Here is a 57,671-nt window from a genome sequence, read left to right on the forward strand (position 1 = left end):
AAAGCCCATCGTCCAGTAGGAGATGACTTTTTTCTTCGGATCGGCATACAGCTGCGCCAGCTGTTCCAGCTGATCTTTCGGTACGCCGGTCATTTCGGCGGTTTTATCCAGCGTGTACTCAGCAACGAAGGCTTTGTAATCCTCAAAGCTCATCGGTTCAGAAGCATCGGATCCCGGGTTTTTCGCCGCTTTTTCCAGCGGATGGGTTGGACGCAGACCGTAGCCGATGTCCGTCACGCCTTTACGCAGGTTAACGTGCTTGCTAAAGAAATCCTGGTTAATCGCATTGTTTTGAATAATGTAGTTCGCGATGTAGTTGAGGATCACCAGATCGGTTTGCGGCGTGAAGACCATACCGTTATCCGCCAGCTCAAAACTGCGGTGCTGGAAGGTGGAAAGAACCGCGACGTTAACATTAGGATCGGACAGACGACGGTTGGTGATGCGCGACCACAGGATCGGGTGCATCTCTGCCATATTCGCGCCCCACAGGACGAAGGCATCCGCATGTTCGATATCGTCATAGCAGCCCATCGGTTCATCCATACCGAAGGTACGCATAAAACCGACTACTGCTGACGCCATGCAGTGACGTGCGTTCGGGTCGATGTTATTGGAACGGAAACCCGCTTTAAACAATTTGGCAGCGGCATAACCTTCCCAAATCGTCCACTGGCCAGAGCCGAACATACCGATAGACTCAGGGCCTTTCTCTTTCATCGACGTTTTGAATTTCTCTTCCATCACGTCAAAGGCCTGGTCCCAGCTAATCGGGGTGAACTCGCCTTCTTTGTGATACTTGCCGTCTTTCATGCGCAGCATCGGCTGCGTTAAACGGTCTTTTCCGTACATGATTTTCGGCAGGAAGTAACCTTTGATGCAGTTAAGCCCACGGTTAACCGGCGCATCCGGATCGCCTTGGCATGCCACAACACGCCCTTGCTGCGTTCCGACCAATACGCCACAGCCCGTCCCGCAAAAACGGCACGGGGCTTTGTCCCATTTGATGGCTTCTTGCTGACCGACTACCGCGCGGGCAACGCCCGGCACGCTTAACCCGGCAGCCGCCGCAGCGGCCGCAACGGCGTTAGCTTTCATAAAGCTACGACGACTGAGTTTCATGGTGTTTCCTCACCTTGCTCATCCTGCTGGTGATAAACCAGCGACACCGCCAGTACGCCCGCAACGTTGCGTACTGACTCAATTGTTTTCATTAGCGTTTCACTTTGCTCAGCTTCCACCACCACAATCAACTGACCACTTTCCACATCGCTGAGTGCAACTTCGCAACCGGGAAAAGAACGCAACTGCGTGGCGATATCGTTGATATGCTGGCTTTTGGCCTGAACGACCAGGCTGCAGACCTGCCAGTTATTGTCCATGGTTGTACTCCGCATTAATGGCTGATACCGGGCAGATAGCGACACAGGCGCCACATCCGTCACAGTCCTGATTGTCGAGCTGCGGCTGATAAATGCCGGACAGCGTGGGGCGAAAGGTTATTGCCATGGGCTCACAGCTATCCTGACAGCGGTGACATTCAACGGACTGACGTGCGAGACAGTTTTCCCCAATCGTAAAATTCAGATCCCATGCCCTGGTGTGGCGCGGAAGAAAAAGTGATTCGGGACAGGCTTCTGCGCAGGCATAGCAAAAGCTGCACTCGCCGTGTTTGAAATTTACGCTCGGGTAACCACCCTGGCCTCGCTGCAGGATGTCGGTTTCGCACGCCTGGATGCAGGCGTCACAACGGAGGCAATGGGCCAGAAAGTGAGAGTCTTCCTTGCTCCACGGCGGACGGATCCCTGCGCTGGCGTTTCGCCAACTGCCTGTCAACATACCTCGACGGGATAAATCAACCATGACATTGTCCTTCCATAATGACGCCCTCCCTCGGCGGGTTGAACGACATAAAAAACTGCACTATTTATGAGTAGTTATTTTTAGCCGTAAGATATTTCAGGATGTGTTAGAGGTGCATACCCCAATTGGGGTAAATGCTGTTGCCGGATCAAAGGAGTGTTGAGTTGGCGGGAAAAAATGCGCTTTTGCTCACATTTCAATGAGTTATATAACTATGTATATAACGAATTATTCAAAAAGATAAAGATCTTAATATTAGGATAATTCCTAGTATATATCGCTACCATAGCAACAAAACTCTTCCTAATACACTTTAAATATAAGTAAATCCAGATTAATAGATTATCCAAATATGTTAACCTGCTACAGACTCGTTCATAAGACAGAAGAAAGGAAACACTGTGAACAATAAGATGAAGACAATTGTCCCTGCCGTACTTTTCGCCGCCTTTGCCAGCACCTCTGCATGGGCTGCCAGTAACGAAACCGCCGCTCAGCCGCTGGAAAAAGTCGCCCCTTATCCCAATGCGGAAAAGGGTATGAAGCGCCAGGTTATCCAGCTTACCCCTGAGAAAGATGAATCTACTCTGAAAGTAGAACTGCTGATCGGACAAACGCTGGAGGTTGACTGTAACCAACACCGCCTGGGCGGAGAACTGGACAGCAAAACGCTGGAAGGTTGGGGATATGACTACTATGTCTTTGACAAAGTTACGTCTCCGGTTTCAACCATGATGGCCTGCCCGGACGGTAAGAAAGAGAAGAAATTCATTACTGCGCATCTGGGTGATGACGGCATGCTGCGTTACAACAGCAAGCTGCCGATTGTGGTCTACACCCCGGAAAACGTGGACGTTAAATACCGTATCTGGAAAGCGGAAGACAAAATTCAGGACGCAGTCACGCGCTAAGTGAGAATGTGCCGGATGGCGGCGTACCGCCTTATCCGGCCTACAGACGCATAAACAATGCCGGATAAGCACAGCGCCATCCGGCATTTTATTTTACAGCGCGATATCCGCGACGGCTTTCTGTTCAGGCTGCGGTTGTGCCTGAGGTTTCAGCTGTGGTTTCGGCGCTTCATCAGCAACCTGCGGCTTGTCATATTTCAGACCCAGAACCTCACTGGTGTACTGCAGCTCTTGTTCCGTAGCCTCAACGTTACCGTTCAGCTTAGTGCCATAAGACGGAATAATGGTTTTCAGCTTCGCCTGCCACTCGGGGCTGGCTACTTTATCTTTAAACACTTTTTCCATCAGATGCAGCATGATCGGTGCCGCGGTTGATGCGCCCGGAGAAGCTCCCAGCAGCGCAGCAATCGTGCCTTCTTTATCGCTGACGACCTCAGTACCCAGACGCAACACGCCGCCCTTCTCCGCATCGCTTTTGATGATCTGCACACGCTGGCCCGCCTGCCATAAACGCCAGTCTTCTTTTTTCGCCTGTGGATAGTACTCTTGCAGCGCAGCAAAACGGTCGTCGTCGCTGAGCATCACCTGGCTCACCAGATATTTCACCAGATCGAAGTTATCCAGACCCACGTTGACCATCGGCATAAAGTTTGAGGTGGTGGTCGAGCTGAGCAGATCCCACAATGAACCATTCTTCAGGAACTTGGTGGAGAATGTCGCGAATGGCCCAAACAGCACAACGCGCTTGCCATCAAGGATACGGGTGTCGATATGCGGTACAGACATCGGCGGCGCGCCAACGGAGGCCTGACCGTACACTTTCGCCAGGTGGCGATTGACCACATCCGGGTTTTCCGCAACCAGGAACTGCCCGCCCACCGGGAATCCGGCATAGCCTTTCGCTTCCGGAATGTCGGTTTCCTGCAACAGCTTCAGCGCAGCGCCACCGGCACCGATAAAGACAAACTTCGCCTTGATATCGTGTTCCGCTTCGTTATTTTTCAGATCGGCGACTGTGACAGTCCAGCTATTATCGGCATTACGCTTAAAGCCACGCACTTCGGTGCTCAACTGCAGCGCAAAGTTGGGCTTTTTCTGCAATGAGGTAATCAGTTGGCGGGTGATTTCGCCGTAATTCACGTCAGTACCAATCTCGGTACGCGTTGCCGCGACTTTCTGCTGCAGATCGCGACCTTCCATGACCAGCGGCGCCCACTCTTTGATCTGCGCGTGGTCTTCTGAATAGCGCATACCACGGAACAGCGTGCTCTGCTGCAGTGCGGTGTAACGGGCACGAAGGAAGTTCACGTTCTCGTCACCCCAGACAAAACTCATGTGCGGAACGGTGGTGATAAACGAGCGTGGTTCATGCATTACGCCATTATTGACCTGATAGGCCCAAAACTGGCGGGAAATCTGGAAGGCTTCGTTAATTTCGACTGCCTTTTCAATGCTGATGCTACCGTCGGCCTTTTTAGGCGTGTAGTTCAGCTCCATCAGTGCGGAGTGGCCGGTTCCGGCGTTATTCCAGCCGTTTGAGCTTTCCTGTGCTACACCATCCAGTCGCTCAACCATGGTCATTGACCATTGCGGCTCCAGCTCCTGTAAATAGGTTCCCAGCGTGGCGCTCATGATGCCGCCGCCAATCAACAGTACATCCGTTTCCTGCTCTTCCGCCGCTTTCGCTTTTGCCGCCATCGAGACAACATTCAGCCCAACGGCCATGGTGAAGAGCATGGCAGTCACTTTTTTCATAATGTTAATGCCTTACTTTTAGTATCGCTTTTTGCTTTTAATGCAGGTGAAAATCGAGCGGCACCAACGGTAACACTTAAGTAAAAATAATTAAATATTGTTTATAAATTATATTTTATTTTTAAAAATGTTATTAATACGTTGATAGTTTATACGGTTATTGACAATCATTTCTGGAAACCAGTCCGTCAGACGGGTACTATGCTGCGCTTTGCTATTCACTGCACGGATGCCTGTCGGTCTGCTGTATCAGGCCATTTTTGACCTGAGTGTAACTATGTCTGCAACTCAACATTCCTCTGCCACAGTCTCGGAACACACGACCCGCGCCGTGCTCCGCCAACCCCGTCTGCTGGTGCGCGAAACGCTGGCCGGTGTGGTAACCGCCCTGGCGCTGATCCCGGAAGTAATCTCGTTTTCCGTGATCGCAGGCGTTGATCCTAAAGTCAGTTTGATCGCCTCTGTCGTACTGTGCCTGGCGATGTCTTTTTTAGGCGGTCGTCCCGCAATGGTTACCGCCGCTGCAGGATCTGTCGCGCTGGTGATTGGTCCGATGGTGCATCAACACGGCGTGCAATACATCCTGCCTGCAGTGGTGCTGGCCGGGATGATTCAGATCCTGTTTGGTGTATTGGGAATGGCACGTCTGATGCGATTCATCCCTACGGCCGTGATGACTGGCTTTGTTAACGCGCTGGGTATATTGATTTTCTTTGCCCAGGTCCCGCATTTCTGGGGCAAAAGCCCGCTCATCTGGGGGCTGTTTGTCCTGACGCTGCTGATTGTGCTGTGGGTTCCGCGGTTTATTAAAGCAATTCCCGCACCGCTTATCGCCATCGTGCTGCTAACCGTGTTCACTGTCACCAGCGGGCAACTGTTACCGACCGTCGGTGATGAAGGTTCAATGAGCGGCGGCCTGCCGGGTTTCACCCAGTTGTTGGTTCCGCTCAACCTGCAAACGCTGGCGATTATCTGGCCCTGCGCGCTGAGTATTGCTTTTGTTGGTTTGATGGAGTCGCTGTTAACCGCCCGTCTGGTGGATGACCTGACGGTGACGCCGTCGAATAAAAATCGCGAGAGTGCCGGGCTGGGGATAGCCAATATTCTGGCCGGATTTTATGGCGGCATCGCCGGGTGCGCGATGATTGGTCAAACCATCGTTAACGTCGAGATGGGCAAAGGACGCAGCCGCGTCTCGACGGTTGCCGCCGGACTGGTATTACTCCTGTTAGTCACAGGGTTAAGCGAAGTGATGGCAGAAATACCCATGTCGGTGCTGGCAGGAATTATGGTGATTGTGGCGGTAAAAACCTTCAGTTGGCACAGCATCCAGCCCGCCACGCTGACGAAACTGCCCGTCACTGAAACGCTGGTGATGCTGGTGACCGTCGCTGCCACGGTTTCTACCGGCAACCTGGCGATTGGCGTGGTTGCCGGGGTGATGACGATGCTTATTCTACCGCGTATCGTCAGACGCAAACGGGCGACTACATCAGAAACAGCGTTGCCAGACCGAGAAAAATAAAGAAACCACCAGTATCAGTGATAGCGGTTATCATGACGCTCGAGCCGACCGCCGGGTCGCGCCCGAGCTTCACCATCGTCATCGGAATGATAACCCCCATCAACGCCGCCATCAGCAGATTGAGCATCATCGCCAGAGTCATCACACCACCGAGCGCCATATCATCGTACAGCCACCAGGTAATGCCCCCCATAATCCCGCCCCACACGAGGCCGTTGATTAGCGCCACGCCCATCTCGCGCAGGATGAGAAACGTCAGGTTCCCCGGCTGAATATTTTGCAGCGCCAGCGCGCGGACGATCATAGTGATAGTTTGATTCCCGGTATTGCCGCCGATACCCGCCACAATCGGCATCAACGAGGCCAGCGCCACCAGTTGCGAAATCGTATGTTCAAAACCGTCGATCACCCGCGAGGCGATAAAGGCGGTACAGAGGTTAACGGCCAACCACGCCCAGCGGGTTTTTACCGCTTTGGTAACAGGCGAAAACACGTCCTCTTCGGCGCTTAAGCCCCCCATTCGACGCAGATCGGTGTCGGTTTCTTCATAGACAACGTCGACAATCTCATCGATGGTTAAACGGCCCATCAGTTTACCGGAAGGGTCAACCACCGCGGCGCTGACCAGGTTGTCGCGTTCGAAGGTACGCGCAGCGTTTTCGGCGATATCTTCAGGAGAAAAGGTGAGCGGGTCATCTTCCATCACCTCGCTGACTTTTCGCTGCACATCATTGAGTAAAATGCAGGTTAGCGTCAGTTCGCCAACCAGCACTTTATTGCGATCGGTCACGAAAAGTTTATCGGTGTTCTCCGGCATTTTCCCCAGCCGCCGCAGATAGCGTTGCACCACTTCCAGCGTCACGTCCGGACGCACAGTGATGACCTCGAACTCCATGATCGCGCCGACGCTATTTTTCTCGTAGTGCAGCACCTGGCGGACGCGCGTTCTCTCCTCTGCCGGTAACGTCGCCAGCAGACGACCGGTAAGGTTACGAGGCAAATGCTGCACCAGGTAAATCTGTTCATCGATATCGAGATATTGCAGCGCATCCAGCAGCTCGCGGTCGCTCATCTCATCGATCAGGTCGTCCCAGACGTTTTCAGACGCCTCAAGCAAGACGTTACCGCGCTTTTCATTTTCGACCAGTCGCCACAGAGCGTGGCGCTCTTCAGAGGGCAAAGCTTCGAGGGTATCGGCGAGGTCAGGCGGTGGCAGGTGGGCCACCAGCGCCCCTACCTCAGCAATATCGTCGGCTAACGTACCGACGTCATATTGCTCAGCCAGGGTAAGCTTGCCCAACAGCGTTGAAATAATGGCTTTATCAGTGGTCAGCAGCCAGATGAGGCGCGCACGCTCTTCATCACGCAGTCTGGCGCTGTTTTTGTTTATTACAGACATTAATCATAAATCCATGATATGAAATATCATTAATCATGATGCCGATTTATGTAAATAACAATAAACAGTGCCGCCGGGTGGCTAAAAAACCGGCGGCACGAAGGATCAGGCTGTGCGAGCCACCGCGTCGCGCGAGGCTGCGTCACGTTCATCGCCCAACAGTTCACTCAACTGTCCGTTGCGCATTTCCAGCAGACGGTCGGCGTGAATAAAATAATGATCGTCGTGGCTGATAGCGAAAATGGTTTTCCCCATTTCCTGCATCAAAGGCAATAACACCTGATAGAACTCCCGGCGGAAATGGGGATCCTGATCGGCAGCCCACTCATCCAGCAGAATGATGTCGCGCTCCTCCGCCAGGGCCAGCAGCAGCGCCACGCGTTTCTTCTGCCCTTTCGACAGCTTCAGATTGAGGATACGACCATCGCTCAGCTCCAGCTTATGACCCATCTTCAGATGTTCCACCCACTTCGCGACCAGTTGCGGATTAGCCTCTTTACCTTCCGGCCCCAGCAGTTTGTCGAACAGCCAGACGTCGGTAAACACGGCGGAGAATAGCTTGCGGTAGTCTTCCGGTTTTTCAACGGCAACGGCCTTACCATCAAGCAATATTTCGCCTGACTGCGGCTGGTATAGACCGGTCAGTAACATCGCCAGCGTAGATTTTCCGCTACCGTTACCGCCAATCAGAAAGATCAGTTCACCGCGATGAATCGTCAGATTCACCGGCCCTACGGAAAACGCATTATCCTGATAGTGGAAAACCACGTTGCGCAGCTCCAGCGTTTGCCAGTTGGGAAACGCGGTTGGGCGTGGGAATTCGGCCTTAAAAGGTGCCAGTGCGAATTTATTCAGCTTGTTGAACGCCACCTGCGCGGTAAGCAGCGTCGGCAGCGCGCCAACGGCAGAGAGCAACGGTGTTCGCAGGAATAACAGCGTCAGAGAATAGGTCGCTGCCACGGCGGTATCAGCCCATCCCAGACTGTTAGCCATCCAGAACACCAGGCCAATGGCACCCAGCATCATAATGTTCGACCAGTTAACCGCGCTCAGGTGGAAGGTATCGGCACGGATAATATGGTGGCGATACTCTTTGGCATCCGGGACGTACATCTGATTAAAGATATGCTCGGCGCGCTCGCGGTTAAGCGTCAGCTCTTTGCGCCCTTCCAGCACCGTCTGATAATCGTTGTACAACTTGTCTTCAGTTTCGCGCAAGGTGGCCATGTGTTTATACACCCGCGCCACCAGCACAAATCCGCCCCAGATGGTGATTGCCATCCAGACTGCCGTTACCAGTAGCATTTTGGTCGACAGCATCGCCAGATACGCCGCCGATCCTATGGTCAGGATAATCCCCTGCACCAGCTCAGGCAGACGAACAAAGGCGATGGTGATGTTGCGGATATCACTGGTTAAACCGGCCAGCAACGAGGCGCTGCCAAGCTGTTCAATACGCTCGACGTGAGTATCCAGAATTCGTTTGATAAATTCGCTACGCAGGCGGTAGACAAAGTGGTGACCCAGCGTGGTCAACGCCAGCTGAGAACCGAGGGTGACAACCATCAACAACAGCAGCAGGCCAAGAAACTCCGGTAGCACCATCAGCGTGGTGTCGACCGTTTCGATCAAGCGCTGGTTGATAAACGCAATCAGCCCAATCCCCAACGCGGCGCTGGCGAGGCTGAGCGCCATCACGCTGATAAATGGCCAGCGATACTGCCGCCAGACAAGAAGTAAAAGTTCCATGCACACAACCCGGACAAGTAATAACAGCCCGCAGTTTAAACATCTCTTCGCTGACAGCAATAATAATTCTTATTTTTATTCTTTTTTACCAGCCTGGCGAAAAGTCAGATTGTAACGACAGTCTCCGGTCAACGGATGATACCCCGTCTTAAGCGGCTGGATCCCATGATAAAACAGCCGCGAATTACCGCCCCATACCACGACATCGCCGTGTTCCAGCAGTAAACGCTTTAAAGGGTCATTACGGCGCAAGCCGCCAAATTGAAAGATGGCCGGTAGCCCCAGCGACACAGAGACAATCGGCGCCCGCAGGTCGGGCTCGTCTTTATCCTGATGTAAGGACAGTTTTGCCCCTGGCGTGTAGCGGTTAATCAGGCAGGCATCGGGTTGAAAATCAGCATAGCCCGCCGCCGTCGCCGCCTGTTGGCACAGATCAGCGAACGCATCCGGCAGCGGCGGCCAGTGCGTGCCGGTGAGTGGATCAAACGGAGAATAAAGATAGCCATGCTGATCCGTCGTCCAGCCCAGATGACCGCAGTTGGTCATCGCCACCGACATTGTATAGCCGCCGGGCGTCACCATCTGGCGAAACGGCGACTGTCTGGCGACAGCCGCTATCGCCTGAAGTAAAGTGGGCGCAGAGTCAAAAGCGAAACGTCGGAGAATAACCGCACCTGACGCCAGCGGCTCCTGCCAGGGTTTCGCATCCGCAAAGAGATCGAGCATTATGTTTCCTCGCCAGTAGCTTCCCGTTGCAGTAACTGCGCTTTGCGCGCAATACCCCATCGGTAGCCCGAAAGTGCGCCATCGCCACGGATCACCCGGTGACACGGGATAACAATCGCCAGTTTGTTGGCCCCACAGGCACTGGCCACCGCGCGCACCGCCTTCGGTTTGCCGATGGCGCTGGCCAGCTGTTGGTAGCTCACTGTTTCACCGCACGGAATTGTGCGCAGCGCCTGCCACACCTGCTGCTGAAAGACTGTTCCCCGAATATCCAGGGGTAGCGATAGCGACGCGTCACGCGAGTTGATCGCAACGATCACTTCGCGCACGCGCTGCTGAAAATTGGCATCTGCAGGAACATCCTGCGCGGCGGGAAACAGCGCATGAAGATCCGCAACCAACGTAGCGTCATCATCGCCAAGCAAGATCGCGCAGATACCCCGCTCGCTTTCCGCCACCAGACAGCGACCCAGAGCGCAATCTGCGAGGGTATAGCGTACAGAAACGTTGTCGCCACCTTTACGAAATTGCTTTGCCGTCATGCCTAATGCTTGATCGGCTTTGCGATAGTAGCTGCTGCTGTCGGGGAATCCGGCATTGAGAATCGCCTGTGTAACCGGAACACCTTTCGCCAGGGCATCACGCAGACGGCGAGCACGCCATGATTGTTGCCACACTTTCGGGGTCATGCCCGTCGTGGCTTTAAACAGACGATGCAAGTGATACGGGCTCATCGCCACCTGCTGTGCCAGCTCGTCCAGCGTAAGAGGTGACTCTTGCTCCAACAACTGACAAGCGCGGGCTATTTTCTCCAGCCGATGCTGTTGCGCGCTGTCTTTATCCGGCTGGCAGCGCTTACAGGGGCGAAACCCGGCAGCCTGCGCCTGCTGAGCATCGGCGAAAAAACGGACATTTTTGCGCAGCGCATGTTTTGCCCGACAGGACGGACGGCAGAAAATACCGGTGGTCTGGACGGCAAAAACAAACTGACCGTCGGCGTCAACGTCGCGATCCACAACGGACTGCCAACGGTCATCGTCAGTGATGCGTAAACGATTTTTCATTTCGGACTCCTTTGTTAAGCATAGCGCTTAGCCTCAGTGTGTCCCCATCGTCGGGCATAAAAACCCGCAATCTTGCTTTTTAATTTTTTTCGCTGACCAGAAAGCTATTAAACTGCGGCGACATCCAGGTTTTAAACCCCTCACCCTCTTTCACAATCATATAGACCGCCAGCCCTTCACGACGCACGACTTCTTTGGCCTTTTCCGGGCCAAGCACCATCAATCCTGTATCCCAGCCATCGGCTTCCAGAGCCGTTGGCGAAATCACCGTTACGGACACCAGATTATGTTCGATCGGGCGACCGGTTTGTGGATCGATAACATGGGAAAGGCGCTTACCGTCCAGCTCATAATAGTTCCGGTAGCTGCCGGAGGTGCTAATGCCGTGCCCGTTAATGTCGACAATCGCCTGCACCGCGTTTTCACGATCGGTGGGTTTCTGGATTGCCACTCGCCACGGATGCCCTTCAGCATTCATTCCCCTGCTGTTCAGCGCACCACCAACGGAAACCAGATAACGGGAGATCCCCTCTTGCTCCATCAATCGAGCCAGATGATCGGCGGCGTACCCTTCACCAACGGTCGAGAGATCAACATACAGATCCGGCAAGTCTTTTTGCAGGTAGTTCTGATGCGCTTCATTCACAACTTTCAGATGAGAAAGCCCGGTTTGCGCTTTTGCAGCGTCAATTTGCGCTTGGGTGGGAATATGCAACGGCTGCTGATCCGGGCCAAAGCCCCACAGGTTGACTAACGGCCCCACGGTGATATCCATGGCCCCATCGGTTATTGCACCAATGCGTAGCGCCGAAGTCACGATATCCGCCATGGCGTCGTTAACCGGCCACGGCGACAGGCTTTTCGACAGGTTAAAGCGCATTAACGCAGAATCGTTTTTATAGGTGGAGAGCAGTTGATCATCGGCATCAAGCTGAGTCTGGATCTTGGCCTGCAGTTCCCTGGCGCGTTTGTCATCTACGCCTACCACACTGACCCGCCAGAAAGTACCCATCGTTTTACCTTTCAGAACCGTGGCAGGAATTGTGGTCTGAGCAGGTTTCGGGGCCTCATCGCACCCGACAAAAAAGATCGTCACAGCCATCAGTGCTGCGCGATAAAAATTCATTTCCATACGTAATTATCCTCATGCGAACGGGCGCAAGAGTACACCAAAAATCGTTGTTTGTACGGCGAAAAAACGACATTAAAAAAGGCCCCGCAGGGCCTTTTATAGACATAATGTAGATTAGAACTGGTAAACCAGACCCAGTGCTACGATGTCATCGGTGCTGATGCCAGCATCACGAGTGAACTGGTTGTCATCCAGCAGGTTGATTTTGTAATCAACATAGGTGGACATGTTTTTGTTGAAGTAGTAGGTCGCGCCAACATCAACATATTTCAGGATATCCTGGTCGCCGTAGTTGGTGAGGCCATTGTTCAGGTCTTTGCCTTTGGACTGCAGGTAAGCCACGGACGGACGCAGACCGAAGTCGAACTGGTACTGTGCAACAGCTTCAAAGTTCTGTGCTTTGTTAGCCCAGCCCAGAGAGCCTGCACGCGTTGCGTTGTAGGTCTGGGTGTACTGTGCTGCCAGGTACACGTTGTTCGCGTCGTATTTCAGACCACCAGTGTAGGTTTCAGCACGGTCGCCGGTACCGAAGTTCAGCTTGTTCTGCTCGTCAGTACGTTTAGAACTGGTGACTGCAGTACCCAGCGCGAAGCCTTCACCGATATCATAAGTGATTGATCCACCAACGCCGTCGCCATTCTGACGCAGTGCATCACGACCGTTGCCGGTCACACCAGTCATACCTTCGCCTTCCGGGCTACCGTTTTTACCCTGGTACTGCAGGGCAAAGTTCAGGCCATCAACCAGACCGAAGAAGTCGGTGTTACGGTAGGTCGCGAAGCCGTTACCACGCTGCTGCATGAAGTTGTCAGAACCGTAGGTGTCGCCACCGAATTCTGGCAGAACGTCGGTCCAGGACGTTACGTCGTAAACTACGCCGTAGTTACGACCGTAGTCGAAAGAGCCTACGTCAGCGAATTTCAGACCCGCAAACGCCACACGAGTCCAGGAGTTGTTCTCAGACTCAGGCGCGTTACCCTGAATCTGGTATTCCCACTGGCCGTAACCGGTCAGTTGGTCGTTAACCTGAGTTTCGCCTTTGAAGCCGATACGCATATAGGTCTGATCACCATCTTTAGAAGAGTCATCAGAGAAATAGTGCAGACCGTCGACTTTACCGTACAGATCTAATTTGTTGCCGTCTTTGTTATAAATTTCAGCCGCATTCGCTGCGCCTGCTACCAGCAGTGCTGGTACCAGGAGGGACAGTACTTTAACTTTCATGTTATTAACCCTCTGTTATATGCCTTTATTGCTTTTTTATGCCACTGCATACTGATTAAGGTCATTAACCAGTCGGCAACTTCATTCTCCGCAAAAACACAGAATAATCCAACACGAATATGATACTAAAACTTTTAAGGTGTTTCATTTGTCGGTATAGATGTTTCAAAATATTAATATGAGGGAACTTTTTTAAAATCAAAAAACAGGCAAAATAAGCACAAATAATCAAGAATCATTTTAATCACCTTTAAAATCAACGTATTACACAAAAGCACCTTATAGCACTGAATGACAAAACAAAATCTTCACTCGCAACTAAAATAGACCCGCTATCATCATTAACTTTATTTATTACCGTCATTCATTTATGAATGTCTGTTTACCCCTATTTCAGCCGAATGCTCTGCGTTCGGTTTTTTTTTACCCTTCTTTACACAAAACTTACCTTTCCGTGCTACCGATGCAAAACTATAACGACTATTAACTATCTCGGGCGTCACGATCAGATATAAGTTTGATAAATAATTTCTTGTTATTTAATGCTAAATGTATACATTCCGTACGAATATTTGTACCCGCCTTTATCTTCTGTACACCTTTGCATCGTAATGGCTGCAACAAAATCAGGCGCAAAGAATGGAGGCCAGGCGGCGTGGTGTAAGTGTGGTAATTCATACATTACCCTTTATACTGCCCTTTCATCTTTCGCGTCGTTTAACAGGTCATAAACACGAATGAGTCAGTCTGACACAACGGTTTCCACCCGATTCTCCCTGTTACCAGGAAGTATTACCCGTTTCTTCTTATTACTGATCGTTGTGCTGTTGGTGATGATGGGTGTTATGGTCCAGAGCGCCGTCAACACCTGGCTAAAGGATAAGAGTTATCAGATTGTCGATATTACCCATGCCATTCATAAAAGGGTCGATACCTGGCGATACGTGACCTGGCAAATCTATGACAATATTGCCGCTACAACCAGTTCGCCAGGCGCAGATGGGCTACAGGAAACGCGTCTGAAACAAGATATCTATTATCTTGAGAAACCCCGCAGAAAGACTGAAGCGCTGATTTTCGGCTCGCATGACAGTTCTACACTGGAAATGACCCAGCGCATTTCAACGTATCTGGATACGCTGTGGGGCGCGGAGAATGTCCCGTGGTCAATGTATTACCTGAATGGTCAGGATAACAGCCTGATCCTCATCTCGACGTTACCACTGAAAGATCTTACCTCCGGTTTTAAAGAATCGACGATTGGGAATATTGTCGATTCCCGACGCGCTGAAATGCTGCAACAGGCTAATGCGCTGGATGAGCGTGAAAGCTTCTCTTCTTTGCGCCGCCAGGTCTGGCAGAACGGACATTACTTCACGCTACGCACGACCTTTAATCAGCCAGGGCATTTGGCCACCGTTGTCGCCTTTGACCTCCCCATTAATGACCTGATCCCTCCCGGGATGCCGTTGGACGGTTTCCATCTGGAACCTGATGCCACCTCAACAACCGAGCATGTTACTGAAAAAGAGTCACCAGACAGCGTCAGTATCAGCTTCAACAATGGCAAGATTGAAATCTCTTCAGCGCTGAATTCAACGGATATGCGACTGGTATGGCAAGTTCCATTTGGCTCCTTGCTGCTGGATACGCTGCAAAACATTCTGCTGCCGCTGTTATTGAACATCGCATTGCTGGCCCTGGCGCTGTTTGGTTATACCACCTTTCGCCACCTCCCTGCCCGTTCGACTGAAGTGGCGCCAAACCTTGCGGCAAATAATGAGCTGCGTGTTCTGCGCGCAATCAATGAAGAGATTGTTTCCCTTCTGCCGCTGGGATTACTGGTACACGATCAGGAAGCAAACCGCACGGTAATCAGCAATAAAATTGCCGACCACCTGCTGCCGCATTTAAATCTGCAAAACATCACCAATATGGCAGAGCAGCATCAGGGAGTGATTCAGGCCACCATCAATAATGAACTGTATGAAATCAGACTGTTTCGCAGCCAGATCTCCCCGAGAACGCAGATCTTTATCATTCGTGACCAGGACCGCGAGGTGCTGGTCAATAAGAAGCTGAAACAAGCGCAGCGGCTGTATGAGAAAAACCAGCAGGCCCGCGCGGCCTTTATGCAGAATATTGGCAGCGCGCTGAAAGACCCCGCGAAAACGCTCGCTGCTAATGCCGCCGCGCTCAATACTCCAGACAGCCAGAAACTGGCCAATCAGGCCGACGTTCTGGTGCGCATGGTGGACGAAATCCAGCTAGCCAACCTGCTGGAGAACGATGCCTGGAAAGGTGAATCTACACTGTTTTCCGTGCAGGCATTAATTGACGACGTGGTTCCGGAGGTTCTGCCGGCCATTAAGCGTAAAGGGCTGCAGCTACTGATTAAAAATCACCTAAGCGCCCATGATGAACGCCGTGGCGATCGCGATGCCTTGCGCCGTATTTTGCTGCTGTTGATCCAATATGCGGTAACCACCACGCAGATTGGTAAAATCACGCTGGAAGTCGACCAGGATGAGTCAGAGGCCGAACGCCTGACCTTCCGCATTCTGGATACCGGGGAAGGCGTCACATTAAATGAAGTTGATAATCTCCATTTCCCATTCATTAATGACACGCAGGGCGATCGATACGGCAAGGCCAACCCGCTGACGTTCTGGTTGTGCGATCAGTTAGCCCGTAAGCTTGGCGGACACCTGAATATCAAAGCGCGGGAAGAGCTTGGAACACGTTATATAGTCCATGTTAAAATGCCGCTGCACGATCAACATGCTGATAGTGAAGAGCGCCTGTTAGATGACGTCTGCGTAATGGTTGATGTGACCTCAAATGACGTACGTAGCATTGTATTACGTCAGTTGGAAAACTGGGGGGCAACCTGCATCACGCCTGATGAACGGTTGAATAGTCAAGAATATGATCTCTTTTTAACAGATAATCCGTCTAATCTTACTGCCTCGGGCTTACTTTTAAGCGATGATGAGTCTGGCGTACGGAAAATTGGCCCCGGTCAGCTGCGCGTCAACTTTAATATGAGCAATGCTATGCAGGAAGCTGTCCTTGAGCTGATTGAAGAGCAACTGGCACAAGAAGAGTTCCAGGAACTCCCCCTCGGCGGAGATGAAAACGCCGAACTTCATGCCAGTGGTTACTACGCTCTCTTTGTAGACACAGTACCGGATGATGTTAAGAGGTTGTATACTGAGGCGGCTATCAGCGATTTCGCTGCGTTAGCCCAAACGGCCCATCGCCTGAAAGGCGTGTTTGCCATGCTTAATCTGGTACCCGGCAAGCAGTTATGTGAAGCGCTGGAACATCTTATTCAAGAGAAAGATGCTCCAGGTATAGAAAAATACATCAGCGACATTGACGTTTACGTCAAGAGCTTGCTGTAGCAAGGTAGCCCAATACATGAACACTATGAACGTAATTATTGCCGATGACCACCCGATTGTACTGTTCGGTATTCGTAAATCACTTGAACAGATCGAGTGGGTAAATGTTGTCGGCGAATTTGAAGACTCCACAGCACTGATCAACAATTTGCCTAAGTTAGATGCTCATGTGTTGATTACCGACCTCTCCATGCCGGGAGATAAATACGGTGATGGGATCACGTTAATTAAATACATCAAGCGCCATTTCCCGAGCCTGTCGATTATCGTTCTGACCATGAACAACAATCCGGCTATCCTGAGCGCGGTACTGGATCTCGATATTGAAGGGATCGTACTGAAGCAAGGTGCGCCTACCGACCTGCCAAAAGCGCTGGCCGCGCTGCAGAAAGGTAAGAAATTTACCCCGGAAAGCGTGTCTCGTCTGCTGGAGAAAATCAGCGCTAGCGGCTATGGCGACAAACGTCTGTCACCGAAAGAGAGTGAAGTTCTGCGCTTGTTTGCCGAAGGTTTCCTGGTTACTGAAATCGCTAAAAAGCTCAACCGCAGCATTAAAACCATCAGCAGCCAGAAAAAATCGGCAATGATGAAGCTCGGTGTGGAAAACGATATCGCACTGCTGAATTACCTCTCCTCCGTGACGCTGAGTCCGTCAGACAAAGAGTAATTCTTTATCACGTCAAAATGCCTGATGGCGCTGCGTTTATCAGGCCTACGAACACACAGCATCGTGCACGTTTCGTAGGCCGGATAAGACTAACGCCGCCATCCGGCTCTTTTATTCCCTATCCCCGCGTTTTTCTCACTCTTTCCGCATAGACCGCCAGCGTTTGCTTCAATACGTCTAAGGTCACCGGCTTGGACAGACAGCTATCCATACCTGATTCCAGACAACGCTGCTTCTCTTCGGCCAGCGCGTTTGCCGTTACCCCCACAACAGGCAGCGTTAACCCTAGCTGGCGGATACGCTGCGTCAGGCGATAACCATCCATATTTGGCATGTTGACGTCACTCAGCACGATATCGATATGGTTTTTGCTGAGTACATTGAGCGCATCCACACCGTCATTCGCCGTTTTACACTGATATCCCAACGATCCCAGCTGATCGGCCAGTAAGCGCCGGTTGATAGGGTGATCGTCAACAACCAGGATCATCATGTCATCGTTCGTCGCACCGGCTTTATCCGGGGCTGGCAACGCCGTGGAGAGATCTTCACTCCCCAGCTCTACGCTATAGATATGCGCCAACAGCGCAGGCAGTTCGTGCGGTGACGCAACGCTGTGTACCCATTCTCCAGGCTCTCTTTCCAGCGGAATGCCAATATGGCGGCGGCAGAAAATTACCGCTGCCCGCCCCTGCCACGCCTGTTCCAGCACATCGTCAGCCACCAGCAGGTCATCCGCATCGGGCTGTTGTCCCTCATATCGCAGCACCGTCATCCCGTTACGCGTCAGGCTGGATTCGAGAAATTGGTACAGTGACGCATTGCGTACTGCCAGCCAGCAACGCGTGCCAGCCAATCCTTCTACACCCTTTTTCAACGGATACTGTGCGCCATAAAGCGGAATACGCAGCGTAAACTGACTCCCCATTCCCGGCTCGGAATCGACGGAAATATCCCCATCCATCATGCTGATCAGTTTTTCACAAATCGCCAAACCGAGTCCCGTTCCCTGGAAATTACGCTGTACGCCAGTCCCCACCTGGAAGAAAGGATCGAACAACCGAACCACCTCTTTGGCAGGGATCCCTACACCGGTATCACGCACTCGAATGCTCAGGTAGTCACCGCTGCACTGCACGTGCAGCACAATACAACCGGTATCGGTAAACTTGATTGCGTTACTCAGCAGATTAGAAATCACCTGTTGTAAACGCATCGGATCGCCATTCAGCGCCACGGGCACATCCGGGTCGATAAAGCAGTACAACCCCAACTGCTTGCGGACCACCAGCGGCAAATAGTTAGCCGTAATATGGTTCATGACTTCACGCGGTGAAAACTCTCGCGGCTCAATCTTCAGCTGTTCAGATTCAATTTTTGAGAAGTCGAGAATATCGCTGATAATTTTCAGCAGCAGGCTGGAAGAGTTATTCATCGCCGTTACCAGACGATCCACCCCACTCGGTAACTCTTTGGTTTGCAACAAATCAAGGTTTCCGATAATGCCATACAACGGTGTACGTAGCTCATGGCTCACCGTAGCAAGGAACATCGATTTGGACTGGCTGGCCTGTTCCGCCGCCTGCGCCATCTCCTGCAACGACTCTTCCATTTTAACGCGCGCACTGACATCAACCAGGACACAAATTGCCACATTTTCATTGCGATAGCGCGAGTGCACAAAGCTGATTTGCAGATTGGTATTGTTGCTGGTTAGCACATCAACAAAATTGACCTGTTGGCCGCAAATAATTTGCGTTAACCGCTGACGGTCTTCATGCGTCAGCATATTCAGATAGGTGTGCGCCAGTTCGTTACTCAGGATGTTAATCCCATCCATCGTGCGCAGAATACAAATACCCACCGGCGCAGAAGCTACGATTTTACGGTTAAACTGCTCATGTTCTTCCAGCCGCTGAGCATCGCTTTCCGCTGGAATAAAAATGCGCCGTTCATACATGCGCGTGAGCATAAACAATGCCGCGCCAACCAGCACGTTCAACAAGATAGCGTTCAGGATCATCATGCGGATCCGCTCCAGCACCAGATCGACCGGAACGGAGTACACGATGCTCAGGGAGGACGGAGGCAGATTCTTCTTCAACACCAGCTCGCGGAAACCCGGCGTGTAGCCAAACCAGGAGCGTTCCTGCATCCAGTGGGGCTCAGCCTTAATATTCCCTTCAGGGCCAGTGAGAGAAATTAGCGCATGCCCATTTTCGTCGAGGATGGTCACACCCATCGGTAAGCTGCCCGGCGTGAAGAAATTCTCCATGCGAATAGGCTGCTCTACGCCCAACAGCGCCTGGAGGCGATTGGCGAGGTAAACCGGCGTCAGCGCATAGAAATACCCTACTCCCGGACGCGGCCCCTGGCTGATCCAGAACAAGTTGTTGCCGTTTTCATCTTGCGTAGCATTGCGATACTTAATAATGCGCTCATGCAACGCCTTCAGGGCCTCGTCACGTTCGACAGGCATATCACGCAAGCCGAAATTGGCCATACAGAGGTTGTCGCTGCCAATCAGGAACACTCGATTTAAATCATAGGCGGCGGAAAAGTTGTCGCGCCAGTAGCGCATAAACCATGCCAGTGATTCCAGAGAACCTCGCCAGGCGTTGCCCATTACAGAACAGTCGGAGTCGGCAAACAGCGGCTCAAAATTAGGCACGACGGTTTTATCATCTCGCGCCCGCAGCGACATCACACCGTTTTCTGCCGTTAAGCGATTCTCGGCAATATATTTCAGCTCTTTAATGACATCAGATGTGCGCTGAATGTAGCGCTGGGCCTGATCGGAGCTGAGATTAAGTTCCTGATGGATCTCAGACTCTCGCTGGTGCAGCGCATTCACAATGTAGAACACGGAGGTGAACGCAATCAGACACCAGATAACGAGCGCCAACGCTCTGAACAGGTAGCGTGAAACTTTTAGGGTTGAATGAACGGAAGCAAGGTATTTCAAAGGGGCGAAGCTCCGCCTCAGGGCATTAATAGAGTGTGGTTAAGGTAGCGGTAAATGTCTTTTGTCGCAATGCCATTAAAAAAAGGGCCGGATTTCTCCGGCCCTTTTTATAGCGTCTTAATTACTCGTCAGCGTCATCCGCTGCTGCATCATCATCGCTTTCCGCTTCAGGTGCGATATCCTCGTCACCTTCAGCTGCGCTTCCGTCGATGGAATCGAGCTCTTCATCATCAACCGGTTCAGCAACGCGTTGCAGACCCACGACGTTTTCGTCTTCCGCAGTACGGATAAGGATCACACCCTGGGTATTACGCCCTACCACGCTGATTTCCGACACGCGAGTACGTACCAGCGTACCTGCGTCGGTGATCATCATGATCTGGTCGGTATCTTCAACCTGCACTGCGCCAACAACGGAACCGTTGCGCTCGGTAACCTTGATGGAGATAACGCCCTGGGTCGCACGAGACTTGGTCGGATACTCTTCCGCCGCCGTACGTTTACCGTAACCGTTCTGAGTAACGGTCAGGATCGCACCTTCACCGCGCGGAACGATCAGCGATACCACGCTATCTTTTTCCGCCAGCTTGATACCGCGTACACCTGTCGCGGTACGACCCATTGCACGGACAGCATCTTCTTTAAAGCGCACCACTTTACCTGCCGCAGAGAACAACATGACTTCGTCACTGCCGGATGTCAGATCTACACCAATCAGTTCGTCGCCTTCGTTCAGGTTAACCGCAATAATACCGGCAGAACGTGGACGGCTGAACTCGGTCAGCGCCGTTTTCTTCACGGTACCGCTGGCGGTTGCCATGAAGACGTTCACGCCCTCTTCGTACTCACGTACTGGCAGAATTGCGGTAATACGTTCGTTAGCTTCCAGCGGCAGCAGGTTGACGATTGGACGTCCGCGTGCGCCACGGCTTGCTTCCGGCAACTGATAGACCTTCATCCAGTACAAACGACCACGGCTGGAGAAGCAGAGGATCGTGTCATGGGTGTTGGCCACCAGCAGGCGGTCAATAAAGTCTTCTTCTTTAATGCGCGCTGCTGATTTACCTTTACCGCCACGACGCTGCGCTTCGTAATCGGTTAACGGCTGATATTTCACGTAGCCCTGATGAGACAAGGTTACGACAACATCTTCCTGGCTAATCAGATCTTCGATGTTGATGTCAGCGCTGTTCGCGGTGATTTCGGTACGACGAGCGTCACCGAACTGTTCACGAATCAGCTCCATCTCTTCACGGATAACTTCCATCAGACGATCGGCGCTGCCCAGAATGTGCAGCAGTTCAGCGATCTGTTCCAGCAGCTCTTTGTATTCGTCGAGCAGTTTTTCGTGCTCAAGGCCGGTCAGTTTCTGCAAACGCAGATCCAGAATCGCCTGGGCCTGCTGTTCAGTCAGATAGTACTGACCGTCACGCACGCCAAATTCCGGCTCCAGCCATTCAGGACGCGCGGCGTCATCACCGGCACGTTCCAGCATGGCGGAAACGTTGCCCAGTTCCCACGAACGCGCAACCAGCGCAGCTTTCGCTTCAGCCGGGGTCGGCGCGCGGCGGATCAGTTCGATGATCGGATCGATGTTCGCCAGCGCAATCGCCAGCGCTTCAAGGATGTGCGCACGGTCGCGGGCTTTACGCAGTTCAAAGATAGTACGACGGGTTACGACTTCACGGCGGTGACGTACGAACGCGGCAATAATATCTTTCAGGTTCATGATCTTCGGCTGGCCATGGTGCAATGCAACCATGTTGATACCGAAGGAAACCTGCAGTTGGGTCTGGGAATAGAGGTTGTTCAGAACCACTTCCCCGACCGCATCACGTTTCACTTCAATCACGATACGCATACCGTCTTTGTCAGACTCGTCACGCAGCGCGCTGATGCCTTCAACGCGTTTGTCTTTTACCAGCTCGGCGATTTTCTCAATCAGGCGCGCTTTGTTTACCTGATACGGAATTTCGTGAACGATGATGGTTTCGCGGCCCGTTTTGGCATCCGCTTCGACTTCCGCGCGTGCGCGAATGTACACTTTGCCACGACCGGTACGGTAGGCTTCTTCGATACCACGACGACCGTTGATGATCGCGGCAGTCGGGAAGTCCGGACCCGGAATATGTTCCATCAGCCCTTCAATGCTGATGTCTTCATCGTCAATATATGCCAGACAGCCGTTGATCACTTCGGTCAGGTTGTGCGGCGGAATGTTGGTCGCCATACCTACCGCGATACCGGACGAACCGTTCACCAGCAGGTTAGGAATTTTGGTCGGCATGACGTCAGGAATTTGTTCAGTGCCGTCATAGTTGTCGACGAAATCAACCGTTTCTTTTTCCAGGTCAGCCATCAGCTCATGGGCGATTTTCGACATACGGATTTCCGTATAACGCATCGCCGCTGCGGAGTCGCCATCGACAGAACCAAAGTTACCCTGACCATCTACCAGCATGTAGCGCAAGGAGAATGGCTGCGCCATACGAACAATGGTGTCGTAAACGGCGATATCACCATGAGGGTGGTATTTACCGATTACGTCACCAACGACACGGGCAGATTTTTTATAGGCTTTATTCCAGTCGTTGCCCAATACGTTCATGGCGTAAAGTACGCGACGGTGAACCGGTTTCAGGCCATCTCGGACGTCCGGCAGCGCACGGCCAACAATGACCGACATCGCATAATCCAGATAGGAGCTCTTCAGCTCTTCCTCAATGTTGACCGGTGTAATTTCTCTCGCAAGGTCGCTCATCTAACCGCTATCCCTCTACTGTATCCCGGATTCAAAGGTCGCAAATTATAACACATCCGTGCAGATTCAGGTAAATGGATTCCCCCTGACAGTGGCTTTATTCATCCCGTCAGGCTGATATACTCATTTGCATCGCAAATTTAGGAGTAGAAGCCCCAATGAATGCCGAAAAACCTCCGGTAGCTCACAACGTTGACCATGAAGAAATTGCCAAGTTTGAAGCAGTCGCGTCACGCTGGTGGGATCTTGAGGGTGAATTTAAGCCGCTGCACCGCATTAACCCACTGCGTCTGGGCTATATTACTGAGCGCTCAGGCGGCCTGTTTGATAAAAAGGTACTCGACGTCGGATGCGGCGGCGGTATTCTGGCAGAGAGCATGGCGCGCGAAGGTGCTACCGTCACCGGACTGGACATGGGTTTTGAACCGCTGCAGGTAGCAAAACTGCATGCACTGGAAAGCGGTATCCAGGTAGAGTACGTACAAGAAACCGTCGAAGAGCATGCGGAAAAGCATGCACATCAGTATGACGTTGTCACCTGCATGGAAATGCTGGAGCACGTGCCAGACCCACAGTCAGTGGTCAGAGCTTGCGCCAGGTTGGTCAAACCGGGTGGTGAAGTATTTTTCTCCACGCTTAACCGCAACGGCAAATCCTGGCTGATGGCGGTGGTCGGAGCGGAATATATTCTGCGCATGGTGCCGAAAGGCACGCACGATGTGAAAAAGTTTATTAAGCCTGCTGAATTATTAGATTGGGTTGACCAGACCGTACTGAAAGAGCGCCATATGACCGGCCTGCATTACAACCCCATCACCAACACCTTCAAACTTGGCCCGGGCGTTGATGTGAACTATATGGTACATACCACCGCCAAGGTTGATTAACCGCTCCTGTAGGCCGGATAAAGCGTGCAACGCCGCCATCCGGCATGCCTACTGGAACCATGCCTGATGACGTTTCGCTTATCAGGCCTACAAATCCTGTGCCAGATCATAAGAACTTTCCTTGCCTTAGATGAAGAAATCAGCACTCGATCAAATTTTCTATTTTTTTTCTCAATTATTGACATCCCCGCCAGGCCTTATAAGACGCGCACTTAGCGATTATCACCCTTTTGCAACCTCAATTTAACCTCAAAATCAACTCTTGTGCTGAAAAGAATCCCTACTAGAATACTCACCATATAGCGTCTATTTTATCAAACAACCCCTACATATAGTATTTATCCACAGACTTAGTCACAACATGACTCTGTGGATAATATGGGGGATATTTTTTCTTTCACGGACAGGTAAAAAACCACATGAATCAGAGTCTGCTGGTGACAAAGCGTGATGGTAGTACAGAGCGCATCAATCTCGACAAAATCCACCGAGTTCTGGATTGGGCGGCAGAAGGACTGAATAACGTATCGATTTCTCAGGTCGAGCTGCGCTCCCACATTCAGTTTTATGACGGAATCAAGACCTCCGACATCCATGAAACAATCATCAAAGCAGCCGCCGACCTGATCTCCCGCGAAGCGCCGGATTATCAATATCTGGCTGCCCGTCTGGCGATTTTCCATCTGCGTAAAAAAGCGTACGGTGAGTTTGAACCGCCAAAGCTGTTCGACCATGTCGTGAAAATGGTTGAAATGGGCAAATACGACAATCATCTGCTGGAAGACTACACGGAAGAAGAGTTCAAGCAGATGGACTCGTTCATCGTACACGACCGTGATATGACCTTCTCCTACGCTGCGGTGAAGCAGTTGGAAGGTAAATATCTGGTGCAAAACCGTGTTACCGGTGAGATCTATGAAAGCGCACAGTTCCTCTACATTCTGGTAGCGGCTTGCCTGTTCTCTAACTATCCGCGTGAAACACGTCTGCAATATGTAAAACGTTTCTACGACGCCGTTTCTACGTTCAAAATCTCGCTGCCGACGCCAATTATGTCCGGCGTGCGTACCCCTACGCGTCAGTTCAGCTCCTGCGTACTAATCGAGTGCGGCGACAGCCTGGACTCCATCAACGCAACCTCCAGCGCAATTGTGAAATACGTTTCTCAGCGTGCCGGTATCGGCATTAACGCTGGTCGCATCCGTGCGCTGGGTAGCCCGATTCGCGGCGGTGAAGCGTTCCACACCGGCTGTATTCCGTTCTACAAGCATTTCCAGACTGCGGTGAAATCCTGCTCTCAGGGTGGCGTACGCGGTGGTGCAGCCACGCTGTTCTACCCAATGTGGCACCTGGAAGTTGAAAGCCTGCTGGTCCTGAAAAACAACCGTGGCGTCGAAGGCAACCGCGTTCGTCACATGGACTATGGCGTACAGATCAACAAGCTGATGTACACCCGTCTGCTGAAAGGCGGCGACATCACCCTGTTTAGCCCGTCCGACGTCCCGGGTCTGTATGACGCGTTCTTCGCCGATCAGGATGAGTTCGAGCGTCTGTACACCCAATATGAAAACGACGACAGCATCCGCAAACAGCGCGTGAAAGCGGTTGAGCTGTTCTCACTGATGATGCAGGAACGTGCCTCGACCGGTCGTATCTACATTCAGAACGTTGACCACTGCAACACCCATAGCCCGTTTGATCCGGTTGTCGCGCCGGTACGCCAGTCCAACCTGTGCCTGGAAATCGCCCTGCCAACCAAACCGCTGACCGACGTTAACGATGAAAACGGCGAAATTGCACTGTGTACGCTGTCCGCATTTAACCTGGGCGCTATCGAAAGTCTGGACGAACTGGAAGAGCTGGCCGTACTGGCGGTACGTGCGCTGGATGCGCTGCTCGATTACCAGGATTATCCGATTCCGGCCGCCAAACGCGGTGCGATGGGTCGTCGTACGCTGGGTATTGGCGTGATCAACTACGCTTACTGGCTGGCGAAAAACGGTAAACGCTACTCTGACGGCAGCGCCAATAACCTGACTCACAAAACCTTTGAAGCGATTCAATATTACCTGCTGAAGGCTTCTAACGAGCTGGCAAAAGAGCAAGGCGCATGCCCATGGTTTAACGAAACCACCTATGCGAAAGGTATTCTGCCGATTGATACCTATAAAAAAGATCTTGATGCTATCGCTAACGAACCGCTGCATATGGACTGGGAACAGCTGCGTGAATCTATCAAGACTCACGGCCTGCGTAACTCCACGCTGTCAGCCCTTATGCCGTCCGAGACCTCTTCACAGATCTCCAACGCCACCAACGGTATTGAACCGCCACGCGGTTACGTGAGCATCAAAGCATCGAAAGATGGGATTCTGCGTCAGGTCGTGCCGGACTACGAACACCTGCACGACGCATACGAACTGCTGTGGGAAATGCCAAACAACGACGGCTATCTGCAGTTGGTAGGCATCATGCAGAAATTTATCGATCAGTCGATTTCCGCCAACACCAACTACGATCCGTCGCGCTTCCCGTCCGGAAAAGTACCGATGCAGCAGTTGCTGAAAGACCTGCTCACCGCCTACAAATTTGGTGTCAAAACGCTGTATTATCAGAACACCCGTGACGGTGCGGAAGACTCTCAGGACGATCTGGTACCGTCCATTCAGGACGATGGCTGCGAAAGCGGCGCATGTAAGATTTAATCTTTTGCCGGGTGGCGTAACGCTTACCCGGCCTACAAATTAATTCGCGGTATTGTAGGCCGGATAAGCAAAGCGCATCCGGCAGTACATTCCAGACAGGATTCACATCAATGGCATACACCACTTTTTCACAGACGAAAAATGATCAGCTTCTGGAACCGATGTTCTTCGGCCAGCCGGTGAACGTCGCCCGCTACGATCAGCAAAAATATGACATCTTTGAAAAACTGATCGAAAAGCAGCTCTCTTTCTTCTGGCGTCCGGAAGAAGTCGATGTTTCTCGCGATCGTATCGACTTCCAGGCATTGCCGGAACATGAAAAACATATCTTCATCAGCAACCTGAAGTATCAGACGCTGCTGGACTCCATTCAGGGACGTAGTCCTAACGTCGCGCTGCTGCCGTTAATCTCGATCCCTGAACTGGAAACCTGGGTGGAAACGTGGGCGTTTTCTGAAACGATCCACTCCCGCTCTTACACCCACATCATCCGTAATATTGTTAACGATCCGGCGGTGGTGTTTGACGATATCGTCACCAACGAGCAAATCCAGAAACGCGCAGAAGGCATCTCCAGCTACTACGACGAATTGATCGAGATGACCAGCTACTGGCATTTGCTGGGCGAAGGTAAGCATACCGTTAATGGTAAAACGGTTGTCGTAAACCTGCGTGAGCTGAAGAAGAAGCTGTATCTGTGCCTGATGAGCGTGAACGCGCTGGAAGCGATCCGCTTTTATGTCAGCTTCGCCTGCTCTTTCGCCTTCGCCGAACGTGAACTGATGGAAGGCAACGCGAAAATTATTCGTCTGATCGCCCGCGACGAAGCCCTGCACCTGACCGGTACTCAGCATATGCTGAACCTGCTGCGCAGCGGCGTGGACGATCCGGAGATGGCGGAAATTGCCGAAGAGTGCAAACAAGAGTGCTACGACCTGTTCGTACAGGCCGCGCTGCAGGAAAAAGAGTGGGCGGACTATCTGTTCCGTGATGGCTCAATGATTGGCCTGAACAAAGACATTCTGTGCCAGTACGTTGAGTACATCACCAACATCCGTATGCAGGCTGTTGGACTCGATCTGCCATTCCAGACACGTTCTAACCCGATCCCTTGGATCAATACCTGGCTGGTGTCTGACAACGTCCAGGTTGCGCCGCAGGAAGTGGAAGTCAGCTCTTATCTGGTCGGCCAGATCGATGCCGAAGTCGATACTGACGATCTGAGTAACTTCCAGCTCTGATGGGCCGCGTGACTCTGCGCATCTCTGGCACGCAGTTGCTGTGCCAGGATGAACACCCTTCCCTGCTTGCCGCGCTCGAGTCGCACGATGTTGAAGTCGAATATCAGTGTCGTGAAGGCTACTGCGGCTCCTGCCGTACCCGCCTGGTGGCGGGACAGGTTGACTGGATTGCAGAACCGCTGGCCTTCATTCAGCCCGGTGAAATATTGCCGTGCTGTTGCCGGGCAAAAGGCGATATTGAAATAGAGTTGTAGTGTTTAGTGAACTTCATGCGCGGAGACCAGTACCACGTCTCCGCGTTTTTTCATCTGCATGATATACAGCGCCCCGGCCAGTACCACCAGCAGCGCACCCACCAGATAAATCGCCCGATATCCCACGCCCTCGACCATCATCCCCATGATAAACGCGCCGATTGCCATTCCCGCATCCATCGCATTGAAAAACAGCGAATTGGCGATACCAATTTTATGCGGTTCCACCGAACTAATAATTTGTGTCTGAAATACGGGTGTGACCGAACCATAACCGATGCCAATTAATCCACCGGAAATAATCATCATAATGCTGCCGTTAGTATAGCCAAGCGCCACCAGCCCGACGGTGAAAGCCAGCAAACACGGATAGACCACGTATTTCGGCCCTTTTTTATCACAAACATTGCCGGTAAAGGTTCGACAGATCATCAGGCAAATGGCGTAACACAACAGGAAATTACTGGCGGCGGCCATCAGATCGAGCTCGCGCGCATACAGTGCGAGAAAAGCGGAAACGCCCGCGTAGGAAAAGGTCATGAAAAACGTCACCATCGCGAAAGGCAGTGCGGCGCGATCAAACATTGCAGCAAATCCCAGCTTCGGTTTTGAGCCGTCAGCATGACGGATAACCGGCGGTACGGCGACAATCAATGACAGGATAATACCCAGTACGGCAACCGCGCTACACAGCCAGAATGCAGTGGTAAAAGCTTCCCAGCGTGCCATGTTCAGCCCTACCCACGGCCCCACAACCATTGCCAGTCCCATGGCTAACGAGAAAAAACTGATGCCCTCCCCACGTCGGGAGGCCGGTATCAACCGCGCGGAAATCGTTCCTTTTACCGTGGTAATAACGCCAAACGTTACACCATGAAGCACCCGAATCAACAGCAGTGATTCAATTGAGTGGCAAACAGGATACAGCGCAGTGACCACCAAAAAGGCCAGAGAAGAGAGCACCAGAATTGTTTTATTCGAATATTTTCCTACCCATTGTCCCGCAAACGGGCGCACAACAATTGCGGCCCCCAAAAAGAAGGTGACTAATAATCCGGCCTTATCTGGAGTGGCATGCAGGCGATCCGAAATATAGATCGGTAACAGCGTGAGCAGGACATAAAAAACAAAAAATATAATAAAGCTGATTATCGTTATTGCCCAAAAATCTTTCGTCCACAGTTTTTCTTTCATATTCGACAACCTGTCCAGACGGCGCACGCAGGCAACGCTCAGCTCAACTGAACTACGGACAGGTGCGTCGAAGTGTGATTTTACGGTAGACCGCAAGTATAAACAGGTCCATTATATTAGAGAAATTAATCGTTTTAATATTGTTGATTAGAGGGAGCTAATGACATTAACCCAGATCCACGCCCTGCTTGCCGTACTTGAGTACGGTGGTTTTACCGAAGCCAGCAAGCGGCTGTACATGACCCAATCCGCCGTTAGCCAGGCAATTTCAGCGCTAGAGGAAGAACTAGGGGTTGATATTCTTATCCGCGAACGCCGCAAAGACATTCAACTTAGTCCGGCCGGGAGTCGGATCGTTTCACACCTGCGGACGATCGTGTCTGAAACCAACGCGGTGAAAGAGATTGCCGAGCAAGAGCGACAAAACCCGGCCAGAACCCTGCGTATCGGCTGCTTTCCCAGCGCCTGTGCCTGCATTTTGCCCGGCATCATCCACCACTTCGAACAGCATCACCCGCATATCAAAATTATCCCTTATGAAGAAAACAGCACGGCAATCGTTGATTCCCTGCGCAGTGGAGATATCGATGCGGGATTTGTGCATTTCCCGGTAAATGGCATGTACTGCGTACCGGTGTATCGCGACAAATTTACCGTTGTAGTTCCTGAAAGCCATCCGCTGGCGGCCAATAGAACGATTTCAGTGGAACAACTGGTTGGAGAACCGCTCATTATCAGCAAAGGTCGCTATGAATTAAGCATCATGGCGCTATTTAAAGAGAAGGGAATTGAACCGGTCATTAAATACGAGTTTAACCATCCGGATACCGCGATGAGCTTTATTCGTCAGGGGCTGGGTATAGCGTTATTACCGGAATTAACGCTGAAGGCGGTTGGTGGGAAAGTACGCTCAGTCCCGCTGGAACCGACGTTCTATCGACAGATATCCTTACTGGCAAAAGAGCCGCCGGTGGACGGCAGCCCTTTATTTCTCCTGCAGGCATGTATGGAAACGTTGACAGCAGACGGCCTTATCTAGCAGTTAAAACGTTTCATCCATTAAGGCCTGTGACCGGAGGTGCATCACAGGCCTTACGCCATCACTCTTTATTCAAGAATTTCACTGCTTTGTCGGGGAAGTCGGTGAACAGCCCGTCCACGCCCGCCTTGTTATAAAGAATGTCATACAGCTGGTTTACGTCAGTGGTGTAATCCGGCAGTTGATCGGCGCGAACGGTATAAGGATGCACAACCATCTTATTCTGATGTGCGTCCTGCACCATGCCTGTTAACGAGATATTGCCCTTCTTCGACTTCTCATCAATCAGCATGTGATAGTCCGGCCCAATGCCGTCCGCATACTGCGCAACCTGCTTCATGGCACCCGGTTTAAACATCCAGTCGTAGTTGTAATTAACCCAACTACCGTCCGGCTTTTTCTCCTGGGTTTCATTCCAGTCAGTGTACGCAATCAACTGTACCAGATTGAGATCCATCCCCATCTTCGGTTCCAGTTCATTTTTAATGCGCTTCAACTCTGCAACATCAAAACACTGTAGATAGACCTTGTCGTTCTTGTCGGTATACCCGTACTTTTTCAGTACTTCCAGCGTTTTAGCCGCAATGTCCTTCCCTTCCTGGTGATGGAACCACGGCGCTTTCATTTCCGGGTAAATACCGATGTTTTTACCGGTGGAATGATTTAATCCCTGAACAAACTCAATCTCTTCTTCGAACGTGTGCACGCGGAAATCAGATTTACCCATCGGGAAGCGCCCTGGGTAGGTCTGGACCTTTTTGCCATTTTCGATATCGAAGCCTTCGGTAAATTTCAGCGATTTAATTTCATCCAGCGTAAAGTCGATGGCGTAGTAACGCCCATCTTTACGCGCACGATCCGGAAAACGCTCGGCAACATCGGTGACGCGGTCAAGATAGTGGTCATGCAGGACGACCAGATGGTCATCCTTGGTCATAACCAAATCCTGCTCCAGATAATCCGCCCCCTGGGCATAGGCCATCGCCTTTGCTGGCAGCGTATGCTCCGGCAGATAACCGCTGGCGCCACGATGCGCAATCACGATTTTATCTGCGGCAACCGCTGCACTGCTGACCACCATACCTGCGAGCATCAGCGCCACGCTGAGACTTTTCAATGTGGTTTTCATCTATTAGCCCCCGTTACGCTTCAGTTCCATCTCTTCGTGATGGCGTTTTTCGCCAATCATGACGACTACCAGCAGAATAACCGCCAGCACGCTACCGCCAATCATCACCATAAAGCCGCCGTCCCAACCGAAGAAGTCAACGGTGTAGCCAACAATGGCGCTCGCGGCCACAGAACCGCCGAGATAACCGAACAGACCGGTAAAGCCAGCCGCCGTTCCCGCCGCTTTTTTCGGTGCCAGTTCCAGCGCGTGCAGACCAATCAACATTACCGGACCGTAGATCAGGAAGCCGATGATGATCATACAAGCCATATCCACGTTCGGGTTGCCTGCCGGGTTCATCCAGTAAACGATGGTCGCAATAGTTACCAGCGTCATAAAGAACACGCCGGTCGCGCCACGGTTACCACGGAAGACTTTATCCGACATCCAGCCGCACAGCAGCGTGCCCGGAATACCCGCATACTCATACAGGAAGTAGGCCCAGGATGATTTGTCCAGTGCGAAATGCTTCACTTCTTTCAGGTAGGTCGGTGACCAGTCCAGGATGCCGTAACGCAGCAGATAAACAAACACGTTAGCGATAGCGATGTACCACAACAGTTTGTTCGGCAGTACGTACTGCATGAAGATCTGCTTCGCAGTCAGCTCTTCTTCCGCTTTCTCGGTGTAATCGTCCGGATAGTCGTTCTTATACTCTTCGATAGGCGGCAGACCACAGGACTGCGGCGTATCACGCATCAGGGCAAAAGCAATCAGCGCGACGACGATCGCACCGAAAGCAGGCATATACAGCGCCGCTTTCCAGTCATTGAACCAGGCCATACCCAGCAGGAACAACAGCGGAGGCAGACCGCCACCCACGTTATGCGCACAGTTCCAGACGGAAACAATGCCTCCACGCTCTTTCTGCGACCACCAGTGCACCATGGTACGGCCACACGGCGGCCAGCCCATCCCCTGGAACCATCCGCAGAGGAACAGCAGCACAAACATAATAGCAATGCTCGATGTCGCCCACGGCACAAAGCCCATGAACAGCATCACTGCGGCGGCCAGTATCAGACCGGCTGGCAGGAAAACGCGCGGATTCGAGCGATCCGAAATGGACCCCATGATGAATTTCGAAAATCCGTAAGCAATGGAGATACCGGACAACGCAAAACCCAGATCGCCACGCGAGAAACCTTGTTCAACCAGATACGGCATCGCAAGGGCAAAGTTCTTACGTACCAGATAGTACGCGGCATAACCAAAGAAAATCCCCAGAAAAATCTGCCAACGTAATCGACGATATGTCGGGTCGATCTCCGCTGCAGGTAAACGCGCCGTGTGTGACGCTGGTTTAAAAATGCTCAACATAGTGTAGCCTCCGTGGCCGTCTTTCATTCGAAGTAAACACTGCAGTTCGTCATTACTACCCTACCGCTCCCAGTGTGGCCGCGATGTTAAGGAAAGATACATAACAAAAATGTGAAACGCAGCACATATTGTTACAGATTTATGACAAATGTTCATAAAGGCGCACGAAATCACGTTTCATTTTCGAATAATGAGCGATTATGCGCGAAATCAAACAATCCATGTTTTTTATGTGGCTAAATGATAAAAAACGAACTGTGAGGAAAAACAATGAAAACTCGCGACTCGCAAACAAGTGACGTGATTATCATTGGTGGAGGAGCAACAGGTGCAGGGATCGCACGTGACTGTGCGCTGCGCGGGTTGCGCGTCATCTTAGTGGAACGCCACGATATCGCCACAGGTGCGACCGGGCGCAACCACGGTCTGCTGCACAGCGGTGCACGCTACGCCGTCACCGACGCTGAATCTGCCCGTGAGTGCATCAGCGAAAACCAAATTCTGAAACGTATCGCCCGTCATTGCGTTGAGCCAACGGACGGTCTGTTTATTACTCTGCCGGAGGATGAGCTGTCCTTCCAGGCTACCTTTATTCGCGCCTGTGAAGAGGCAGGGATTCGCGCAGAAGCGATTGACCCTCAGCAGGCACGTATTATCGAACCTTCTGTGAATCCACAGCTGATTGGTGCAGTAAAAGTACCAGACGGCACGGTCGATCCTTTCCGCTTAACAGCAGCTAACATGCTGGATGCGCGTGAGCATGGCGCGGTTATCTTAACGGCGCATGAAGTGACGGGACTGATCCGCGAAGGCGCAACGGTTTGCGGCGTTAACGTGCGCAATCATCTGACAGGCGAAATGCAGTCCCTGCATGCACCGGTTGTCGTCAACGCCGCTGGGATCTGGGGTCAACGCATTGCGGAATATGCCGATCTGAGCATCCGTATGTTCCCGGCCAAAGGTTCGTTGCTGATTATGGATCATCGCATTAACCAGCATGTCATTAACCGCTGCCGTAAGCCCTCTGACGCCGATATTCTGGTGCCTGGCGATACCATTTCACTGATCGGTACCACCTCACAGCACATTGATTACGACGATATCGACAGCAACCGCGTCACCGCAGAAGAGGTCGATATTCTGCTGCGTGAAGGCGAGAAGCTGGCGCCGATTATGGCGAAAACGCGCATTTTACGCGCCTATTCTGGCGTACGCCCGCTGGTGGCTAGCGACGACGACCCAAGCGGTCGTAACGTCAGCCGTGGGATTGTACTGTTCGATCACGCTGAACGTGACGGACTGGAAGGGTTTATCACCATTACCGGCGGCAAACTGATGACCTACCGCCTGATGGCGGAATGGGCCACCGATGCCGTTTGCCGTAAGCTGGGCAATACCCAGCCTTGCACAACGGCAGACACCGCGCTGCCTGGCTCACAGGAATCTACCGAGCATACGCTTAAACGCGTGATCTCATTGCCAGCTCCACTGCGCGGCTCGGCGGTCTACCGTCACGGCGATCGCACCCCTGCGTGGCTTAGCGAAGGCCGCCAGCACCGCAGTCTGGTCTGTGAATGCGAAGCAGTCACCGCAGGCGAAGTGCAATACGCCGTCGAGAATTTAACCGTCAACAGCCTGCTCGATTTGCGTCGCCGTACCCGTGTTGGAATGGGGACCTGCCAGGGCGAATTGTGTGCCTGTCGCGCCGCAGGTTTGCTGCAACGTTTCAATGTCACTACCGCAGCGCAGTCCATTACCCAGCTTTCCGACTTCCTCAACGAACGCTGGAAAGGCGTGCAGCCTATCGCCTGGGGAGATGCGCTGCGCGAAAGCGAATTCACGCGCTGGGTTTATCAAGGGTTGTGTGGTCTGGAAAAGGAGCACCAGGATGAAATTTGATACCGTCATTATCGGCGGCGGCCTCGCCGGACTGCTATGTGGCCTGCAACTGCAAAAAAGCGGACTGCGCTGCACGATTGTTACCCGCGGCCAAAGCGCCCTGCATTTTTCCTCCGGCTCACTGGATTTGCTCAGCAGCTTACCCGATGGTCAGCCGGTGACGGATATAGAAGCGGGTTTGAATGCGCTGCGCACTCAGGCACCCGCACATCCGTATAGCACCATCGGAACGCAGAACGTTCTGGAACTGGCCCAACAGGCGCAAAATTTACTGGAAGAATGCGGAACGCATTTGCAGGGCAAAGTGCATCAGGCACATCAACGTGTTACCCCGCTGGGCACCCTGCGCTCAACCTGGTTAAGTTCCCCGGAAGTGCCGGTCTGGCCGCTGTCCGCGCAGCGTATCTGCGTTGTAGGGATTAGCGGGTTACTGGATTTTCAGGCGCATCTCGCCGCGGCGTCATTACGCCAACGCAATCTCAGCGTCGAGACGGCAGAAATCGAGCTACCGGAGCTGGATGTCCTGCGTGATAACCCAACCGAGTTTCGTGCCGTTAATATTGCGCGCCTGCTGGATAACGAAGATAAATGGTCGCTGCTCTATGACGCATTGCTGCCAATGGCAAAAACCTGCGACATGATAATCATGCCGGCATGCTTTGGTCTGGCCGATGAGCGGCTCTGGCAGTGGCTTAACGAGCGCCTCCCCTGCTCGCTGACACTGTTACCGACCCTACCACCTTCGGTACTGGGCATGCGTTTGCACAACAAATTACAGCGCCAGTTTGTGCGCCAGGGCGGTGTGTGGATGCCGGGTGATGAAGTGAAAAAAATCACCTGTCAGGATGGCGTGGTCAGCGAAATCTGGACCCGAAATCATGCCGATATCCCCTTGCGGCCACGTTTCGCCGTGCTCGCCAGCGGCAGCTTCTTCAGCAGCGGGCTGGTCGCCACGCGTGAGGCAATCCATGAACCAATCCTGGGACTGGATGTACAGCAAACAGCTACCCGCGCCGAGTGGTATCAGCGTGATGTTTTCGATCCACAACCGTGGCAACAGTTTGGCGTAACAACCGATTCCGCATTGCGTCCATCACTGGCGGGAAAAACGATAGAGAACATGTATGCCATCGGTTCTGTCCTCGGCGGATTCGACCCTATCGCCCAGGGTTGTGGAGGCGGCGTGTGCGCAGTTAGCGCCTTACATGCCGCGCATCATATTGCGAAACGTGCAGGAGGACAGCAATGAGCGACACACGTTTTGAAAGTTGTATCAAATGTACGGTGTGCACCACCGCCTGCCCGGTAAGCCGCGTCAATCCGAGCTACCCGGGTCCTAAGCAGGCTGGCCCGGACGGTGAACGTCTGCGCCTGAAAGATGGCGCGCTATATGACGACGCGCTGAAATACTGCATCAACTGTAAGCGCTGCGAAGTGGCCTGTCCGTCAGACGTGAAAATCGGCGATATCATCCAGCGCGCGCGCGCCAAATACGACACGACGCGCCCATCGTTGCGTAACTTTGTCTTAAGTCATACCGATTTAATGGGCAGCGTATCCACCCCCTTCGCCCCAATAGTGAATACCGCCACCTCATTAAAACCGGTACGTCAGTTGCTGGATTACGCGTTAAAAATCGATCATCGCCGTACGCTGCCGAAGTACTCCTTTGGCACCTTCCGCCGCTGGTATCGCAGCGTTGCCGCACAGCAGGCGCAGTACCAGGATCAGGTCGCCTTTTTCCACGGCTGTTTTGTGAATTACAACCATCCCCAGCTCGGCAAAGACCTGATCAAGGTGTTGAATGCGATGGGTACTGGCGTGCAACTGCTGAGTAAAGAGAAATGCTGCGGCGTACCGCTGATTGCCAACGGTTTTACCGATAAAGCGCGTAAGCAGGCAGTAAGCAACGTGGCCTCACTCAGGGAGGCGATTGATGGCAAAGGCATTCCGGTGATCGCCACCTCATCAACCTGTACCTTTGCGCTACGTGATGAATATCCGGAAGTGCTGGATGTCGACAACTCAGGCCTGCGTGAACACATTGAACTGGCAACCCGCTGGCTGTGGCGCAAGCTGGATGAAGGTAAAACGCTGCCGCTGAAAACGCTGCCGCTGAAGGTGGTCTATCACACGCCATGTCACATGGAGAAAATGGGCTGGACGCTCTATACGCTGGAGCTACTGCGACAAATTCCAGGGCTGGAGCTGACGGTGCTGGATTCTCAGTGTTGCGGGATTGCCGGGACTTACGGCTTTAAAAAGGAAAACTACCCGACATCACAATCGATTGGCGCACCGTTATTCCGCCAAATTGAAGAAAGCGGCGCTGATATCGTCGTCACCGACTGCGAAACCTGTAAATGGCAGATTGAGATGTCAACAAGCAAACGCTGCGAACATCCTATCACCCTGCTTGCCAAAGCGTTAGGTTAACTCTGTTGCCCGGTGGCGTTTGCTACCGGGCATTTTTGCGTAGCCCGTTCCGCTTAATTGAATACGTTGCAGTCGGACGTATTTATCTCTGATTCACCCACGCAAAGAACCCATTTCCCGCATGCAGCGCATATTAAAAGTGGATACCGTCACGCCATCTTCTCTTTCTGGTGACGGACTACCATGGCTAAATCCACTACATCTACACCACATGGTGCCGTTTTTAAAAAGATAATGTCTTACCCTGAGATGGCTCGGGATTTTCTGGATATACACCTTCCTATCGCATTACGTGAGATATGTGATTTACAAACGCTGAAGCTGGAGTCCACCAGTTTTATCGAACAAGATCTCCGCGCATACTACTCCGACGTAGTGTGGTCACTAAAAACCCGCGAAGGTCAGGGCTATATTTATTGTGTTATTGAACATCAGAGTACCGCGGTACCGCATATGGCATTTCGCCTGATGCGTTATGCCACCGCGGCGATGCAGCATCATCTTGATGCCGGGAATAAAACGCTGCCGCTGGTGATCCCCATGTTATTTTATCACGGTCAACAAACTCCCTATCCCTGGTCGCTCAACTGGCTGGATGAATTTGATAATCCGCAACTGGCGCGACAACTGTATTCAGAGGCTTTTCCGCTGGTCGACATTACCGTAATACCTGACGATGAAATCGCGCAGCATCGCAGGGTTGCGCTGCTTGAGTTGATGCAAAAACATATCCGCGATCGTGATTTAATGGGGTTAGTGGACCGCCTGGTCTCGCTATTAGTTACAAGCACTGCTAATGACAGCCAGCTACAAACGCTATTTAATTACCTGATACGGTACGGCGACGTTTCTCGCGTCAGCGAGTTTATCCGCGAAGTTGCCGAACGATCCCCCCATCACAAGGAGAAGCTGATGACAATTGCAGAGAGACTCAGGCAGGAAGGCCACCAAAATGGACTGCAAGAAGGGATACAGCAAGGGTTAGAACAAGGAATGCAAAAAGGGTTAGAACAAGGGGTGCAAAAAGGTACGCAAGAAGAAGCCTTACGTATCGCTCACATAATGCTGGAACAAGGTATTGATCGTGATTTAGTTCAGTTAATTACCGGGCTATTGCCTGGCGATACCACCGCATGAGCCAGATTGGGAAGGCATTTAGCCTTCCCAATCAATGATTAAATCGTCAACGACTCAACCACTTCAATCCAGCCGTGTTCGCTAGCGATATCCTGATTGTTAAGCCAGCGGCGCAGCATATTTAGCGCCATCATCGCGCACACTTCCTGACGAATCGCCAGGCTGTAGCGATTTGCATTCAGCCGTACGCGCAAAGCATGCGTCCCATCAGGCGTGGCCAGCGCAAAGTTAATATGTTCGTTTTCGAAAGCCGATATTGCGAGTGCCAATCCAGCATAATGCTTACTGCGTCGCTCGGTTATCCAATGCGCCGTTTGCGCCAGCGTTTCTTCCTGAGGCGGAACCACTTCACTCGCCAACAGTGGCGCATTCGCACGAGAAAGCTGCAATGCCACCAGGCCACCGGTGAATTGTTCGCTCAGCGTCAGGCTGTATTGCCGTTCTTGCAACGTGCGGGCGATTTGCGCGGGTAAGCCTTCCGTACCTTCAAAAATCATATTCTGCCCGGCAACCCGCTTAACTTCTGGCCACAGCGCCAGCATCGCTTCCCGTTGGGAATCCGGACCGGTCAGCTTCAGCTCAATAATTGGCATTGAGGAGCGATAACCCATTGTTACTCCCGGAGGCAACGGCAGCGGATCCAGACTCTGCGCCAGGTCGCTTTCAGAACGGCCAAAGGTGGTTAATCGCAGGCATAACGGGGGCTGAGCCAAAGAGAAACGCTCACGCAAACGAGGCAGGATCTCATGCTCCACCATGACTTTGAATTCTGACGGTACACCTGGTGTAAAGAACATCAGGCAGCGGTTAAGCTTCAGGGCGAACCCACACGCGGTACCCACCGGATTATTGATAAACTCAGCGCTGGCCGGAAGTTCAGCCTGTTTGCGGTTGCTTGGCGCCATCACGCGGCCACGATCGCGGAAATATCGCTCCATCTCGGCCAGCCATGCTTCATGCAGCACCAACCCTTCGCCTTTTGCCGTTGCCGCTGCCAGCGCGCTCAAATCATCGCTGGTAGGTCCCAGACCGCCATTAACGATCAGTACATCGGCGTGCTCGCTACGCTCACGCAAAACGGCGACCAAATCGTTAAGATTGTCACCTACCGTGTTGCGGCGTGTTAGCGGTAAACCCTGATTAAAGAAAAAATCGGCCAGCCAGGCGGCATTGGTGTCGACGATTTGTCCGTGCAACACTTCATCCCCTGTGGATAGCATCTCCACGTTTAACATCGTGTTCTCCTGCTTTTATGATGAAAACACTATAACGCATGGAGGGGGGAAGGCGCGACTGAACGCCGCGCCAGAAATGTTAGAAGCTGGCGTTAACCCCAACGTACGGGCCATCAGCAATCGCGTTATCACGGTTGCCGTCTTTGCCTGCCAGGTTCAGGTAACGATAACCGGCTTCAATGCTCAGCGGACGCAAAATGGTCAGACGCGCACCGGCATTCGCTTCTTCATAGCTGTCGATACCGCTGGAAAGTGAATCAGGAGAGTAATAATACTCACCAAACAGACGGAAGCTATCGCCAATCGGCCATTGTAAACCACCACCGACAGCGGCAGCATAGCCTTCATCGCCATCGTTTGGATTAGTATAAACACCTTTACCACCAACGGTCGCCATCAGCGGCCCCAGTGGGATATTCAAACCTAAACCCAGCCCGGCAACATCACCGTCGTCATCGTTATGCATCCAGTTACCGCTGACGGCCAGACCAGTACTCTCAGTGCCCATACCGAATCCCAGGTTAGTGTAGTCTTCGCCAGCCTGGCCGCTGATGCTAATCGCGCTCGCCGACGCGGAAACAAACAGCATTCCGGCAAAACCCAACATTAAACTTTTTTTCATTTTCTATCCTTTCCAGCGAGAATCAAAACATAGCCCCAAAACCGATGAATTGTACTGTCAGATGGCGAGGAATCAATGAGCTAAAAAAGCGATGCAATGACATATTGTAACTAAATACTACTCAGAAGATGTGGATAAGGTTAAATTCTTGTGTCATTTGTACATGTGAGCGTAGCAGAGGGTCGTTTTCAACAAACATCCTGTTTTCCCAACCAAAGTGGCGTTATTCATTGATGAAGCATTTTTTCTAGCGTCAGCAAAAGGTAAGATGCGTGCATGATGGAATTTTCTCTACCTCCCCTAAAGGACTGAACTTATGCGCCAAAGAACGATTGTTTGCCCATTAATTGAAAACGATGGCTGTTATTTGCTGTGCAAAATGGCTGACGACCGCGGTGTGTTTCCCGGTCAGTGGGCGCTTTCTGGCGGCGGTGTTGAACCAGGCGAACGTATTGAAGAAGCTCTGCGCCGTGAAGTGAGGGAAGAGCTGGGCGAACAGCTGGTGTTATCAGAAATTACCCCCTGGACCTTCAGTGATGATATCCGCACTAAAACCTATGCTGATGGCAGCCAGGAAGAGATTTACATGATTTATCTTATTTTCGATTGTGTCGCGGCGAATCGTGAAGTGAAGATTAACGAAGAGTTCCAGGCGTTCGCCTGGGTTAAACCGGAAGATCTCAGTGCCTACGATTTAAATATCGCCACGCGTAAAACGTTAACCTTGAAAGGGTTACTGTAGGTTATCATTTTAATAACGGCATAAAATTAATATTCTGAATAGCGGCATTGCACTCATCAACTTATAGCAAACAGCAATGTCGCAAAAAAAACCAAAAAAAAAACTTTAATTTCATTAATATAAATAAAAAATAACTCTATTTAGCTGTCGTTCCAAAACCTTAAACTCTTAAGGATAAATTAACCTTCAGTCATTAACCTTTGTAGCCTGATGAAATAATTAACGACGCCCCTGTTTATCACTAAAAATAAAACTTCGGTGGCGTTAAATGGCTTGAAGGAATAATGATGTCTGACTTTTTGCCTTTCTCTCGCCCGGCCATGGGCGCTGAAGAACTTGCCGCAGTGAAGGCGGTTCTGGACTCTGGATGGATAACCACCGGCCCGAAAAATCAACAGTTGGAAGAGGCTTTTTGCCAGCTCACGGGGAATAAGCATGCCGTCGCCGTTTGCTCCGCCACTGCAGGAATGCACATTACGCTGATGGCGCTGGGCATTGGTGCGGGCGACGAGGTCATTACGCCGTCGATGACGTGGGTTTCTACCCTCAACATGATTGTTTTGCTGGGGGCGACGCCCGTCATGATCGATGTCGACCACGATACGCTTATGGTGACACCTGAGCAAATTGAAGCCGCTATTACCCCACGAACCAAAGCCATTGTTCCAGTACATTATGCTGGCGCCCCCGCCGACCTCGACGCAATTTATGCCATTGGCGAGCGTTATGGAATCCCGGTAATAGAAGACGCAGCCCATGCCGTAGGGACATTGTATAAGGGCCGTCATGTCGGTGCTCGCGGCACGGCAATCTTCTCGTTTCACGCTATTAAAAATATCACCTGTGCGGAAGGTGGACTGATCGTTACCGACGACAGCCAGCTCGCTCAGCGGCTTCGCAGCCTGAAGTTTCACGGTCTGGGCGTTGATGCTTTTGATCGACAAACCTACGGCCGGGCACCACAAGCCGAAGTGCTTGCACCTGGATACAAATACAACCTGACGGATATTAACGCCGCTATTGCGCTGGTACAGCTCAATAAGCTGGAGCAACTGAACTCACGCCGGGCGCAAATTGCCCAGCACTATCAAAAAGCGCTGGCCGATACGCCATTCCAGCCGCTGAGCCTACCGCAGTGGTCGCACGTTCATGCCTGGCACTTATTCATCATTCGTGTTGATGAAACGCGCTGCGGGTTGAGCAGAGATGCCCTGATGGAAGCGCTGAAGGCCAAAGATATCGGCACCGGCCTGCATTTTCGTGCAGCCCATACGCAAAAATATTATCGCGAACGCTTCACTACCCTTTCGCTCCCAAATACAGAATGGAATAGCGCACGCATCTGTTCGCTGCCGTTATTCCCCGACATGACCGACGCTGACACTCAGCGGGTCATTACGGCGCTTCGCGAGATAGCAGGACAATGAGCATGTTTGAAGCCACACCGATTAAAAAAGTCTCGGTTGTTATTCCCGTTTTTAATGAACAGGAAAGCCTGCCAGAGTTAATCAGACGCACCAGCGACGCCTGCGAGAAATTGGGCAAAGACTATGAAATTCTGCTAATCGACGACGGCAGCAGCGACCGTTCCGCTCAGTTGATGATGGACGCCTCTCAGGCACCGAACAGCCATATTGTCTCTATTTTACTGAATCGTAATTACGGACAGCACTCGGCGATTATGGCCGGTTTCAGCCATGTCACCGGAGACTTGATCATCACGCTGGATGCTGATTTGCAAAACCCGCCGGAGGAGATCCCACGGTTGGTCGCCACTGCAGATGAGGGTTTCGATGTGGTAGGCACGGTACGCCAGAACCGTCAGGATAGCGTATTTCGTAAGACCGCCTCACGAATGATCAACCATCTGATCCAACGAACCACCGGTAAAGCAATGGGCGACTACGGCTGCATGCTACGCGCCTATCGCCGTCACATCGTCGATGCCATGCTGCATTGCCAGGAGCGCAGCACCTTTATCCCTATTCTGGCCAACATTTTTGCCCGTCGCGCCACGGAGATCCCGGTACATCATGCAGAGCGTGAATTTGGTGACTCCAAATACAGCTTCATGCGTCTGATCAACCTGATGTATGACCTGGTGACTTGCCTTACCACAACACCGCTTCGCATGTTGAGCCTGCTGGGCAGCGTGATCGCTGCCACGGGCTTTACCTTATCAGTCCTGCTTGTTGTTCTGCGCCTGACGCTCGGCCCACAGTGGGCAGCAGAAGGGGTATTCATGCTGTTTGCCGTCCTGTTTACCTTTATCGGCGCACAGTTTATTGGCATGGGTTTACTCGGCGAATATATCGGTCGCATCTATAACGATGTCCGCGCCCGCCCCCGCTATTTTGTTCAACACGTTATCCGCCCACAAACTACGCAGTCAACCGAGGAAAACCGCGCATGAAAGCCGTCGTATTTGCCTATCACGATATGGGATGTCAGGGTGTCCAGGCCTTGATGGATGCAGGTTATGAAATCGCTGCCATTTTTACGCACACCGACAACCCGGGTGAAAAAGCGTTTTTTGGATCTGTTTCCCGCCTCGCGGCCAGCGCCGGTATTCCGGTTTACGCCCCAGACGAGGTTAATCATCCCCTGGTGGATTGAGCGCATTAGCCAACTGGCACCCGATGTTATCTTCTCGTTCTACTATCGCCATTTACTGAGTGATGAGATCCTCAGTCTTGCCCCTAAGGGTGCATTTAATCTGCACGGCTCGCTGCTGCCGAAATACCGTGGCCGCGCACCGCTGAACTGGGTATTGGTCAATGGTGAAACCGAAACCGGCGTCACGCTTCACCGCATGGTTAAACGCGCGGATGCTGGTGCCATAGTTGCCCAGCAGCGTGTCGCTATTTCACCGGATGATGTGGCGTTAACGCTGCACCATAAGCTGTGCCAGGCTGCGCGTCACCTGCTGGAAGAGGCGCTGCCCGCGATTAAAACGGGAGATTATGCAGAACTCCCCCAACAGGAAGCAGAGGCGACCTGTTTTGGTCGCCGCACACCGGAAGATAGCTTCCTCGACTGGAACAAGCCTACTGCGGAATTACATAACCAGGTCCGTGCCGTCAGCGATCCATGGCCGGGTGCATTTAGCTATGTCGGCACGCAAAAGTTCACCGTCTGGTCATCGCGCGTTTGCACAAACGACATTGCGGCCCAGCCGGGCACCGTCATCTCCGTGTCTCCTTTACAGATCGCCTGTGTCGATGGCGCACTGGAGATTATTACCGGACAAGCTGGCGATGGTATTGCAATGCAGGGTTCACAACTGGCGCAAGTTCTGGGTCTGGTGCCAGGTTCTCGCCTGAACAGCCAGTCAGTGACCACCAGCAAACGCCGTACTCGCGTACTGATCCTCGGCGTTAACGGCTTCATTGGTAACCATCTGACCGAGCGCCTGCTGCAAGAAGATAATTACGAAGTGTATGGACTCGATATTGGCAGCGACGCCATTGGGCGTTTCCTGCAACATCCGCGATTCCATTTCGTCGAAGGTGATATCAGCATTCACTCCGAATGGATTGAATATCATGTGAAAAAATGCGACGTTGTGCTGCCGCTGGTGGCGATCGCAACGCCTATCGAATATACCCGCAACCCGCTGCGCGTATTTGAGCTCGATTTTGAAGAGAACCTGAAAATCATTCGTTACTGCGTGAAATACCGCAAGCGCATCATTTTCCCGTCAACCTCCGAAGTCTACGGCATGTGTACCGACAAAGTCTTTGATGAAGACAGTTCGAATCTGATCGTCGGTCCGGTCAATAAACCACGCTGGATCTACTCCGTATCCAAGCAGCTGCTGGACCGTGTTATCTGGGCGTACGGCGAAAAAGAGGGATTGCGCTTCACCCTGTTCCGCCCGTTTAACTGGATGGGACCGCGTCTGGACAGCCTTAACGCCGCGCGTATCGGCAGCTCACGCGCCATTACACAGCTGATCCTCAACCTCGTGGAAGGTTCACCGATTAAGCTGATTGAAGGCGGTAAGCAAAAACGCTGCTTTACCGACATTCGCGATGGTATCGAAGCTCTGTACCGCATCATTGAAAACGAAGGCGGCCGCTGTGACGGTGAGATTATCAACATCGGTAATCCACAGAACGAAGCAAGTATTCAGGAACTGGCAGAAATGCTGCTTTCCTGCTTTGAAAAACATCCGTTGCGTAACCACTTCCCGCCGTTTGCCGGTTTCCGTGACGTCGAAAGCAGCACCTACTACGGTAAAGGTTATCAAGACGTTGAGCATCGTAAGCCTAACATTCGCAATGCAAAACGCTGCCTGAACTGGGAACCGACCATTGAGATGCAGGAAACGGTAGAAGAGACGCTGGACTTCTTCTTACGCAGTGTGGATATCACGGAACACACATCATGACCAAAGTAGGCTTGCGCATTGATGTCGATACATTCAGGGGGACGCGCGAAGGCGTGCCCCGCCTGCTGGAGACATTAAACCGACATAACGTTCGGGCAAGTTTTTTCTTTAGCGTTGGGCCTGACAACATGGGACGCCATCTCTGGCGTCTGGTGAAGCCACAATTTCTGTGGAAGATGCTGCGTTCAAACGCAGCATCACTCTACGGATGGGATATTTTATTGGCGGGAACCGCATGGCCGGGAAAAGAGATTGGCCAGGCCAACGCGGCAATCATTGCACAAACCGCCCAGATTCATGAAACCGGTTTGCATGCCTGGGATCATCACGCCTGGCAGGCGCGAAGCGGAAACTGGAATGACAAACAGCTGATTGATGATATTTCGCAAGGTATCACCACACTTGAAGCCATCATCGGTCAGCCAGTCACCTGCTCTGCCGTTGCCGGATGGCGTGCCGACAACCGTGTCGTCCATGCCAAAGAAGCATTCCATCTGCGCTATAACAGTGACTGTCGAGGAACGTCGTTATTTCGTCCGGTGCTGGAATCCGGGAAAACGGGGACGCCGCAAATTCCCGTCACCCTACCAACATGGGATGAAGTGGTTGGTCAGGAGGTCCAGGCGGTGGACTTCAACTCCTATATTCTCTCCCACATCCAGATGAGCAGAGGAACACCGGTGTACACCATTCATGCGGAAGTTGAAGGCATCGCCTTTCATCAGAACTTTGACGAGCTGCTTACTCGCGCCGCGGACATGGGGATGACATTCTGCCCGCTTGGCGAGCAGTTACCTGACGACATCAGTACGCTGCCGTTAGGACAGATCGTACGTGGAAAAATACCCGGCAGAGAGGGATGGCTCGGCTGCCAACAACCGGTGAGTGTGACACCATGAAACCTGCTGCCCGCTACACTCTGGCATTTATCGCTTTAATCGCACTGTATTTTATTTTACCTATCAACAGCCGTATGCTCTGGCAGCCTGATGAAACGCGCTATGCTGAAATCAGCCGGGAAATGCTCAACTCTGGTGACTGGATCGTTCCACACTTTTTAGGGCTGCGTTATTTTGAAAAACCAATTGCCGGATACTGGTTGAACAGCATCGGACAATGGTTGTTTGGCGCCAATAATTTTGGTGTCAGAGCGGGTGCTATTTTTGCCACTTTGTTGACCGCATTACTGGTAGCCTGGCTTGCCATGCGACTGTGGCATGATAAGCGTACCGCCGTACTCTCCTCCGCTATCTTTTTAACGTTTTTTTCGGTTTACAGCATCGGCACCTACGCGGTACTTGATCCCATCATAGCGCTTTGGCTGATGGCGGGCATGTGCTGTTTTTGGGAAGGCATGCAGGCCACCACCAGAACACGCAAAATCATCGCTTTTTTGTTGCTTGGGCTGACCTGCGGTATGGGTGTAATGACCAAAGGTTTTCTGGCACTCGCCGTCCCTGTGCTTAGCGTATTACCATGGGTTTTTGCCCAAAAGCGTTGGAAAGACCTCATTCTCTACGGTCTGCTGGCGGTGATCGGCTGCATCGCGATCGTACTACCGTGGGGTATAGCGATTGCACAACGCGAGCCGGATTTCTGGCATTACTTCTTCTGGGTTGAACATATTCAGCGCTTTGCGCAGGATGATGCCCAGCATAAGGCTCCTATCTGGTACTACATCCCGATATTTGTGGCAGGCACATTACCGTGGCTCGGTCTGCTTCCCGGCGCGCTGCGTACGGGCTGGCGTGAGCGGGATGTTCCGCGCAGTGCTCTGTACCTGTTAAGCTGGATTATTATGCCAATTCTGTTTTTCAGCATCGCGAAAGGAAAACTGCCGACCTATATTCTTTCCTGCTTCGCGCCGCTGGCGATATTAACGGCGCGCTTCGGCCTGCAGGCTGCGGAAAAAGACTCAGCATCCCTGCGCATCAATGGCTGGATCAACGTGCTATTTGGTGTCGTCGGCATCGTCGCTACGTTTAATGTTTCCACGCTGGGACCATTGAAGACGCCGGTCTGGTCGCATATCGAAACGTATAAGGTTTTTTGTGCCTGGGGCATCTTTATCATCTGGACGATTTTTGGCTGGTATACGCTAAATAACCGCGAGAAGAACTGGAAATTCGCAGCACTATGCCCATTAGGGCTGGCGCTGTTATTTGGCTTCTCCATTCCTGACCGGGTGATGGAATCTAAACAGCCGCAGTTTTTTGTCGAGATGACCAAAGAATCGCTGGAGCCGAGCCGTTATATTCTCACCGACAGCGTTGGCGTCGCTGCGGGACTGGCCTGGAGCCTGAAGCGCGACGACATCATGATGTACGGACAAACGGGCGAGTTAAAATACGGCCTCAACTACCCGGATGCTCAAGGCCGCTTTGTCAGTCGGGAGAATTTTGCCGACTGGTTAGCGCAACATCGACAGCAAGGAAACATTACGCTCGTGCTCTCGATTGATAAGAATGAAGATATTAATCAGCTTGCCATCCCTCCCGCTGACTACATTGATAATCAGGGGCGTCTGGTCCTGATTCAGTATCGGCCCAAATGATCTGGATAGCCTTAGTCCTCGCCAGCCTGCTCAGCGTCTGCGGCCAGCTATGCCAGAAGCAGGCGACCCGACCGGTGTCTGTTCGTGCGCGAAAACGCTACATTACGCAATGGATTGGGCTTGCTCTGGCAAGCCTCGGTCTGGCCATGCTGCTATGGCTGGCGGTTTTACAAAACATTCCTGTCGGTATTGCCTATCCCATGCTGAGTCTTAACTTTGTATGGGTAACTCTCGCGGCATGGAAAATCTGGCGCGAACCCGTCACAACCCGCCACTGGCTGGGCGTTGGGCTGATCATTACCGGCATATTTATTCTTGGGAGCGCAGTGTAATGGGCGTATTTTGGGGATTATGTAGCGTGATGATCACCTCCATCGCCCAGTTGAGCCTCGGCTTTGCGATGGATAATCTGCCGCCAATGCTGCAGCCGCTGGCGTTCATCTCTGCCGTATTCTCTGTCAGTATCGGAGCGTTTGCTTTATATGCCGGATTGACAGGGTATTTACTGTCAGTGATTTGCTGGCATAAAGCCCTACACCAACTCGCGCTGAGCAAAGCCTATGCCCTACTCAGCCTGAGCTATGTGCTGGTGTGGGTTGCCTCAATGATCCTGCCCGGCTGGCAGGGAACATTTTCAGTGAAAGCGCTGGCAGGGGTACTGTGCATCATGGCAGGGTTAATGACGATTTTTCTTCCTTCACGCAAACACCAGCCCTGAGATTACTTATCTTCAGACAGTCGTAACAGACGTTCCCATTCATCACAGATATACTGTCTGGCATCAATGATCTTAATCACCCGAGATGTATCGCGGTTAATACAATACTGAGCATCCTTCAGCGGCGAAAGAAGATCGCCGGGCTTAATCCGCTCAGATGATTGCGCCTGGGCAAGCATCTTGAGCGAACCACCGCTATCGCAAAGTACGATATAGAGCCTCCCTGCTTTTTTGTGACAGCAGGTCTTCTTCACATGCCATTCCATAGCGCACCTATTGTTAATAAATTTCACAATAAGTTACACATTAGCTCATAAACAAAAGGACAATAGCTGCGGAATGACAGAAATGAGAAATGTAATTAATGTTTTCTTAATGTTAACGATGAAGCGCTTACCCAATCCGACAACGCACGACGCGAGATTTTAATCCCTCCGGCTTTGAGTTCGGGCGGCAATGTCAGCCAACATACCGGTTGTTGAAAGCGGGCCAGCTTATCGTTTACCCACTCAGCCAGATTAGTTTCTCCAGCATTAGCGTCATACTCAATGACCGCCACCGGGCGATGGCCAAACTCTTTGTCTTCAATTGGTATAATAAAGGCCTGCAGAACATGCGGATGCGCTGCAATCACGCGTTCCACTTCTTCCGGCTGTATACCTTCCCCGCCGCTAAAAAACAGATTGTCCATACGACCGATAATGGTTAACTTGCCGTCCTTTAACACCCCACGATCGCGGGTTGCAAACCAGCCTTCCGCGTTCACTAAAGGAATAAGCTGTCCGTTACGCCAGTAACCTTGCGCCATGCTGGCAGCCCGTAACCAGACTTCATCATCAACGATTCTGACTTCTCTGCCTACCAGAGGGGAACCCACATCTGCCAGACCATCCGCCTCTTTCGCACAGACCGTAGAAGCGAATTCCGTTAATCCGTAACCGCACCAACAGCGAATCCCCTGCTCGTGCGCCTGCTCCGTCAACTCAACAGGAATAGCCGCGCCGCCCAGCAGTACCGCTTTGAGCGTGACCGGCGTGTTGTTGACCAGCAAGCGCCACAGCTGCGTGGGCACCAGTGAAGCGTGGGTACATCCAGCCAGCATTTGCTCCAGCGGCTGCTTGTCGCGCACGGTCATTCGCGCTCCGGCGAACAACCAGCGCCACAAAATACCCTGGCCGGAAACATGAAACAGCGGCAGCGAGAGCAGCCAGTCATCCTCAGCACCAAACGGCATTAATGACAGGACGCCCTGCGCGCTTGCCAGATGCGCCTGACAGGTATGAACAGCCGCTTTTGGCAATCCGGTAGAACCTGAAGTTAACGTCATCGTGCTCAAACGTTCAGGCAACCACGCCGCGGCGCGATCGCCTGGTAACGACCGCATCTGCAACGGGCTGAGTTCCGGAAGTGCGATAGCGGCCTCCAGATCCAGCGCAAAACGTAGCGTTAAGTCCGGGATCAGCGCATCAAGCAGCGGCTGAGGCAACTGTGGGTTCACAGGTAAAACCCGCGCCCCACATTGCAGCAGCGCGAGCCAGGCCAGCAAAGCGCGAGGATGATTCCAGGCGCGAAGCAGAACACCATCGCCCTCTTCCACGCCCTGGGCGGCAAAACCGCAGGCCAGATGATCTACACGTGTGCAAAGATCGCTCCAGCTTAATACCTCATCGTTGAGGCGTAAGGCTAGCGCCTTCGCACGAACCTGTTGCCAGTGACGCCACGGCCAGTCACTGAACTGCACCAGGCCCGATAAGCTCACGCTATCGGGCATTTCCTGCTGGGTCATAGCACACGTTCCAGCGCATCAACGTCGATACACGGCAACGTGCTACCCGGCCAGGTGCGTACCTGCTGGCACTGCATCAGACTCAGGGTATCCAGACCCGGAATGGTCTGCGGCGTTAACCAGGCGGCAATTCTCGCCAGCTGGGTTAAGCCCAGACTCGACTCGATTGACGAACTGATAACGGCAGTAAGACCGAGCGCATGCGCCGCAGCCACCTGTTCACGGACTTTATCGAGACTGCCGGTCAGCGTAGGTTTGATAACCACGGCCCTGACGCCTTCTTCGGCTTCGAAGGTGAAATCCGCTTCACGCAGACTTTCATCCCAGGCGATGGCAATGCCGGTTTCACGCGCGAAGGCACGAGAATCATCGCGGGTTTTGCACGGCTCTTCGAGGAAGGCAATGCGTCCACGATATTCCGGATTAACGTATTTCGCGAACTGCTGTGCTTTCAACGGCGTCCAGGCCCGGTTGGCGTCAAGTCGCAAATGCAGCTCCGGGATCGCCTCAAGCAGCAGATTGGCTACCATGCCGTCGCGGACCGCTTCATACAGACCGACCTTGATCTTCGCCACTTTTTCGCCCGGCATATCCGCCAGTTGTAGCACCAGATCGTCAGGATCGCCGGTACACAGCGGCGCAGCACGATAGTCCGCGTCCTGTGGCAATACGCCAGCCAGTTCGGCCAGCGCACAGCTTACGCCAAAGGCGACCGAAGGCAGTTGCGGTAAGGAGTCATCCCCTTGCAACCAGCCTTTCACCCAGGCCAGCAGCTCGGTTTGTGCCTCTTCCCAGCTTTCCTGACTGAAGCCCGGCAGTGGGGAAATTTCTCCCCACCCTTCGCGCTCGCCGTCACAAAGACAAACGTACAGCCCGTCACGCGTTTTTAACCGCCTGTCGCGCAGAATCACCCCCGCGTCCATGGGGATCTGCCAGCGGTATACCTGCGCGCTACGCATTACGGATTCCGTTTGAATTTGCTGAAATCAGGCTGACGTTTCTGGTTAAAGGCGTTACGGCCTTCCTGACCTTCTTCCGTCATGTAGAACAGCATAGTAGCGTTACCTGCCAGCTCCTGCAGACCAGCCTGACCATCACAGTCGGCGTTCAGTGCGGCTTTCAGGCAGCGCAGCGCCATTGGGCTGTTTTGCAGCATTTCACGGCACCAGCGTACGGTCTCTTTTTCCAGATCCGCCAGCGGAACCACGGTGTTGACCAGACCCATATCCAGCGCCTGTTTTGCATCGTACTGACGGCACAGGAACCAGATTTCACGCGCTTTTTTCTGACCGACGATGCGCGCCATGTAGGAAGCGCCCCAACCGCCGTCGAAAGAACCGACTTTCGGGCCGGTCTGACCAAAGATGGCGTTTTCAGCCGCAATGGTCAGGTCACACATCATGTGCAGCACATGGCCACCACCAATGGAGAAACCTGCAACCATCGCTACTACCGGTTTCGGACAGGTACGAATCTGGCGCTGGAAGTCCAGTACGTTCAGGTGATGCACACCGGAGTCATCCTGGTATCCGCCGTAGTCACCACGCACTTTCTGATCGCCGCCTGCGCAGAACGCTTTGTCGCCAGCACCGGTCAGAATAATTACGCCGATGTTGTCATCATAGCGGGCATCCGCCAGCGCCTGGATCATCTCTTTCACGGTGACCGGACGGAAGGCATTGCGTACCTGTGGACGATTAATAGTGATTTTTGCGATACCGTCGGTGGATTTCTCGTAAAGAATGTCGGTATAGCCTTCAGAGCAATCGTGCCATTCTACCGGTGCGTAAAGCATTGTTTCATCAGGATAGATCATAAAATGTCCTATAGTCAGCGACGCAGAATCTGAGCCAGACAGTCCACTACGCCCGCGGGGTTGTCCCGATGCGCGTTGTGTCCGGCATTACGAATCACATGGTTTGGTACTGATATTTCCGCCGCCAGAGCGCGGAATTTTTCGTCACGTTCACCACATAAATAATAAAACGGAAATGTGCGCGTCGTGAGTTGCGCACGTAAATCAGGCTGTACGGCAAGCGAGGTGGCCTCCAGCATTGCCGCCAGCGTTTGCCCATTATTCTGGCTACGCAGAGCGACCAGCGCCTCTCTTTGTGCCGCGTTCAGCGAGGAAAAAACGGGCTGTTGATACCAGTCATTAAACACCTCACGTAGCGGCTCTGCGCGAAAACGTGCAGCCCAGCGGCCATCCGAGAGACGACGCTGAACGCGCGCCTCCTCGCTTTGCAAGCCGGGATGTCCGCCTTCAACCACCAGACCACAAAGCCCTGGCATCTCCTGACTGGCCGCCATCATCGCGACTCTGCCGCCAAGAGAGTATCCCACCAGCCAGTAGTTAAGCATGTTGTAACTAAGTAGAGTGTTACGCAGCAAAACGCTGACATCATCGAACCCACTCACGCCGATGTCAGCGGAGCCACCGTGTCCCGGCAAGTCGATGTATAGCCGCGAATAATCCTGAAACGCTTCGCCGACCGTCTGCCATTCCTGGCAATCGCCAGAGAAACCGTGCAGGAAAACCAGCCAGGGAAATCCCGTCTGCCCCTCTTTCGCCTGCGCATGCAGGATCATAGATGACTTACCTGCGCCAGCAGTTGCTGCAAGGTTTGCGCCCCGTCAGTTTCGTTCACCACCAGCTCAATCACCGTGGCCGCAGGTGTACGCCACGCGTTAGTCAACGCGCTCTCCAGCTGCTCCCAGTTTTCCGGGCGCTGGTATTTAAGGTTAAACATGGCGGCAGCATGCTCGAAATGTACGTTCTGCGGCATCAGATAGAACCGTTCGCGTTCGCTGGCTGGTGTCGGCAGCAGGGAAAAAATCTGCCCGCCGTTATTATTGACCACTATCAGGACAAACGGCGCGGATACCTGGCGCAATAACGCCAGCGCATTCAGGTCATACAATGCAGATAAATCGCCAACAATCGCCAGCGTCGATTTCGCGCTGGCACGCTGTACACCAGCTGCCGTTGACAGCAGGCCGTCAATACCGCTCGCGCCACGGTTGCTATAGACCGGGTAACCAGCCGGAAGCTGCGACAGCGCATCAATCAGGCGTACCACCAGACTGTTACCCACGAACAGCTGCCCCTGCTCCGGCAAGTAGTCGCGGATACGGTGGGCTAATTGCGCTTCACCAAACGCCTCACGACGGGCTTCTACCGCCTGCCAGGCCTGTTGCGCCAGACGAGGGATCTCCATACACCAGGGCTGACGTTTCTCCGCCGGATGTAGCTCCAGCCAGTCGCCAACTTTCGCCACCAACCTGCGGCCGCGATGATGGGCCGGATCGAGGCGGCCTTCGATATTATCGACAATCCAGTATTCCTGCGGATCGCAGCTGGCCTGCCATTGCAGCAGACGTTTTCCGGTCAGGCTGCTACCAAGCTGCACCACAATCTGCGCCTGCTGCAATTCAGCTACAGCTTTCGCATTTCCCAGCCACAGGTCGGCGCACGGCAGCGGTTGTCCGGTTTGCGACAGAACATCGCCAATCAGCGGCCAGCCTAACGTCTGCGCCCACTGCGCAACCTTCTTACCTTCTTCCGCGCTCATGCGGCCCGCAATGACTACGCCGCGTTTTTGTCGCCAGAAAAACCAGTCACGCTGTTTGTCGCTTTCCAGCCGACGCGCTTCTCGCAGCCAGGGTTTATCGTCCTGCCACCAGTCGCCGAGGCGCTGCTGCCAGGCAATCCCCGTTTCGTCCATATCGCCATACAGCGGTTCCGCAAACGGGCAATTGATATGAACCGCCCCGCTATGCAGGGCAGCTAACGCATTATCAATAGTGGACACCAGCCAGCTTGCCGGAATGTCCTGAGTAGGACGCGGTAAAGAGAGCGTTTGCGATGGATGCGAGGCAAACATTCCGGCCTGACGAATCGCCTGGTTCGCGCCACAGTCGATAAGCTCTGGCGGTCTGTCAGCGGTAAGTAAAATCAGTTTTTCACCGGTCAGGCCCGCTTCAATCAACGCGGGATATAAATTCGCCACCGCGGTACCGGACGTCACAATCACGGCGACAGGTTGACGGCTGACTTTTGCCAGACCTAAAGCCAGATGCCCAAGACCGCGCTCGTCAAAATGGGTGTGGTGGATGAATGCGGGGTTTTCCGCTGCCGCCAGCGTCAATGGTGTAGAACGAGAGCCAGGGGCAATGCAGACATGCCTGACGCCGTGGCGAGTGAGTGCTTCCAGAATGACCGCCGCCCAGCGTCGGTTAAATGCGCTTACTGACATGAGATTGTCCGGTATCAATATTGCGACACAGTATAGAGAATCGAATAAATGGATTTTTGATATGAATCGGAAATATACACGAAATCACTATCCTTCCATCTGTAATAAAGTACGTAACCCTGCCGCTTTATTGTCTATTTCTTGCCATTCCTGCTCAGGATCTGAGCCACGTACAATCCCTGCCCCGGCATACAGGCGTACCACGTTTGCGCTAATTTTCGCCGAACGCAATGACACACAAAACTCGCTTTGGCGCAAAGAAAGATAACCCGCTGAACCGGCATACCACTCGCGTTCAAAGGGTTCATTTTGTTGGATGAATTCACGCGCCAGCTCACGCGGAATACCGGCAACTGCCGCCGTGGGCTGAAGCTGCATCAGGCAAAGCATATCGTCGGCCTGATTCAGTTCCGTCCAGATGCAACGGCGCAGGTGCTGCACTTTACGCAGCCTGAGCACCTGCGGTGGCAGCACATCGAGAGTTTGCGTACAGCCTTGCAGACGCTGGCAAATATCTTCGACCACCAGCATATTCTCGCGCTGGTTTTTATCATCTTTCATTAGCCAGTCGCCCAATTGCCAGGCCCGATGATCCTCAGGGTGATTGGCCACGGTTCCGGCCAGCGCCTCGGTGCGCAGCGCCGTATCACGTCGTCGATACAGACGTTCAGGAGAAGAGCCAAGAAAAGCGGTGTCGGCGGAGAATGCCATAAAGAAATGGTAGCAGTTCAGATTTAAGCGACGGCTGGAAGCCATCACGGCAGCGGCATTAACCGACTGAGAAAACTGTAAATCGGTCGCCCGCGCCAGCACGACCTTATCGAGGTCTTCTCCTGCGATCGTTTGAGTGGCGAGTTTTATCAGGTCTATCCAGCCAGCTTTCTCCGGCCAGTGCTGTTCTCCCGTCAAACTCAAACGCAATGCAGGGAGCGGTTTTACGGGAGCAAGCGATGAGATGAAGGCGATCGCTTGTGCAGCGTCTTCACGTAGCGACACGTCGCTATAGAGATGTAAGCGTAAGCTCGCCACTCCGGCGCAACGTCGCCACTCCAGCCGCGGCAGCAGTAAATTGCCACGCTGAGGCTCAAAGGCATTCAGGCCCCAGATGCGCAGGTCGGGATGATTATCATGCTGATGTAAAAATTGCTGGGCTGATTCCAGCGAGGAAAATGCGGCGACGGTCCCTAATACGGCGGCTTCTTCATCGCCGTTACGCTGCTGCCAGTAAAACTGGGGCCAGACGGGTTGACTGGCCAGCCATCCTAAAGCGTCAAACGCATCATTCAGTGGGAAAGGTATATCGTAAATACGAATTCCAGGTGCTGCTGGCATCTCTTGCGATAAATGACGCATCAGACTTTCCAGCGCAGTAGTGATTGAATGCACGCGGACCTCTCCCTGTTAAAAACCTCTCATTATACGGGGTACTGAGCAGAAAAAGCAGTACCCCCAGTTAGGGAGTACGTACAAATGCGATGACAGAACGGAATTTATCGCCGCGCTAACAATAATCCCATCACTAAACCGACCGTGGCGCCAACGCCGATTCCTCGCCAAGGTTTTTCGTGCACATAGTCATCCGCCCGACAAACGGCTTTTTTCGCACGGTAATAGTAGCTGTCAGAAGCATGGCTGACGCGATTTCTCACCTCTTCTAACGCCCGCTCTGCCCGCGCTTTTAACTCAAGGTATTTTTGATCTGCTGGGTCGCCAGAAGAACGCAGCACCTCTTCCAGCGTTTCACTTAATAATTCCAGATCATCATCGATACGTGATTCATAAGAATGAAAAGACATTATATTCTCCCTTTCTATTGACGTACCCGCTAACTATAGACAACCTGGACTGATTGCGCCTGTTTACGCCTGATGTGCTTCCCGCGCCATTCCGACGTGTGGAATACCATCTTCGTCATAGATATCCGTCACCGGAACAAAGCCAAAGCGTGCATAGAATGATTGCAGATGCGCCTGCGCGCCCAGATACAACGCCTTGCGTGGCCAGTGTTGCGCGCAGGATGCCAGCGTCTGGGCCATTAGCTGTTGCCCCAGTTTTTCACCACGCAGCGCTTCGCTTACAATCACCCGACCAATCACTACCGGCTCCAGCTCGTCATCGCTTTTCAGAATCCTCGCATACGCCACCAACTCATCGTTATGCCAGCCCAGAATATGCCGATTCTCTCCAGCCAGGTCATCGCCATCCACATCCTGGTACGGACACTGTTGCTCAACTACAAACACCGCGCATCGTAGCTGAAGTAGTGCGTACAGTTGTTGGGTACTCAGCTTTGCATGGTGGAGATCTTGCCAGTGAATCATTGTCTGCCCCTATGTTGTGATAACCTGAACACCCTGCCTTATTGATGGCGAAAAGTGTAACGCAAAGATGGAATTACTATTTTTAGGCACGTCTGCGGGAGTCCCCACGCGCTCACGCAATGTAACGGCAATTTTACTGAATCTGCAACACCCGACTCAGGCGGGGCTGTGGCTTTTTGATTGCGGCGAAGGGACGCAGCATCAGATGCTCACCACGCCTTTCAATCCAGGAAAACTCGATCGTATTTTTATCAGCCATCTGCACGGCGATCACCTGTTTGGTTTACCGGGGCTACTGTGCAGTCGCTCAATGGCCGGCAATGTCCAGCCTCTGACGCTCTACGGGCCAAAAGGGTTGCGAGAGTTTACCGAAACCGCATTGCGTCTGAGCGGCTCCTGGACCGATTATCCGCTGGATATTGTAGAAATCACCGCGGGTGAGATTGTGGATGACGGCCTGCGAAAAGTAACGGCTTACCCGCTGGCGCATCCGCTGGAATGCTACGGTTTTCGCATTCAAGAGCACGACAAACCGGGGGCTCTTGACGCCAATGCCCTGAAGGCGGCAGGTGTTAAAGCGGGCCCGTGGTTTCAGGATTTGAAAGCTGGGAAA

Annotated in this window: 47 protein-coding genes and 1 pseudogene (2 of these 48 cut by a window edge); 22 read left to right on the forward strand and 26 right to left on the reverse strand. The window is 52.6% G+C overall.

The annotated features are described in order from the left end of the window. The 3 genes in view from napA to napF are tightly spaced (each overlapping or abutting the next) and all read right to left on the reverse strand, a layout consistent with a single transcriptional unit that may run on beyond the window. On the reverse strand, positions 1–1,122 hold the 5' portion of the coding sequence (napA, locus tag ACHHZ7_RS02735; RefSeq protein ID WP_008785300.1) for a nitrate reductase catalytic subunit NapA. Its footprint begins 1,365 nt before the window's first position; the window shows 1,122 of its 2,487 coding nt (coding positions 1–1,122); it begins with the start codon at positions 1,120–1,122; its stop codon lies off the left edge, out of view. Further along, entirely contained in the window at positions 1,119–1,382 is a 264-nt protein-coding gene (napD, locus tag ACHHZ7_RS02740) for a chaperone NapD (RefSeq protein WP_003027560.1), read from the reverse strand. The genes napA and napD overlap by 4 nt, the downstream gene beginning before the upstream one ends. Beyond that, the gene (gene napF, locus ACHHZ7_RS02745; RefSeq protein ID WP_060683518.1) at positions 1,372–1,863 is read right to left on the reverse strand and encodes a ferredoxin-type protein NapF; all 492 of its coding nucleotides are present in this window, start codon (positions 1,861–1,863) and stop codon (positions 1,372–1,374) included. Before napF ends, napD begins: the two co-directional genes overlap by 11 nt. A 413-nt stretch (positions 1,864–2,276) precedes the next feature. Between napF and eco the strand changes: the two genes are divergently transcribed. After that, positions 2,277–2,774, forward strand: a complete 498-nt coding sequence (gene eco, locus ACHHZ7_RS02750; protein ID WP_060683792.1) for a serine protease inhibitor ecotin — start codon at positions 2,277–2,279, stop codon at positions 2,772–2,774. Positions 2,775–2,867: 93 nt separating this feature from the next. Here eco and mqo read toward each other — a convergent pair whose 3' ends face one another. After that, positions 2,868–4,529 (reverse strand): malate dehydrogenase (quinone), encoded by a 1,662-nt coding sequence (gene mqo, locus ACHHZ7_RS02755; RefSeq protein ID WP_060683517.1) that lies wholly within the window; start codon positions 4,527–4,529, stop codon positions 2,868–2,870. 277 nt (positions 4,530–4,806) lie between these two features. Between mqo and ACHHZ7_RS02760 the strand changes: the two genes are divergently transcribed. Beyond that, on the forward strand, positions 4,807–6,054 hold the full coding sequence (locus ACHHZ7_RS02760; protein WP_060683791.1) for a SulP family inorganic anion transporter: 1,248 nt from the start codon (positions 4,807–4,809) through the stop codon (positions 6,052–6,054). Here ACHHZ7_RS02760 and mgtE read toward each other — a convergent pair. The 6 genes from mgtE to ACHHZ7_RS02790 all read right to left on the reverse strand — a co-directional run bounded on the left by mgtE (position 6,017) and on the right by ACHHZ7_RS02790 (position 13,348). After that, entirely contained in the window at positions 6,017–7,453 is a 1,437-nt protein-coding gene (gene mgtE / locus ACHHZ7_RS02765) for a magnesium transporter (protein WP_060683516.1), read from the reverse strand. The two genes, ACHHZ7_RS02760 and mgtE, sit on opposite strands and share 38 nt — an antisense overlap. Before the next feature lie 105 nt (positions 7,454–7,558). Continuing rightward, the gene (locus ACHHZ7_RS02770; RefSeq protein ID WP_060683515.1) at positions 7,559–9,202 is read right to left on the reverse strand and encodes a multidrug ABC transporter permease/ATP-binding protein; all 1,644 of its coding nucleotides are present in this window, start codon (positions 9,200–9,202) and stop codon (positions 7,559–7,561) included. Between the two features lie 75 nt (positions 9,203–9,277). Next, on the reverse strand, positions 9,278–9,928 hold the full coding sequence (gene alkB / locus ACHHZ7_RS02775; protein WP_008785306.1) for a DNA oxidative demethylase AlkB: 651 nt from the start codon (positions 9,926–9,928) through the stop codon (positions 9,278–9,280). Continuing rightward, positions 9,928–10,992 (reverse strand): bifunctional DNA-binding transcriptional regulator/O6-methylguanine-DNA methyltransferase Ada, encoded by a 1,065-nt coding sequence (ada, locus tag ACHHZ7_RS02780; RefSeq protein ID WP_008785307.1) that lies wholly within the window; start codon positions 10,990–10,992, stop codon positions 9,928–9,930. The genes alkB and ada overlap by 1 nt, the downstream gene beginning before the upstream one ends. Positions 10,993–11,071: 79 nt before the next feature. Next, a complete protein-coding gene (gene apbE / locus ACHHZ7_RS02785; RefSeq protein ID WP_008785309.1) occupies positions 11,072–12,124 on the reverse strand; it encodes an FAD:protein FMN transferase ApbE in 1,053 nt (350 codons plus the stop codon). Between the two features lie 114 nt (positions 12,125–12,238). Beyond that, on the reverse strand, positions 12,239–13,348 hold the full coding sequence (locus ACHHZ7_RS02790; protein ID WP_020996678.1) for a porin OmpC: 1,110 nt from the start codon (positions 13,346–13,348) through the stop codon (positions 12,239–12,241). Positions 13,349–14,085: 737 nt separating this feature from the next. On the opposite strand from ACHHZ7_RS02790, the gene rcsD reads away from it, so the two are divergent. Further along, positions 14,086–16,755 carry a phosphotransferase RcsD gene (rcsD, locus tag ACHHZ7_RS02795; protein ID WP_060683514.1) on the forward strand — a complete coding sequence of 890 codons (2,670 nt, stop codon included), beginning with the start codon at positions 14,086–14,088 and terminating at the stop codon, positions 16,753–16,755. 16 nt (positions 16,756–16,771) lie between these two features. Next, positions 16,772–17,422 carry a response regulator transcription factor RcsB gene (rcsB, locus tag ACHHZ7_RS02800; RefSeq protein WP_003027592.1) on the forward strand — a complete coding sequence of 217 codons (651 nt, stop codon included), beginning with the start codon at positions 16,772–16,774 and terminating at the stop codon, positions 17,420–17,422. Between the two features lie 118 nt (positions 17,423–17,540). On the opposite strand, the gene rcsC is transcribed toward rcsB, so the two are convergent. Together rcsC and gyrA are read right to left on the reverse strand one after the other, a co-directional pair. Next, the gene (gene rcsC, locus ACHHZ7_RS02805) at positions 17,541–20,387 is read right to left on the reverse strand and encodes a two-component system sensor histidine kinase RcsC (RefSeq protein ID WP_060683513.1); all 2,847 of its coding nucleotides are present in this window, start codon (positions 20,385–20,387) and stop codon (positions 17,541–17,543) included. A 121-nt stretch (positions 20,388–20,508) separates the two neighbouring features. Then, positions 20,509–23,148 (reverse strand): DNA topoisomerase (ATP-hydrolyzing) subunit A, encoded by a 2,640-nt coding sequence (gyrA, locus tag ACHHZ7_RS02810; RefSeq protein ID WP_057066395.1) that lies wholly within the window; start codon positions 23,146–23,148, stop codon positions 20,509–20,511. A 158-nt stretch (positions 23,149–23,306) separates the two neighbouring features. On the opposite strand from gyrA, the gene ubiG reads away from it, so the two are divergent. The 4 genes from ubiG to yfaE all read left to right on the forward strand — a co-directional run bounded on the left by ubiG (position 23,307) and on the right by yfaE (position 28,235). Then, a complete protein-coding gene (gene ubiG, locus ACHHZ7_RS02815; protein WP_060683512.1) occupies positions 23,307–24,035 on the forward strand; it encodes a bifunctional 2-polyprenyl-6-hydroxyphenol methylase/3-demethylubiquinol 3-O-methyltransferase UbiG in 729 nt (242 codons plus the stop codon). Positions 24,036–24,454: 419 nt separating this feature from the next. Continuing rightward, positions 24,455–26,740, forward strand: a complete 2,286-nt coding sequence (gene nrdA, locus ACHHZ7_RS02820; RefSeq protein ID WP_003834667.1) for a class 1a ribonucleoside-diphosphate reductase subunit alpha — start codon at positions 24,455–24,457, stop codon at positions 26,738–26,740. Positions 26,741–26,850: 110 nt separating this feature from the next. Then, positions 26,851–27,981: a class Ia ribonucleoside-diphosphate reductase subunit beta gene (gene nrdB, locus ACHHZ7_RS02825; protein ID WP_060683511.1), complete on the forward strand. Its 1,131-nt coding sequence runs from the start codon at positions 26,851–26,853 to the stop codon at positions 27,979–27,981. Then, positions 27,981–28,235: a ferredoxin-like diferric-tyrosyl radical cofactor maintenance protein YfaE gene (gene yfaE / locus ACHHZ7_RS02830; RefSeq protein WP_003027609.1), complete on the forward strand. Its 255-nt coding sequence runs from the start codon at positions 27,981–27,983 to the stop codon at positions 28,233–28,235. Before nrdB ends, yfaE begins: the two co-directional genes overlap by 1 nt. A gap of 3 nt (positions 28,236–28,238) precedes the next feature. Here yfaE and ACHHZ7_RS02835 read toward each other — a convergent pair whose 3' ends face one another. Beyond that, complete coding sequence (locus ACHHZ7_RS02835; RefSeq protein WP_048234859.1) at positions 28,239–29,429, reverse strand: MFS transporter; 1,191 nt, start codon at positions 29,427–29,429, stop codon at positions 28,239–28,241. Between the two features lie 160 nt (positions 29,430–29,589). Between ACHHZ7_RS02835 and ACHHZ7_RS02840 the strand changes: the two genes are divergently transcribed. After that, positions 29,590–30,468, forward strand: coding sequence for a LysR family transcriptional regulator (locus tag ACHHZ7_RS02840; RefSeq protein WP_057066394.1), 879 nt, complete (start codon positions 29,590–29,592; stop codon positions 30,466–30,468). A gap of 61 nt (positions 30,469–30,529) precedes the next feature. Here ACHHZ7_RS02840 and glpQ read toward each other — a convergent pair whose 3' ends face one another. Next, positions 30,530–31,597: a glycerophosphodiester phosphodiesterase gene (glpQ, locus tag ACHHZ7_RS02845; RefSeq protein ID WP_008785318.1), complete on the reverse strand. Its 1,068-nt coding sequence runs from the start codon at positions 31,595–31,597 to the stop codon at positions 30,530–30,532. A 3-nt stretch (positions 31,598–31,600) separates the two neighbouring features. Beyond that, positions 31,601–32,959, reverse strand: coding sequence for a glycerol-3-phosphate transporter (gene glpT, locus ACHHZ7_RS02850; protein ID WP_003834677.1), 1,359 nt, complete (start codon positions 32,957–32,959; stop codon positions 31,601–31,603). A 270-nt stretch (positions 32,960–33,229) separates the two neighbouring features. Between glpT and glpA the strand changes: the two genes are divergently transcribed. The 4 genes from glpA to ACHHZ7_RS02870 all read left to right on the forward strand — a co-directional run bounded on the left by glpA (position 33,230) and on the right by ACHHZ7_RS02870 (position 38,431). Beyond that, complete coding sequence (gene glpA, locus ACHHZ7_RS02855) at positions 33,230–34,858, forward strand: anaerobic glycerol-3-phosphate dehydrogenase subunit A (RefSeq protein ID WP_032944055.1); 1,629 nt, start codon at positions 33,230–33,232, stop codon at positions 34,856–34,858. Continuing rightward, positions 34,848–36,107 carry a glycerol-3-phosphate dehydrogenase subunit GlpB gene (gene glpB / locus ACHHZ7_RS02860; protein WP_032944057.1) on the forward strand — a complete coding sequence of 420 codons (1,260 nt, stop codon included), beginning with the start codon at positions 34,848–34,850 and terminating at the stop codon, positions 36,105–36,107. Before glpA ends, glpB begins: the two co-directional genes overlap by 11 nt. After that, positions 36,104–37,294, forward strand: coding sequence for an anaerobic glycerol-3-phosphate dehydrogenase subunit GlpC (gene glpC, locus ACHHZ7_RS02865; RefSeq protein ID WP_003834686.1), 1,191 nt, complete (start codon positions 36,104–36,106; stop codon positions 37,292–37,294). The genes glpB and glpC overlap by 4 nt, the downstream gene beginning before the upstream one ends. A 183-nt stretch (positions 37,295–37,477) precedes the next feature. Next, entirely contained in the window at positions 37,478–38,431 is a 954-nt protein-coding gene (locus tag ACHHZ7_RS02870) for an Rpn family recombination-promoting nuclease/putative transposase (protein ID WP_192463877.1), read from the forward strand. 38 nt (positions 38,432–38,469) lie between these two features. Here ACHHZ7_RS02870 and ACHHZ7_RS02875 read toward each other — a convergent pair whose 3' ends face one another. After that, complete coding sequence (locus ACHHZ7_RS02875; protein WP_060683509.1) at positions 38,470–39,666, reverse strand: nicotinamide mononucleotide deamidase-related protein YfaY; 1,197 nt, start codon at positions 39,664–39,666, stop codon at positions 38,470–38,472. Between the two features lie 79 nt (positions 39,667–39,745). Beyond that, a complete protein-coding gene (locus ACHHZ7_RS02880; RefSeq protein WP_008785326.1) occupies positions 39,746–40,288 on the reverse strand; it encodes a YfaZ family outer membrane protein in 543 nt (180 codons plus the stop codon). Positions 40,289–40,604: 316 nt separating this feature from the next. Here ACHHZ7_RS02880 and nudI point away from each other — a divergent pair, with 316 nt between their 5' ends. From nudI to arnF, 8 genes and pseudogenes are all read left to right on the forward strand, one after another. Next, positions 40,605–41,030 (forward strand): nucleoside triphosphatase NudI, encoded by a 426-nt coding sequence (gene nudI, locus ACHHZ7_RS02885; protein ID WP_008785327.1) that lies wholly within the window; start codon positions 40,605–40,607, stop codon positions 41,028–41,030. Between the two features lie 287 nt (positions 41,031–41,317). Beyond that, positions 41,318–42,457 (forward strand): UDP-4-amino-4-deoxy-L-arabinose aminotransferase, encoded by a 1,140-nt coding sequence (gene arnB / locus ACHHZ7_RS02890; RefSeq protein ID WP_020996681.1) that lies wholly within the window; start codon positions 41,318–41,320, stop codon positions 42,455–42,457. Between the two features lie 2 nt (positions 42,458–42,459). Beyond that, on the forward strand, positions 42,460–43,443 hold the full coding sequence (gene arnC, locus ACHHZ7_RS02895) for an undecaprenyl-phosphate 4-deoxy-4-formamido-L-arabinose transferase (RefSeq protein WP_008785329.1): 984 nt from the start codon (positions 42,460–42,462) through the stop codon (positions 43,441–43,443). Next, positions 43,440–45,423, forward strand: a pseudogene (gene arnA, locus ACHHZ7_RS02900) (bifunctional UDP-4-amino-4-deoxy-L-arabinose formyltransferase/UDP-glucuronic acid oxidase ArnA). Before arnC ends, arnA begins: the two are co-directional and overlap by 4 nt. Next, positions 45,420–46,322, forward strand: coding sequence for a 4-deoxy-4-formamido-L-arabinose-phosphoundecaprenol deformylase (gene arnD, locus ACHHZ7_RS02905; protein WP_032944062.1), 903 nt, complete (start codon positions 45,420–45,422; stop codon positions 46,320–46,322). The pseudogene arnA and the gene arnD overlap by 4 nt, the downstream one beginning before the upstream one ends. Next, positions 46,319–47,977 carry a lipid IV(A) 4-amino-4-deoxy-L-arabinosyltransferase gene (arnT, locus tag ACHHZ7_RS02910; protein ID WP_060683506.1) on the forward strand — a complete coding sequence of 553 codons (1,659 nt, stop codon included), beginning with the start codon at positions 46,319–46,321 and terminating at the stop codon, positions 47,975–47,977. Before arnD ends, arnT begins: the two co-directional genes overlap by 4 nt. After that, positions 47,974–48,309 (forward strand): 4-amino-4-deoxy-L-arabinose-phosphoundecaprenol flippase subunit ArnE, encoded by a 336-nt coding sequence (arnE, locus tag ACHHZ7_RS02915; RefSeq protein WP_003834709.1) that lies wholly within the window; start codon positions 47,974–47,976, stop codon positions 48,307–48,309. Before arnT ends, arnE begins: the two co-directional genes overlap by 4 nt. Further along, on the forward strand, positions 48,309–48,695 hold the full coding sequence (gene arnF, locus ACHHZ7_RS02920) for a 4-amino-4-deoxy-L-arabinose-phosphoundecaprenol flippase subunit ArnF (RefSeq protein ID WP_003834713.1): 387 nt from the start codon (positions 48,309–48,311) through the stop codon (positions 48,693–48,695). Before arnE ends, arnF begins: the two co-directional genes overlap by 1 nt. 2 nt (positions 48,696–48,697) lie before the next feature. Here arnF and pmrD read toward each other — a convergent pair whose 3' ends face one another. The 9 genes from pmrD to ACHHZ7_RS02965 all read right to left on the reverse strand — a co-directional run bounded on the left by pmrD (position 48,698) and on the right by ACHHZ7_RS02965 (position 57,058). Further along, positions 48,698–48,961 (reverse strand): signal transduction protein PmrD, encoded by a 264-nt coding sequence (gene pmrD / locus ACHHZ7_RS02925; protein ID WP_032944066.1) that lies wholly within the window; start codon positions 48,959–48,961, stop codon positions 48,698–48,700. 95 nt (positions 48,962–49,056) lie between these two features. Continuing rightward, positions 49,057–50,481, reverse strand: coding sequence for an o-succinylbenzoate--CoA ligase (gene menE, locus ACHHZ7_RS02930; protein ID WP_060683505.1), 1,425 nt, complete (start codon positions 50,479–50,481; stop codon positions 49,057–49,059). Continuing rightward, a complete protein-coding gene (gene menC, locus ACHHZ7_RS02935; protein ID WP_060683504.1) occupies positions 50,478–51,440 on the reverse strand; it encodes an o-succinylbenzoate synthase in 963 nt (320 codons plus the stop codon). The genes menE and menC overlap by 4 nt, the downstream gene beginning before the upstream one ends. Further along, a complete protein-coding gene (menB, locus tag ACHHZ7_RS02940; protein ID WP_003027671.1) occupies positions 51,440–52,297 on the reverse strand; it encodes a 1,4-dihydroxy-2-naphthoyl-CoA synthase in 858 nt (285 codons plus the stop codon). Before menB ends, menC begins: the two co-directional genes overlap by 1 nt. Before the next feature lie 14 nt (positions 52,298–52,311). Continuing rightward, positions 52,312–53,070, reverse strand: a complete 759-nt coding sequence (gene menH / locus ACHHZ7_RS02945) for a 2-succinyl-6-hydroxy-2,4-cyclohexadiene-1-carboxylate synthase (RefSeq protein ID WP_060683503.1) — start codon at positions 53,068–53,070, stop codon at positions 52,312–52,314. Then, a complete protein-coding gene (menD, locus tag ACHHZ7_RS02950) occupies positions 53,067–54,737 on the reverse strand; it encodes a 2-succinyl-5-enolpyruvyl-6-hydroxy-3-cyclohexene-1-carboxylic-acid synthase (RefSeq protein ID WP_060683502.1) in 1,671 nt (556 codons plus the stop codon). The genes menH and menD overlap by 4 nt, the downstream gene beginning before the upstream one ends. A gap of 87 nt (positions 54,738–54,824) precedes the next feature. Continuing rightward, positions 54,825–56,123 carry an isochorismate synthase MenF gene (menF, locus tag ACHHZ7_RS02955; RefSeq protein ID WP_060683501.1) on the reverse strand — a complete coding sequence of 433 codons (1,299 nt, stop codon included), beginning with the start codon at positions 56,121–56,123 and terminating at the stop codon, positions 54,825–54,827. A gap of 104 nt (positions 56,124–56,227) precedes the next feature. After that, the gene (gene elaB / locus ACHHZ7_RS02960) at positions 56,228–56,533 is read right to left on the reverse strand and encodes a stress response protein ElaB (RefSeq protein ID WP_003027683.1); all 306 of its coding nucleotides are present in this window, start codon (positions 56,531–56,533) and stop codon (positions 56,228–56,230) included. A 63-nt stretch (positions 56,534–56,596) separates the two neighbouring features. Then, positions 56,597–57,058, reverse strand: a complete 462-nt coding sequence (locus ACHHZ7_RS02965; RefSeq protein WP_060683500.1) for a GNAT family N-acetyltransferase — start codon at positions 57,056–57,058, stop codon at positions 56,597–56,599. Between the two features lie 67 nt (positions 57,059–57,125). Here ACHHZ7_RS02965 and rbn point away from each other — a divergent pair, with 67 nt between their 5' ends. Continuing rightward, positions 57,126–57,671, forward strand: the 5' portion of a protein-coding gene (rbn, locus tag ACHHZ7_RS02970; RefSeq protein ID WP_060683499.1) for a ribonuclease BN. The gene runs 372 nt beyond the window's last position; 546 of the gene's 918 nt are visible here — the first part of the coding sequence; its start codon is at positions 57,126–57,128; its stop codon lies off the right edge, out of view.

The organism is Citrobacter freundii complex sp. 2024EL-00216 (assembly GCF_043945515.1).
Classification (GTDB): domain Bacteria; phylum Pseudomonadota; class Gammaproteobacteria; order Enterobacterales; family Enterobacteriaceae; genus Citrobacter; species Citrobacter portucalensis.

Excerpts from the sequence above, each read along its gene's own strand:
- napD (WP_003027560.1), bottom strand. The coding sequence starts at position 1,382 with ATGGACAATAACTGGCAGGTCTGCAGCCTGGTCGTTCAGGCCAAAAGC.
- napF (WP_060683518.1), bottom strand. The coding sequence starts at position 1,863 with ATGGTTGATTTATCCCGTCGAGGTATGTTGACAGGCAGTTGGCGAAAC.
- eco (WP_060683792.1), top strand. The coding sequence starts at position 2,277 with ATGAAGACAATTGTCCCTGCCGTACTTTTCGCCGCCTTTGCCAGCACC.
- mqo (WP_060683517.1), bottom strand. The coding sequence starts at position 4,529 with ATGAAAAAAGTGACTGCCATGCTCTTCACCATGGCCGTTGGGCTGAAT.
- ACHHZ7_RS02760 (WP_060683791.1), top strand. The coding sequence starts at position 4,807 with ATGTCTGCAACTCAACATTCCTCTGCCACAGTCTCGGAACACACGACC.
- mgtE (WP_060683516.1), bottom strand. The coding sequence starts at position 7,453 with ATGTCTGTAATAAACAAAAACAGCGCCAGACTGCGTGATGAAGAGCGT.
- ACHHZ7_RS02770 (WP_060683515.1), bottom strand. The coding sequence starts at position 9,202 with ATGGAACTTTTACTTCTTGTCTGGCGGCAGTATCGCTGGCCATTTATC.
- alkB (WP_008785306.1), bottom strand. The coding sequence starts at position 9,928 with ATGCTCGATCTCTTTGCGGATGCGAAACCCTGGCAGGAGCCGCTGGCG.
- ada (WP_008785307.1), bottom strand. The coding sequence starts at position 10,992 with ATGAAAAATCGTTTACGCATCACTGACGATGACCGTTGGCAGTCCGTT.
- apbE (WP_008785309.1), bottom strand. The coding sequence starts at position 12,124 with ATGGAAATGAATTTTTATCGCGCAGCACTGATGGCTGTGACGATCTTT.
- ACHHZ7_RS02790 (WP_020996678.1), bottom strand. The coding sequence starts at position 13,348 with ATGAAAGTTAAAGTACTGTCCCTCCTGGTACCAGCACTGCTGGTAGCA.
- rcsD (WP_060683514.1), top strand. The coding sequence starts at position 14,086 with ATGAGTCAGTCTGACACAACGGTTTCCACCCGATTCTCCCTGTTACCA.
- rcsB (WP_003027592.1), top strand. The coding sequence starts at position 16,772 with ATGAACACTATGAACGTAATTATTGCCGATGACCACCCGATTGTACTG.
- gyrA (WP_057066395.1), bottom strand. The coding sequence starts at position 23,148 with ATGAGCGACCTTGCGAGAGAAATTACACCGGTCAACATTGAGGAAGAG.
- ubiG (WP_060683512.1), top strand. The coding sequence starts at position 23,307 with ATGAATGCCGAAAAACCTCCGGTAGCTCACAACGTTGACCATGAAGAA.
- nrdA (WP_003834667.1), top strand. The coding sequence starts at position 24,455 with ATGAATCAGAGTCTGCTGGTGACAAAGCGTGATGGTAGTACAGAGCGC.
- nrdB (WP_060683511.1), top strand. The coding sequence starts at position 26,851 with ATGGCATACACCACTTTTTCACAGACGAAAAATGATCAGCTTCTGGAA.
- yfaE (WP_003027609.1), top strand. The coding sequence starts at position 27,981 with ATGGGCCGCGTGACTCTGCGCATCTCTGGCACGCAGTTGCTGTGCCAG.
- ACHHZ7_RS02835 (WP_048234859.1), bottom strand. The coding sequence starts at position 29,429 with ATGAAAGAAAAACTGTGGACGAAAGATTTTTGGGCAATAACGATAATC.
- ACHHZ7_RS02840 (WP_057066394.1), top strand. The coding sequence starts at position 29,590 with ATGACATTAACCCAGATCCACGCCCTGCTTGCCGTACTTGAGTACGGT.
- glpQ (WP_008785318.1), bottom strand. The coding sequence starts at position 31,597 with ATGAAAACCACATTGAAAAGTCTCAGCGTGGCGCTGATGCTCGCAGGT.
- glpT (WP_003834677.1), bottom strand. The coding sequence starts at position 32,959 with ATGTTGAGCATTTTTAAACCAGCGTCACACACGGCGCGTTTACCTGCA.
- glpA (WP_032944055.1), top strand. The coding sequence starts at position 33,230 with ATGAAAACTCGCGACTCGCAAACAAGTGACGTGATTATCATTGGTGGA.
- glpB (WP_032944057.1), top strand. The coding sequence starts at position 34,848 with ATGAAATTTGATACCGTCATTATCGGCGGCGGCCTCGCCGGACTGCTA.
- glpC (WP_003834686.1), top strand. The coding sequence starts at position 36,104 with ATGAGCGACACACGTTTTGAAAGTTGTATCAAATGTACGGTGTGCACC.
- ACHHZ7_RS02870 (WP_192463877.1), top strand. The coding sequence starts at position 37,478 with ATGGCTAAATCCACTACATCTACACCACATGGTGCCGTTTTTAAAAAG.
- ACHHZ7_RS02875 (WP_060683509.1), bottom strand. The coding sequence starts at position 39,666 with ATGTTAAACGTGGAGATGCTATCCACAGGGGATGAAGTGTTGCACGGA.
- ACHHZ7_RS02880 (WP_008785326.1), bottom strand. The coding sequence starts at position 40,288 with ATGAAAAAAAGTTTAATGTTGGGTTTTGCCGGAATGCTGTTTGTTTCC.
- nudI (WP_008785327.1), top strand. The coding sequence starts at position 40,605 with ATGCGCCAAAGAACGATTGTTTGCCCATTAATTGAAAACGATGGCTGT.
- arnB (WP_020996681.1), top strand. The coding sequence starts at position 41,318 with ATGTCTGACTTTTTGCCTTTCTCTCGCCCGGCCATGGGCGCTGAAGAA.
- arnC (WP_008785329.1), top strand. The coding sequence starts at position 42,460 with ATGTTTGAAGCCACACCGATTAAAAAAGTCTCGGTTGTTATTCCCGTT.
- arnD (WP_032944062.1), top strand. The coding sequence starts at position 45,420 with ATGACCAAAGTAGGCTTGCGCATTGATGTCGATACATTCAGGGGGACG.
- arnT (WP_060683506.1), top strand. The coding sequence starts at position 46,319 with ATGAAACCTGCTGCCCGCTACACTCTGGCATTTATCGCTTTAATCGCA.
- arnE (WP_003834709.1), top strand. The coding sequence starts at position 47,974 with ATGATCTGGATAGCCTTAGTCCTCGCCAGCCTGCTCAGCGTCTGCGGC.
- arnF (WP_003834713.1), top strand. The coding sequence starts at position 48,309 with ATGGGCGTATTTTGGGGATTATGTAGCGTGATGATCACCTCCATCGCC.
- pmrD (WP_032944066.1), bottom strand. The coding sequence starts at position 48,961 with ATGGAATGGCATGTGAAGAAGACCTGCTGTCACAAAAAAGCAGGGAGG.
- menE (WP_060683505.1), bottom strand. The coding sequence starts at position 50,481 with ATGACCCAGCAGGAAATGCCCGATAGCGTGAGCTTATCGGGCCTGGTG.
- menC (WP_060683504.1), bottom strand. The coding sequence starts at position 51,440 with ATGCGTAGCGCGCAGGTATACCGCTGGCAGATCCCCATGGACGCGGGG.
- menB (WP_003027671.1), bottom strand. The coding sequence starts at position 52,297 with ATGATCTATCCTGATGAAACAATGCTTTACGCACCGGTAGAATGGCAC.
- menH (WP_060683503.1), bottom strand. The coding sequence starts at position 53,070 with ATGATCCTGCATGCGCAGGCGAAAGAGGGGCAGACGGGATTTCCCTGG.
- menD (WP_060683502.1), bottom strand. The coding sequence starts at position 54,737 with ATGTCAGTAAGCGCATTTAACCGACGCTGGGCGGCGGTCATTCTGGAA.
- elaB (WP_003027683.1), bottom strand. The coding sequence starts at position 56,533 with ATGTCTTTTCATTCTTATGAATCACGTATCGATGATGATCTGGAATTA.
- ACHHZ7_RS02965 (WP_060683500.1), bottom strand. The coding sequence starts at position 57,058 with ATGATTCACTGGCAAGATCTCCACCATGCAAAGCTGAGTACCCAACAA.